At 68.9% G+C, this 56,615-nt stretch carries 51 protein-coding genes and 1 pseudogene (2 of these 52 only partly in view); 22 read left to right on the top strand and 30 right to left on the bottom strand.

What is annotated here, in order from left to right; genetic code table 11:
- Window positions 1-326: the end of an LLM class flavin-dependent oxidoreductase gene (locus tag KHC23_RS00815; RefSeq protein WP_213368368.1), read on the top strand. The gene continues 619 nt to the left of window position 1, outside the view; 326 of the gene's 945 nt are visible here — the last part of the coding sequence; the start codon falls outside the window, past its left edge; it ends in the stop codon at window positions 324-326.
- A 126-nt stretch (window positions 327-452) separates the two neighbouring features.
- Window positions 453-830 carry a hypothetical protein gene (locus tag KHC23_RS00810; RefSeq protein ID WP_244517738.1) on the top strand — a complete coding sequence of 126 codons (378 nt, stop codon included), beginning with the start codon at window positions 453-455 and terminating at the stop codon, window positions 828-830.
- A 25-nt stretch (window positions 831-855) separates the two neighbouring features.
- Here KHC23_RS00810 and cofH read toward each other — a convergent pair whose 3' ends face one another.
- Entirely contained in the window at window positions 856-3,297 is a 2,442-nt protein-coding gene (gene cofH / locus KHC23_RS00805; RefSeq protein ID WP_213368365.1) for a 5-amino-6-(D-ribitylamino)uracil--L-tyrosine 4-hydroxyphenyl transferase CofH, read from the bottom strand.
- Window positions 3,298-3,300: 3 nt separating this feature from the next.
- The gene (locus KHC23_RS00800; RefSeq protein ID WP_213369061.1) at window positions 3,301-4,065 is read right to left on the bottom strand and encodes a LamB/YcsF family protein; all 765 of its coding nucleotides are present in this window, start codon (window positions 4,063-4,065) and stop codon (window positions 3,301-3,303) included.
- Window positions 4,066-4,230: 165 nt separating this feature from the next.
- On the opposite strand from KHC23_RS00800, the gene pxpB reads away from it, so the two are divergent.
- From pxpB to KHC23_RS00785, 3 genes are all read left to right on the top strand, one after another.
- Window positions 4,231-4,968 (top strand): 5-oxoprolinase subunit PxpB, encoded by a 738-nt coding sequence (pxpB, locus tag KHC23_RS00795; protein WP_246543953.1) that lies wholly within the window; start codon window positions 4,231-4,233, stop codon window positions 4,966-4,968.
- On the top strand, window positions 4,965-6,005 hold the full coding sequence (locus KHC23_RS00790; protein WP_213368363.1) for a 5-oxoprolinase subunit C family protein: 1,041 nt from the start codon (window positions 4,965-4,967) through the stop codon (window positions 6,003-6,005). The genes pxpB and KHC23_RS00790 overlap by 4 nt, the downstream gene beginning before the upstream one ends.
- Window positions 6,006-6,116: 111 nt before the next feature.
- Window positions 6,117-6,869 (top strand): GntR family transcriptional regulator, encoded by a 753-nt coding sequence (locus KHC23_RS00785; protein ID WP_213368361.1) that lies wholly within the window; start codon window positions 6,117-6,119, stop codon window positions 6,867-6,869.
- A gap of 11 nt (window positions 6,870-6,880) precedes the next feature.
- Here the strand turns inward: KHC23_RS00785 and KHC23_RS00780 are convergent, their stop codons facing one another.
- From KHC23_RS00780 to KHC23_RS00770, 3 genes are read right to left on the bottom strand one after another with little or no spacing between them, the layout of a single operon-like run.
- Window positions 6,881-8,071: a xanthine dehydrogenase family Fe-S subunit gene (locus KHC23_RS00780; protein WP_213368359.1), complete on the bottom strand. Its 1,191-nt coding sequence runs from the start codon at window positions 8,069-8,071 to the stop codon at window positions 6,881-6,883.
- The gene (locus KHC23_RS00775; protein ID WP_213368357.1) at window positions 8,068-8,883 is read right to left on the bottom strand and encodes an FAD binding domain-containing protein; all 816 of its coding nucleotides are present in this window, start codon (window positions 8,881-8,883) and stop codon (window positions 8,068-8,070) included. The genes KHC23_RS00780 and KHC23_RS00775 overlap by 4 nt, the downstream gene beginning before the upstream one ends.
- Window positions 8,880-11,288 carry a xanthine dehydrogenase family protein molybdopterin-binding subunit gene (locus KHC23_RS00770; protein WP_213368349.1) on the bottom strand — a complete coding sequence of 803 codons (2,409 nt, stop codon included), beginning with the start codon at window positions 11,286-11,288 and terminating at the stop codon, window positions 8,880-8,882. The genes KHC23_RS00775 and KHC23_RS00770 overlap by 4 nt, the downstream gene beginning before the upstream one ends.
- Window positions 11,289-11,453: 165 nt before the next feature.
- Here KHC23_RS00770 and KHC23_RS00765 point away from each other — a divergent pair, with 165 nt between their 5' ends.
- Complete coding sequence (locus KHC23_RS00765; RefSeq protein ID WP_213368347.1) at window positions 11,454-13,748, top strand: xanthine dehydrogenase family protein molybdopterin-binding subunit; 2,295 nt, start codon at window positions 11,454-11,456, stop codon at window positions 13,746-13,748.
- Window positions 13,749-13,754: 6 nt separating this feature from the next.
- Here the strand turns inward: KHC23_RS00765 and KHC23_RS00760 are convergent, their stop codons facing one another.
- The 19 genes from KHC23_RS00760 to KHC23_RS00670 form a co-directional block, all read right to left on the bottom strand.
- On the bottom strand, window positions 13,755-14,474 hold the full coding sequence (locus KHC23_RS00760) for a phosphoribosyltransferase (RefSeq protein WP_213368345.1): 720 nt from the start codon (window positions 14,472-14,474) through the stop codon (window positions 13,755-13,757).
- A complete protein-coding gene (locus KHC23_RS00755) occupies window positions 14,471-16,033 on the bottom strand; it encodes a GMC family oxidoreductase (RefSeq protein ID WP_213368343.1) in 1,563 nt (520 codons plus the stop codon). The genes KHC23_RS00760 and KHC23_RS00755 overlap by 4 nt, the downstream gene beginning before the upstream one ends.
- Before the next feature lie 24 nt (window positions 16,034-16,057).
- Entirely contained in the window at window positions 16,058-16,555 is a 498-nt protein-coding gene (locus tag KHC23_RS00750; protein ID WP_213368341.1) for a hypothetical protein, read from the bottom strand.
- 5 nt (window positions 16,556-16,560) lie between these two features.
- On the bottom strand, window positions 16,561-17,397 hold the full coding sequence (locus KHC23_RS00745; RefSeq protein ID WP_213368339.1) for a carbohydrate ABC transporter permease: 837 nt from the start codon (window positions 17,395-17,397) through the stop codon (window positions 16,561-16,563).
- 10 nt (window positions 17,398-17,407) lie between these two features.
- A complete protein-coding gene (locus tag KHC23_RS00740) occupies window positions 17,408-18,364 on the bottom strand; it encodes a carbohydrate ABC transporter permease (RefSeq protein ID WP_271188719.1) in 957 nt (318 codons plus the stop codon).
- 119 nt (window positions 18,365-18,483) lie between these two features.
- A complete protein-coding gene (locus tag KHC23_RS00735; protein ID WP_213368337.1) occupies window positions 18,484-19,878 on the bottom strand; it encodes an ABC transporter substrate-binding protein in 1,395 nt (464 codons plus the stop codon).
- Window positions 19,879-19,917: 39 nt separating this feature from the next.
- The gene (locus KHC23_RS00730; protein ID WP_213368329.1) at window positions 19,918-21,054 is read right to left on the bottom strand and encodes an ABC transporter ATP-binding protein; all 1,137 of its coding nucleotides are present in this window, start codon (window positions 21,052-21,054) and stop codon (window positions 19,918-19,920) included.
- On the bottom strand, window positions 21,051-22,151 hold the full coding sequence (locus KHC23_RS00725; RefSeq protein ID WP_213368327.1) for an ABC transporter ATP-binding protein: 1,101 nt from the start codon (window positions 22,149-22,151) through the stop codon (window positions 21,051-21,053). The genes KHC23_RS00730 and KHC23_RS00725 overlap by 4 nt, the downstream gene beginning before the upstream one ends.
- 150 nt (window positions 22,152-22,301) lie before the next feature.
- Entirely contained in the window at window positions 22,302-22,967 is a 666-nt protein-coding gene (gene cofC / locus KHC23_RS00720) for a 2-phospho-L-lactate guanylyltransferase (protein WP_213368326.1), read from the bottom strand.
- The gene (cofD, locus tag KHC23_RS00715; RefSeq protein WP_213368324.1) at window positions 22,964-23,914 is read right to left on the bottom strand and encodes a 2-phospho-L-lactate transferase; all 951 of its coding nucleotides are present in this window, start codon (window positions 23,912-23,914) and stop codon (window positions 22,964-22,966) included. Before cofD ends, cofC begins: the two co-directional genes overlap by 4 nt.
- Window positions 23,911-24,684 carry a coenzyme F420-0:L-glutamate ligase gene (gene cofE / locus KHC23_RS00710; RefSeq protein WP_213368322.1) on the bottom strand — a complete coding sequence of 258 codons (774 nt, stop codon included), beginning with the start codon at window positions 24,682-24,684 and terminating at the stop codon, window positions 23,911-23,913. Before cofE ends, cofD begins: the two co-directional genes overlap by 4 nt.
- A gap of 3 nt (window positions 24,685-24,687) precedes the next feature.
- Window positions 24,688-25,689 carry a glucose-6-phosphate dehydrogenase (coenzyme-F420) gene (gene fgd, locus KHC23_RS00705; RefSeq protein WP_213368320.1) on the bottom strand — a complete coding sequence of 334 codons (1,002 nt, stop codon included), beginning with the start codon at window positions 25,687-25,689 and terminating at the stop codon, window positions 24,688-24,690.
- Between the two features lie 91 nt (window positions 25,690-25,780).
- Window positions 25,781-26,236 (bottom strand): type II 3-dehydroquinate dehydratase, encoded by a 456-nt coding sequence (locus KHC23_RS00700; protein ID WP_213368318.1) that lies wholly within the window; start codon window positions 26,234-26,236, stop codon window positions 25,781-25,783.
- 27 nt (window positions 26,237-26,263) lie between these two features.
- Window positions 26,264-26,890: a glutathione S-transferase gene (locus tag KHC23_RS00695; RefSeq protein WP_213368316.1), complete on the bottom strand. Its 627-nt coding sequence runs from the start codon at window positions 26,888-26,890 to the stop codon at window positions 26,264-26,266.
- On the bottom strand, window positions 26,887-27,312 hold the full coding sequence (locus tag KHC23_RS00690; protein ID WP_213368314.1) for a GlcG/HbpS family heme-binding protein: 426 nt from the start codon (window positions 27,310-27,312) through the stop codon (window positions 26,887-26,889). The genes KHC23_RS00695 and KHC23_RS00690 overlap by 4 nt, the downstream gene beginning before the upstream one ends.
- Window positions 27,313-27,505: 193 nt before the next feature.
- Window positions 27,506-28,180 carry a DUF1028 domain-containing protein gene (locus KHC23_RS00685; protein WP_213368312.1) on the bottom strand — a complete coding sequence of 225 codons (675 nt, stop codon included), beginning with the start codon at window positions 28,178-28,180 and terminating at the stop codon, window positions 27,506-27,508.
- An 8-nt stretch (window positions 28,181-28,188) separates the two neighbouring features.
- Complete coding sequence (locus KHC23_RS00680) at window positions 28,189-28,611, bottom strand: RidA family protein (RefSeq protein WP_213368310.1); 423 nt, start codon at window positions 28,609-28,611, stop codon at window positions 28,189-28,191.
- Window positions 28,612-28,659: 48 nt separating this feature from the next.
- Window positions 28,660-29,151 (bottom strand): flavin reductase family protein, encoded by a 492-nt coding sequence (locus KHC23_RS00675; protein WP_213368309.1) that lies wholly within the window; start codon window positions 29,149-29,151, stop codon window positions 28,660-28,662.
- A 13-nt stretch (window positions 29,152-29,164) separates the two neighbouring features.
- Window positions 29,165-30,631 carry a 4-hydroxyphenylacetate 3-hydroxylase family protein gene (locus KHC23_RS00670; protein WP_213368308.1) on the bottom strand — a complete coding sequence of 489 codons (1,467 nt, stop codon included), beginning with the start codon at window positions 30,629-30,631 and terminating at the stop codon, window positions 29,165-29,167.
- A gap of 89 nt (window positions 30,632-30,720) precedes the next feature.
- Between KHC23_RS00670 and KHC23_RS00665 the strand changes: the two genes are divergently transcribed.
- The 11 genes from KHC23_RS00665 to KHC23_RS00615 all read left to right on the top strand — a co-directional run bounded on the left by KHC23_RS00665 (window position 30,721) and on the right by KHC23_RS00615 (window position 42,026).
- Window positions 30,721-31,665: a LysR family transcriptional regulator gene (locus tag KHC23_RS00665; protein WP_213368307.1), complete on the top strand. Its 945-nt coding sequence runs from the start codon at window positions 30,721-30,723 to the stop codon at window positions 31,663-31,665.
- A 116-nt stretch (window positions 31,666-31,781) separates the two neighbouring features.
- On the top strand, window positions 31,782-32,384 hold the full coding sequence (locus tag KHC23_RS00660) for a HutD/Ves family protein (protein ID WP_213368306.1): 603 nt from the start codon (window positions 31,782-31,784) through the stop codon (window positions 32,382-32,384).
- 179 nt (window positions 32,385-32,563) lie between these two features.
- Window positions 32,564-33,499, top strand: coding sequence for a 2-hydroxyacid dehydrogenase (locus KHC23_RS00655; RefSeq protein ID WP_213368305.1), 936 nt, complete (start codon window positions 32,564-32,566; stop codon window positions 33,497-33,499).
- Between the two features lie 103 nt (window positions 33,500-33,602).
- Window positions 33,603-34,634 (top strand): ABC transporter substrate-binding protein, encoded by a 1,032-nt coding sequence (locus KHC23_RS00650; protein ID WP_213368304.1) that lies wholly within the window; start codon window positions 33,603-33,605, stop codon window positions 34,632-34,634.
- Window positions 34,635-34,904: 270 nt separating this feature from the next.
- Window positions 34,905-35,762, top strand: a complete 858-nt coding sequence (locus KHC23_RS00645; RefSeq protein ID WP_213368302.1) for an ABC transporter permease — start codon at window positions 34,905-34,907, stop codon at window positions 35,760-35,762.
- Window positions 35,763-35,773: 11 nt separating this feature from the next.
- Window positions 35,774-36,580, top strand: a complete 807-nt coding sequence (locus KHC23_RS00640) for an ABC transporter permease (protein ID WP_213368300.1) — start codon at window positions 35,774-35,776, stop codon at window positions 36,578-36,580.
- A gap of 22 nt (window positions 36,581-36,602) precedes the next feature.
- A complete protein-coding gene (locus KHC23_RS00635; protein ID WP_213368298.1) occupies window positions 36,603-37,706 on the top strand; it encodes an ABC transporter ATP-binding protein in 1,104 nt (367 codons plus the stop codon).
- Window positions 37,707-37,805: 99 nt separating this feature from the next.
- On the top strand, window positions 37,806-38,504 hold the full coding sequence (locus tag KHC23_RS00630; RefSeq protein WP_213368296.1) for a YoaK family protein: 699 nt from the start codon (window positions 37,806-37,808) through the stop codon (window positions 38,502-38,504).
- Between the two features lie 242 nt (window positions 38,505-38,746).
- Complete coding sequence (locus KHC23_RS00625; protein ID WP_213368294.1) at window positions 38,747-39,862, top strand: glycosyltransferase; 1,116 nt, start codon at window positions 38,747-38,749, stop codon at window positions 39,860-39,862.
- Window positions 39,863-39,934: 72 nt separating this feature from the next.
- Window positions 39,935-40,951, top strand: a complete 1,017-nt coding sequence (gene galE / locus KHC23_RS00620) for a UDP-glucose 4-epimerase GalE (protein WP_213368292.1) — start codon at window positions 39,935-39,937, stop codon at window positions 40,949-40,951.
- A gap of 109 nt (window positions 40,952-41,060) precedes the next feature.
- The gene (locus KHC23_RS00615) at window positions 41,061-42,026 is read left to right on the top strand and encodes an NAD-dependent epimerase/dehydratase family protein (protein ID WP_213368290.1); all 966 of its coding nucleotides are present in this window, start codon (window positions 41,061-41,063) and stop codon (window positions 42,024-42,026) included.
- Between the two features lie 51 nt (window positions 42,027-42,077).
- Here the strand turns inward: KHC23_RS00615 and KHC23_RS24740 are convergent, their stop codons facing one another.
- Window positions 42,078-42,755 (bottom strand): TetR/AcrR family transcriptional regulator, encoded by a 678-nt coding sequence (locus KHC23_RS24740; RefSeq protein WP_271188718.1) that lies wholly within the window; start codon window positions 42,753-42,755, stop codon window positions 42,078-42,080.
- 107 nt (window positions 42,756-42,862) lie between these two features.
- Here KHC23_RS24740 and KHC23_RS00605 point away from each other — a divergent pair, with 107 nt between their 5' ends.
- The 4 genes from KHC23_RS00605 (at window position 42,863) to KHC23_RS00590 (ending at window position 50,761) form a co-directional block, all read left to right on the top strand.
- Complete coding sequence (locus KHC23_RS00605; RefSeq protein WP_213368288.1) at window positions 42,863-44,128, top strand: efflux RND transporter periplasmic adaptor subunit; 1,266 nt, start codon at window positions 42,863-42,865, stop codon at window positions 44,126-44,128.
- Window positions 44,129-44,137: 9 nt separating this feature from the next.
- Complete coding sequence (locus KHC23_RS00600) at window positions 44,138-47,299, top strand: efflux RND transporter permease subunit (RefSeq protein ID WP_213368286.1); 3,162 nt, start codon at window positions 44,138-44,140, stop codon at window positions 47,297-47,299.
- A 46-nt stretch (window positions 47,300-47,345) separates the two neighbouring features.
- Window positions 47,346-48,938, top strand: a complete 1,593-nt coding sequence (locus tag KHC23_RS00595) for an efflux transporter outer membrane subunit (protein ID WP_246543951.1) — start codon at window positions 47,346-47,348, stop codon at window positions 48,936-48,938.
- Between the two features lie 155 nt (window positions 48,939-49,093).
- On the top strand, window positions 49,094-50,761 hold the full coding sequence (locus KHC23_RS00590) for an alpha-amylase family protein (protein ID WP_213368284.1): 1,668 nt from the start codon (window positions 49,094-49,096) through the stop codon (window positions 50,759-50,761).
- A gap of 19 nt (window positions 50,762-50,780) precedes the next feature.
- On the opposite strand, the gene KHC23_RS00585 is transcribed toward KHC23_RS00590, so the two are convergent.
- A complete protein-coding gene (locus KHC23_RS00585; protein ID WP_213368282.1) occupies window positions 50,781-52,379 on the bottom strand; it encodes an alpha-amylase family glycosyl hydrolase in 1,599 nt (532 codons plus the stop codon).
- Window positions 52,380-52,664: 285 nt separating this feature from the next.
- Window positions 52,665-53,933 carry an MgtC/SapB family protein gene (locus tag KHC23_RS00580; RefSeq protein WP_246544011.1) on the bottom strand — a complete coding sequence of 423 codons (1,269 nt, stop codon included), beginning with the start codon at window positions 53,931-53,933 and terminating at the stop codon, window positions 52,665-52,667.
- Window positions 53,934-54,132: 199 nt separating this feature from the next.
- Between KHC23_RS00580 and KHC23_RS00575 the strand changes: the two genes are divergently transcribed.
- Window positions 54,133-54,861, top strand: coding sequence for a hypothetical protein (locus KHC23_RS00575; protein WP_213368278.1), 729 nt, complete (start codon window positions 54,133-54,135; stop codon window positions 54,859-54,861).
- A gap of 15 nt (window positions 54,862-54,876) precedes the next feature.
- On the opposite strand, the gene KHC23_RS00570 is transcribed toward KHC23_RS00575, so the two are convergent.
- The 3 genes and pseudogenes from KHC23_RS00570 to addA form a co-directional block, all read right to left on the bottom strand.
- Window positions 54,877-55,383 carry a DUF1993 domain-containing protein gene (locus tag KHC23_RS00570; RefSeq protein WP_213368276.1) on the bottom strand — a complete coding sequence of 169 codons (507 nt, stop codon included), beginning with the start codon at window positions 55,381-55,383 and terminating at the stop codon, window positions 54,877-54,879.
- A 142-nt stretch (window positions 55,384-55,525) separates the two neighbouring features.
- Complete coding sequence (gene trxA, locus KHC23_RS00565; RefSeq protein WP_213368274.1) at window positions 55,526-55,846, bottom strand: thioredoxin; 321 nt, start codon at window positions 55,844-55,846, stop codon at window positions 55,526-55,528.
- Window positions 55,847-55,929: 83 nt separating this feature from the next.
- Window positions 55,930-56,615 (bottom strand): annotated as a pseudogene (addA, locus tag KHC23_RS00560) (double-strand break repair helicase AddA); it runs 2,761 nt beyond the window's last position.

Here is a 56,615-nt window from a genome sequence, read left to right as displayed (position 1 = left end):
CCTGGGCCAAGATCTCCGCCTATGCCGAAGAAGCCGGACGCGACCCGGCCGATCTCTACAGCCTCAACCAGTTGCCGATCTATGTCGGCCCGCGCGAGGTCGGCATGGCGAAGATGACCGAATGGCTGAATGCCGAATGGGACCTGTCCAAGGGCTCGCTCTCCACCTTCGACAGCGCCATTGTCGGCACCCCGGCCGAGTGCGCCGAACAGATCGCCGCGCATATTGCGACGGGCGTGAAGAAGATCGTCTTCGTGCCGTGGCGCTACGAGAAGGAGCAGGTCGACCTGCTGGCCCACGAGGTGCTGCCGCTGCTGCGGAAGTGAAGGGCGACACTGCGAGCCGTACTCAGGCGTTTACGACGAATCGAGGCGCCGCTCGACTCGCTTTTCCCTCCTGATACGGTGCGCCATCCAGGAACTGCCAACCGTCCAGGAGACGCTACCGTGAAGATGTCTGCGATCGCGGCACTGACGCTCATCGGCGTCACGACCGCCGCCTGCGTGACGGCGACCCAGCAGAAGGAGAACATGCTCTCCGCCGCCGGTTTCCAGATCCGCCTCGCCGATACACCGGCAAAGATCGCCTCGCTGCAGAGCTTGCCGCCGCATAAGTTCACCGTTCAGAATCAGAACGGCCAGCCGGTGTTTCTCTATGCCGACCCGACGGTGTGCGGCTGCATCTATTACGGCACGCAGGACAATTTCGCGGCCTATCAGCAGATGGTGTTCCAGCAGCAGCTCGCCAGCGAACAGCAGATGACCGCCATGATGAACCAGCAGATGGCGTTCGACTACGGTCCGTGGGGCGGCCCCTTCATCCCCTACTGATCCCGCCCACGGCCTCGCGGACCGCTTAGCCCCGCCGCACGGCAAGACTTCCTATGCGCGCGAACTTTCCGGCCGCCGGCTCGACGCGCGGGCTCAGCGCCTCGGCGGCATAGGAGCGCTGCTTCTGCCGCGAGGGCGCGTCCCCGTAGAGCGTGGTGCGCTGGCGGGCAAGCCGGCCCGCGGCGCGGATCGCCGCCTCCATCCGGTCGGGAGCGAATTCCTGCCCATGCGTGCCGCCGGCGGCGCGGCTGATCGATTCGTCCATCAGCGTACCGCCAATATCATTGGCACCCGCCTTCAGCGCGTCGACGAGACCGCCCTCGCCCAGCTTCACCCAGGAGGCCTGAACGTTGGGAATCAGCGGATGCAGCGCCAGCCGGCCCACCGCGTGCATCAGCAGCGCCTCGCGCCGGCTCGGTCCCTGCCGGGTGCCGCCCTTCAGATAGAGCGGCGCTTCCATGTGCAGGAAGGGCAGCGGCACGAATTCGGTGATGCCGCCGGTCTCGCCCTGCAGCCGGCGCAGGCGCAGCAGGTGCCGCGCCCAGTGCGCGTAGCCGTCGACATGGCCGAACATGATGGTCGAGGTGGTCCTCAGGCCGGCGCGGTGCGCATCGCCGATCGTCTCCAGCCATTCCCGGGTGGTCAGCTTGTCCGGGCAGATGAGGGCGCGCACCTCGTCGTCGAGAATTTCCGCCGCCGTGCCGGGCAGCGTGCCGAGCCCGGCGTCTTTCAGGCGGAGCAGAAATTCGGGCACCGGAATGCGAAGCGTCGCCGCGCCGTGGCGCACTTCCAGCGCCGAGAAGGCATGGACGTGCATCTCCGGCACGGTCTGCTTCACCGCGCGGAGGATGGTGAGATAGGTCTCGCCGGAGAAATCCGGGTGGATGCCGCCCTGCATGCACACTTCGGTCGCGCCACGCTCCCAGGCCTCGCGGGTGCGGCGCTGGATCTCGGCAAGGTCGAGTTCATAGGCCCGGCCGCGCAGATGCGCGTTCTGCCGGCCCTTGGAGAAGGCGCAGAAGCCGCAGCGATAGGCGCAGACATTGGTGTAGTTGATGTTGCGGGTGACGACATAGGAGACGGTGTCGCCCACCGTCTCGCGGCGCAGCGAATCCGCCGCCTCGAAGACGCGCCGCGCCCTGTCGCCGCGTGCCTCGAACAGATGGACGATATCCGCCTCACCCAACGCCCGGCCGGAGAAGGCGCTCTCCAGCACCGCATCCAGCGCGCTGTCCGGCCCGGGCAGCGCCGGCGCGGCCGGCCAGTCGACCACGGCCGTGCGATCTTCCATCGTCCCGACCCGCCAGCCGCTCTCATGGGCAAGGCCGGCCGCGTCGGCCCGGCGCAGCACGAGCGGGGCAACCTTCGCGTCGAGCCATGTCGCACGGTCGGCGATATAGGTGGGATAGGCGGCGAGCCGGGGCGCCAGCACCTTGCCGGCGCGGGCGGTCGCCGCCCCCAGCACGGCCAGCGCCGGCCACGGCGCTTCCGGGTTCACATGGTCGGGCGTCACCGGCGAGACCCCGCCCCAATCGTTGATGCCGGCCTCGATCAGCGCCTTCAGCCCCTCCGGCCGGAGATTGGGCGGGGCCTGAAGGGAGATTCCGGGGCCGAGGACGAGCCGCGCGACGGCGACGGTCCACAGATGCTCCTCCAGCGAGGGCTCGGGTGCCTTCGCCATGCGGGTGCCGGCCTTGGCGCGGAAATTTTGGATGATGACTTCCTGCACATGGCCGTGCCGCTCATGCGCCGCCCGGATGGCGAGCAGCGCCTCGATCCGTTCGCGCCGCGTCTCGCCGATGCCGATCAGCAGGCCGGTGGTGAAGGGCACCCGCGCCCGGCCCGCCGCCTCCAGCGTGGCGAGGCGCGCCGCCGGCAGCTTGTCCGGCGAACCGAAATGCGGGCCACCGCGCGCCGAGAGCCGCCCGGCGGTGGTCTCGATCATCAACCCCTGCGACGCCGACACCTCGCGCAGGCGGACAAGATCGGCCTCGTCCATCACCCCGGCATTGAGGTGCGGCAGCAGCCCCGTCTCCTCCAGCACCAGCGCGGCCATGGCGCGCAGATAGGACAGCGTGCTGTCGTGGCCGAGCGCCGCCAGTTCCTCCCGCGCCACCGCGTAGCGAAGCTCCGGCTTGTCGCCGAGGGTGAACAGCGCCTCGTCGCAGCCCATGCGCGCGCCGGCGCGGGCGATTTCCAGCACCTCGTCGGGCGTGAGGAAGGCGCGCTGTCCCTTGCGGGGCGGATGGGCGAAGGTGCAGTAGTGGCAGACGTCCCGGCAGAGCTGGGTCAGCGGAATGAACACTTTTCGCGAGACGGTGACGGTGCCGCCGAAGGCGGCGTCGCGCCGCCGCGCGGCCCGCGCCATCAGCCCGCCGAGGGCGGCCGCCTCCGCGAGCGCGAGGGCGGCCTCGTCGTCGAGGCGCCCGCCCGCAGCAACGAACGCCCCGTCCCGCCCGTCCGCCATCGTTCAGCCCGCCATCATCTCAGGCAGGGTCACGAGTTCCACGCCGGCCGCGCGCAGCGCCTCGCAGCAGGCGGAAGCAACCGCGATGGCGCTCGGCTCGTCGCCATGCACGCAAAGCGAATCGAACTTCGTCGGCATCTTCTTGCCGTTCACCGAGATGATCTCGCCGTCGAGCACCATGCGCACGACGCGCTCCGAGGCGACTTTGGGGTCGCGGATCATCGCGTCCGCATGGGTGCGCGAGCGCAGATTGCCGTCATCCTCGTAGAGCCGGTCGATGAAGGCTTCGCGCGACAGCGGCACGCCGATATCGATCGCCGCCTTCTCCATCTCCGTCCCCGAGAGGGCGAGATAATAGAGCGAGGGATCGACCACCTTGATGGCGCGGGCGATGGCGCGCGCATAGGCGCTGTCCACCGCGCACATATTGTTCAGGGCCCCGTGCGGCTTCACATGGGTCACCTTCACGCCGGCATAGGCCGCCATGCCGGCGAGCGCGCCGAGCTGGTAGGCCACGAGATATTCGAGATCGTCGGCATTCATGCGGATCTGCCGGCGGCCGAAGCCCCAGATGTCGTTGAAGCCGGGATGGGCACCGACCGAGACGCCGTTCGCCTTTGCCTTGAGGCAGACGTCGCGCATGACCGTGGCATCGCCGGCATGCAGGCCGCAGGCGACATTGACGCTCTTGACGATCTTCAGGATCGCGTCGTCATTGCCGATATCGTAATGGCCGTAGCCCTCACCCATATCCGCGTTGACATTCATGCGCTTCGCCACGGCCAGCCTCCCGACACCCTAGGTTCCATTGACATTAACACATTATATAATCATGCATTTCAAGTCGAAACATACTAACATTAGTATGATTGCTGCAGGGCGGCAACGCACGGGGGCGAAATGGGGGCACGGATGGCCGGCGGGCAGGTGAGGATGCAGCGTATCGACGCCCGCGCGCGCTTCCTGCCGGTGGGAGACACCGCCTTCGCGGTCGAGTTCGGCACCCGCATCGACCCGGCGATCAACGCCCTCGTCCACCGCACCGCCGCGCTTCTGGCCGCGGCGCCGCCGGAAGGGCTGGTGGAGACCGTGCCGAGCTTCCGTTCGCTGCTGGTGCATTACGACCCGCGCCGCACCAGCGCGCAGGCGCTCCAGATGTTCATCGGCGCGCTGGAACTGGAGGACGCGGCGGGCGACGCCCCCGCGCGCGTCTGGCGTATTCCGGTGCTCTATGGCGGCGAGGCGGGGCCGGACCTCGCCGAGGTGGCCGCCGCCACCGGCCTGAGCGAGCCGGAGGTGATCGCCCTGCACGCCGGCACGCTGTATCGGGTCTATGTGCAGGGCTTCCTGCCCGGCTTCGCCTATCTCGGCGACCTGCCGGAGGCGCTCGACCTGCCGCGCCGCACCACTCCCCGGGTGCGCGTGCCGCCCGGCTCGGTCGCCATCGCCCAGCGCATGAGCGGCATCTACCCGGTGGAATCGCCCGGCGGCTGGCATCTGCTCGGCAACACGCCGTTGCGCTTCTTCGATCCGCTCTGGTCGCCGCCCACCCTGTTCGCGCCGGGAGACGGAGTGCGGTTCGTGCCGGTCGAAGCGGACGAGCATGCCGCCACCCGGGAGGCTGTCGCGCGCGGGAGCTACCGGGTGGAAACCGAGGGAACACCGGCATGAGCACGGTTCTTCACATGCTCCAGCCCGGCCCGCAGACCACCGTGCAGGATCTCGGCCGGCACGGCTTCCAGGCCTATGGCGTACCCGTCTGCGGCGCGCTGGACGGGACCGCGCTGCGGCTCGCCAATGCGCTGGTCGGCAATGAGGCCGGGCTGGCGGGACTTGAGGTTCGCCTTGCCGGCCCCACCTTCGAGGTGGCCGGCGGACCGGCGCGCCTCGCGCTGGCGGGAGCGCAGGCCGACATCGAGGTCATCGTCGCGGACGAGACGTCGCGCTATGGCGCCTGGCGCGCCATCGACGTGCCGGAGGGCGCACGGGTACGGATCGGCGCGCTCACGGGCTCGGGCGGCGCGATGCTGGCCTTTGCCGGCGGCCTCGCCGTGCCGGCCGTGCTCGGCTCGCGCGCCACCGACCTCAAAGGCCGCTTCGGCGGGCATGAAGGGCGGCCGCTGGCGCCCGGCGACCGCCTGCCGCTCGGCACGCGCGCCGTGCAGGGCCCGTGCCTCGAAATCCCCTCGCCGCCGCGGGCCGTCGGGGAGATCGTCTTGCGCGCGGTGCCCGGGCCGCAGGCCGACGCCTTCACCGACGAGGCGATGGCCGCCTTCTTCACCACGTCCTACCGCGTCTCGCGCGAGGCGGACCGCATGGGCATGCGGCTGGAAGGCCCGCCGCTCGCCTTCCGCGACGGCGCCGACATCGTCTCCGACGGCATCGCCACCGGCTCGATCCAGGTGCCGGGCTCGGGACTTCCCATCGTGCTGCTCGCCGACCACCAGACCATTGGCGGCTACGCCAAGATCGCCACGGTGATTTCCGCCGACCTGCCGCTCGCCGGCAGCCTGATGCCCGGTGCGCAGATCCGCTTCCGCGCCGTCACGGTCGCGGAGGGGGAAGACGCCTGCCGCGCGCGGGAGGCGGAGATCGCCCGCATCATCGCCTCGCTGGCGCCGGTGCGCGAGGGCGCCCGGATCGACGCGGCGGCGTTGTACGGCGCGAATTTGATCTCCGGCGTTGTCACGGCGCTGGAAAGCGGCTAACCCGCCCGGCGGCGAATAGGATTACATGATACCGAAGATAGAATGACTTCGCCGATTCTACCCTGACGAGATGCCGCCATGAAGGCGGCGCGATCGGACCGACAACCGCCCATGCTCAAGGATTCCCCGGCCGCGCCGGCCCAGCCCGACTACCGCCGCAGCCCGGTGCCGCGCTATCTGCAGATCGCCGGCGTCATCCGCCGCCGCATCGAGGATGGCGTGTGGGGGCCGAACGAGAAGATCTCCACGCTGCAGGAACTGGAAGCCGAGTTCCAGGTCGCCCGCGTCACCGTGCGGCAGGCGGTGGAGGTGCTGCAGGGCGAAGGGCTGGTGCGCCGCATCCAGGGCAAGGGTACCTTCGTATCCGCTTCCGTCGAAGACAAGCGCTGGCTCAAGCTCGACCTGAAATGGCACTCGCTGGCCGGCACCATCGGCGCCAACATCCCGCGCTTCCTGCCCGTCGCGACCCCGCCCGCCCCTCCGACCATCCGGCCGGAGGACGGCACGCCGGCGGCGCGCTACCGCTATCTCGAGAGCGTGCAGTCGCGGCGCGGCCAGCCCTATTCCTTCGCCCGGGTGCATTTCGACGATGCGCTCTACGCCCTTGCCCCGGCCCGTTTCGACCGCGAGCCCACGGTATCCGTTATCGCCTCGCTCGACGGGCTGACGGTGAAGCGCGCCCGACAGTCCTTCATCGTCGGCACGGTCGAACCGCGGGTGGCGAACCTGCTCGCCACCGGCATCGGGTTTCCCACCGTGGAGGCCCATCTGGTCATCACCGACGAGAACGATGTGGTGATCTATGTCGCCGACATCGTCTATCGCGGCGACTGCGTGCAGCTCGACATCGACCTGCTGGGCTGAACGGCCGGGCTTCAGCCCCGCCGGAACAGCCGTTTGAGCCAGTCCGTCACCACCGCGAGCAGCAGCCCGCCGGCATTCAGCGGGGCCGCTTGCGCCGGCGCCACCTCGCCCGCGAGCATGGCGGAAAGGTTGGTCGCAAAGGCGGATGTCATGCGGGCGGCTAGGTCGCGGGCGAGCGCACCACGGCTCATCTGGGCGAGCGGCCCCTGTAGCACATAGGCGACCTCCACCCGCACCCGCGTCGCCGCGTCGCCCTGCACTTCGTCGAGACGGTAGACCAGCCGTGCCTGAACCTGCGTGGCGCTGCGCCGGTCGACGCCGCGCCCGTCGATCGTTCCGGCCCAGTGCGCGGGATCGGCCGAAATCACGCCCGTTCCACCGAAAGCGGCCTGAATCGGCCCGAGCTTCACCACCATTTCCGCGTTCAGCGTGCGCCCGTCGCTCGGCTCGGCCAGCCGCGCGCCGGGCAGGCAGGCGATGACCCGGCCCGGGTCCTGGAACAGCGCCCAGACCTGCGCCCGCGGTGCCGGCACCTCGAATTCCTGCACCAGTTCCACCGGGTTGCGCAACGCCTCCGGCACGAAGGCGGCGTCGGCGACCGGGGCCGCCGGCGCCGTGCCGGGAAGGTTCTGCGCCGGGGCCGCGAGCGGGGTCGGCGCCATCGGCAGGGTCAGCGGCGAGACATGGGCCGGCGGGGCGATGCGCGCGCCGCGCGTCACCACCGCCGCCGCGCCGGCCTCGGCCCGCTCGGCGGCCACGGTCCGGATGGCGCGAATGATGCCGATATAGCCGGTGCAGCGGCACAGATTGCCCGCCAGTTCGTGACGGATCGCCGGATCGTCCGCGCCCGGGCGGCGCAGCACGATGTCGCGCGCCATGATCAGCATGCCCGGCGTGCAGAAGCCGCATTGCAGCCCGTGCTCCTGCATGAAGGCCTCGCGCAGCCGCGCCGCCACCGGATCGTCCGCCAGCCCCTCGACGGTGGTGATCGAGGCGCCGTCGAGCGCGACCGGAAAGGCGATGCAGGCGCGCGCCGGCGCGCCGTCGATCAGCACGGTGCAGGCCCCGCACACACCATGCTCGCAGCCCAGATGCGTGCCGGTGAGCAGCAGTTCCTCGCGCACGAAATCGGCGAGATGCTGGCGTGGCTCGACCTCGGTCTCGATGCAGCGGCCGTTGACGGAAAGGCGGATCGGCTTCATGCGGGCTGGCTCTCATTGTCCAGCGCGGCGATGGCCTGCCGGACCACCTCGCGGCGCAGGCGGAACATGGCCGGGTCGGCGGCAAGGCCGGCCTCGCGCAGGATTTCATCGACGGTTTCAGGGGCGCCGAGCGCGGCACGCGCATCCGCGATCACCACCTGCCGCGCCTCGGTGGCGCCGATCGCCAGACGCTGCGTGCCGGTCTCGGGGTCGACCAGCACCGCGCACATCGCCTCGGCGAACTCGCCGAGCTTGCGGCAGGACTTGCGGTAGCCGAAGCGCGCCCGCGCTGAGCGGCGGGGCACCGACACCCCGGTGATGATCTCGCCCGGCATCAGCGCCGTCTCGAAGGCGCCGAGGATGAACGCCTCCACCGGCAGTTCCCGCGCCCCGGCGGGGCCGGCCAGATGCACGCATGCGCCCAGCGCCGCCAGCGTCGTCGGCCAGTCGGCGGCGGGATCGGCATGGGCGAGGCTGCCGCCGATGGTGCCGCGATTGCGCACCGCGCGATAGGCGATGCCATGCGCCACCCGCGCGAGAAAGCCGGGGGTGGGGTCCGGCACCGCGCCGTCCTCGAACTCGGCATGGGTGAGCGCGGCGCCGTAGAGGATTCCGTCCGGGCGTTCCTCCACCCGCCGCAGTTCGGGCAAGCGGGAGATATCGACGACGCAGGAAGGCCGGGCGAGGCGCAGGTTGAGCATCGGCCCGAGGCTCTGCCCGCCGGCGATCGGCTTGGCACCCTCGTCCGCCAGAGCGGCGGTGGCGCCGAGGATGTCCGCCGGGCGCCGATAGTCGAAACGCGCGGCCTTCACGACGCAAGCCTTTGCGACATCTGCCCTTCGGCCCGGGCGCGCGCCGCCTGCACCGCCTCGCGCACCCGGCGCGGCGTCATCGGCGACACCGTCATCTCGACGCCGAGCCCGGCCAGCGCGTCGTTAATGGCGTTGCCGATCGCCGCCGGCGGGGCGATGGCGCCGCCCTCGCCTATGCCCTTCTGGCCGAAGCGCGTGTTGGGCGACGGGGTTTCCATGTGGGCGATGCGCACATCCGGCATCTCGCCGGCGCCGGGCAGGAGATAATCGGCCAGGGTCGAGGCGAGCGGCTGCCCATGCTCGTCATAGACCATCTCCTCATAGAGCGCGGTGCCGATACCCTGCGCGGTGCCGCCATAGATCTGGCCGTCCACCACCATCGGGTTGAGCAGCACGCCGCCATCCTCGACGATGACGTAATCGAGGATCTCGACCTCCCCGGTCTCCGGCGCCACCGCCACCACGCAGGCATGGGCGGCATAGGAGAAGGTGCCGGTGTCGACGGTGGGCCTATAGCCGGCGACGAGGTCCAGCCCGTCGGGGTCGATGTCGGCCGGCAGGTTCTGCGGGGCGAGATACCAGGTCGCCGCCACCTCCCTGAAGCTCACCGAGCCGTTCGGGCCGATGACCTGTGCGTCGCGAACGGTCACCGCCTCCTGCGGCGCCTGCAGCAGATGTGCGCCGATCCGGGCGATCCGCCCGGCCAGCCGCTCGCAGGCGCTGGCCACCGCGCCGCCCGCCATCACCGCCGAGCGCGAACCCCAGGTGCCGGTGGAATAGGGCGTCATCGCCGTGTCGCCATGCACGACATTCACCAGGTCCGGGTCGATGCCCAGCACCTCGCAGGCCACCTGCGCCAGCGTCGTCTCCATCGACTGGCCGTGGCTCTGGCCGCCGATGCGCACCTCCAGCGTGCCGTCCGGGGTCAGCCGGGCGCCGCAGGATTCGATGCCGGGCACCATGGGGATGCCCCAGCCATGATAGACGGAGGTGCCGTGCGCGCCCTGCTCGCAATAGACGGCATAGCCGAGGCCGATGCGCCGGGCGTCCGGCTCCCCCGCCTTCTGGCGCGCACGGACGCCCTCGTGGCCGATCATCGCGAAAGCCCGGCGCAGGCTCTCGGGATAGTCGCCCATGTCGAAATCCTTGCCGGTGATCGAGGTGAACGGCATCTGGTCGGGCCGCACCAGATTGCGCTGGCGCACCTCGTAGGGCTCCAGCCCGGCAGCGCGGGCCACCGCGTCGATCATCAGCTCCATCGCCGTGCACACCCCGGTGCGCGCCACGCCGCGATAAGGCACGATGGGCGGCTTGTTGGAGCACACGGAATAGGTGCGGCAGCGATAGGCTGGGAGGTTGTAGGGGCCGGGCAGGTTGGAGACGACCTGCGCCCCTTCAAGACAGGCGGAGAACGGGTAGACCGAATAGGCGCCGGCATCGACATGGGCCTGCGCCTCCAGGCCGAGCAGGCGGCCCTCAGTGTCGGCATAGGCGGTCATCACATAATGATGCTCGCGGCAATTGGCGGCGGCGATCAGGTGCTCGCGGCGGTCCTCCAGCCATTTCACCGGCCGGTCCAGCCGCAGGGAGGCCCAGGCGCAGCAGACCTCCTCGGGCTGGAGAAGGCCCTTCCAGCCAAAGCCGCCGCCGACATCGGGCGCCACCACCCGGATCTTGCGGGTGTCGAGGCCGAGGCATTCTGCCAGACCCGAGCGCACGATGTGCGGCATCTGGGTCGAGGTCCACAGTGTGAGCTGCTCGACGGTGCGGTCGAACAGCGCGATGCAGCCCTTGCCTTCCAGCGGCGCCATGCATTGCCGGCTGGTGCGCACTTCGCGCGTCACCTTGATCGGCGCGTCCTGCAGCATCTCGTCGAAGTTCCGCTCGGTCGAGGAGACCAGGAACACGTTTTCCGTCCAGTCCTCGTGGATCAGCGCGGCGCCCTCACTCGCGGCGCGCAGCATGTCGACATTGGCCGGCAGTTCCTCGTATTCGACGTGGATCTCCTCGCACCAGTCCTCGGCCTGCGCCCGCGTCTCCGCCAGCACCATGACCACCGGCTCGCCCACGAACCGTACCTTGCCACTGGCCAGCGAAGGCTGGGCGGAGACGCGGAAGCCCGGCAGGCCGGTCTTCGCCAGAATGTCCTTCACCCCCGCCATGTCGGCATGGACGAAGGCCCGGCCCGCCAGATGCGGGGGGATATGCACCGCCTTGATGCGGGCATGGGCGAGCGAGGAGCGCAGGAAGGCCGCCTCCAGCTGGCCCGGAAATCGCATGTCGCCGATGAACCGCCCGCGCCCGGCAAGCAGCCGGGCATCCTCCTTGCGGCGAACCGGGGCGCCGATGCCGCGATGCCTTCTTCCGCCACCTGTCCGCGCGCTGTCCTGCCGTTCGGCGGCCATTGAAAACTCCCGGCGGGTGATTTGATCGTTTGACTATCTTATTCGACAATCGACGTTATCGACCGATTTGTGCTTATCTTTACATAGATAGAATGATTAGAAAAGATGCAGGTGTGAAACTGCTGCGTCGCGCGCCAGTCGGGCGGGGTCGCTGAGGAGAGAGCGATGAAATTCGGGATCGGCCAGCCCTTCCGCCGCGTGGAGGACCTGCGCTTCATCACCGGCACCGGCCGCTTCACCGACGACCACCATTATGCGGGCGAGACCTTCGCCTGCGTGGTGCGCGCGCCGGTCGCCCACGGGCTGATCCGCCAGATCGACACCGGGGCCGCCCGAGCCCTGCCCGGCGTGCTGGCGGTCTACACCGCGCAGGATCTCGCCGCCGACGGAATCGGCGCGCTGCCCGTGGTCATCGTGCTGGACCATGCGGAGGGCGGGCGCATGCCGCTGCCCGCCCACACGCTGCTGGCCGCCGGCAAGGTGCGCTATCTCGGCGAGCCGGTGGCGTTCGTGGTGGCCGAGACCGCCCTCGCCGCGCTTGAGGCCGCCGAGGCGGTGGCGCTCGACATCGACTATCTGCCTGCGGTGGTCGAGCCGGCGGCGGCGCTGGCCGACGACGCGCCGCTGCTGTTCGCCGAGGCTCCCGGCAATCTCGCCTTGCACTGGCAACTCGGCGACCTCGGCGAGGTGGACACCGCGCTTGCCGCCTCGGCACGGGTGGTGGAGCTGGAGCTGGTGAACAACCGCATCATCGTCGCCTCCATGGAGCCGCGCAACGCCATCGGGCTTTATGACGAGGCGAGCGGCCAGTTCACCCTGGTCACCGGCAGCCAGGGCAGCCACATGATCCGCGACTTCATGTTCGAGGGCGTGTTCGGCCTGCCGGCGTCGCGGCTGCGCGTCGTCACCCCCGATGTCGGCGGCGGCTTCGGCATGAAGGCGATTCCCTATCCCGAGCAGGCGCTGGTGCTCTATGCCGCGCGCAGGCTCGTCCGTCCGGTGCGCTGGCAGTCGACCCGCGCCGAAGCCTTCCTCTCCGACACGCAAGGTCGCGACAATGTCTCCCGCGCCACGCTCGGGCTGGACGCGCAGGCCCGCTTCACCGCGCTGAAGGTGGAGACGCTGGCCAGCGCCGGCGGCGCGCTTTCCGCCTTCGGCGTCTATTGCCCCACCCTTTCCGGCCCACCCATGGCGCCGGGCGTCTATTCCATTCCCACCGTCGCCACCAATGTGCGCATCGCCTACACCAACAACGCGCCGATGGACGCCTATCGCGGCGCCGGCCGGCCCGAGGCGGCCTATCTCATCGAGCGGCTGGTGGACAAGGCGGCGCGGGAGATCGGCCTGAGCCCGATCGCGCTGCGCGAGATCAACATGATCGCGCCCGAGGAGATGCCGCACCGCACCGCGACCGACGTCGTCTACGATTCCGGAGATTTCGCCGCCGTGATGAAGGCCGGCCTGCAGGCGGCCGACTGGGACGGCTTCGCCGCCCGGCGCGACCGGGGCGACGGCCGGCTCCGTGGCATCGGGCTCGGCTATTACATCGAACGCACCGGCGTGCCGGGAAAAGAGGGCGCCGTGGTGCAGATCGACGCCGACGGTCAGGTCACGGTCCATGTCGGCACCCAGTCGACGGGACAGGGCCACGAGACCACCTATGTGCAGATGACGGCGCAGGCGCTCGGCATCGACCCGGCGCGGATCGTGGTGAAGACTGGCGATACCGACCAGCCCCTTCCTTCCGCCGGCGGCACGGTCGCCTCGCGCTCCATGGTGCATGGCGGCGGCGCCCTGCGCCTTGCCACCGGAGCGGTGCTCGGCAAGGCGAGCCGGGAGGCGGCGCGTCTCCTCGCGGTGGACGAGCGCGAGTTGGACTTCGATGCCGGTGTCTTCCGCGTGCCCGGCACAAACCGTCATGTCAGCCTGCTGGAGGTGGCGGCGCAGGCGGGCGGACTGGAAGGCATCGGCGACTTCGAGCAGTTGGCCGGCACCTTCCCGAACGGGGCGCATGTCTGCGAGGTCGCGGTCGACCCCGAGACCGGGCACATCACGGTGGAGCGCTACACCGTGGTCGACGATTTCGGCCGCACGCTCAACCCCCTCGTGCTGAGCGGGCAGGTTCATGGCGGCATCGCCCAGGGCATCGGCCAGGCGATGATGGAGCGCACGGTCTACGACCCCGACAGTGGCCAGTTGCTCTCCGGTTCGTTCATGGATTACGGCCTGCCCCGTGCCGACGACCTGCCGTTCTTCGATGTCTCGACCCACAACGTGCCCTGCACCACCAACCCGCTCGGCATCAAGGGGGCTGGGGAAGCCGGCGCCATCGGCGCCCCGCCTGCCTTCGTCAATGCGGTGATGGACGCGCTCGCCCCGCTCGGCATCGCCCATCTCGACATGCCGCTGACGCCGGGGCGGGTGTGGCAGGCGATCCGGGAGGCACAAGGCGGGGGCTGAGGACGTTCAGGGTATGTCCGGCAGGGTGGCCTCGACCGGCCACCAGCCATCCGCGCGCAGGGTGAAGAGCGGGCAGCCATAGGCGGCGCGCACCTGCTCCGCCGCCAGCACGCCCTGCATCGCGGCGACCCAGCGCCTGGTCTGCTTCATCGCTACCACCATGCCGCTGAGGCTCGCTCCCGCCCGCTCCAGCAGCCGGCAGGCGGCGAGCGCGGTCGCGCCGGTCGAGATCGCGTCATCCACCAGCAGCACACGCCTTCCCTCGACCAGCGGCAGCAGATTGGGGTCGAGCCGCAGCCGCTTGCCCGCCTCCGGGCTGGTGATCGAGGACACCGGCTCGGAAAGCGCGTCGCGGTACCAGAATTTGCGGGAATAGCCGAGCGGGACATAGCGGCTGTGGCCCAGCCGCTCCGCCACCAGCGCGGCGAAGGACAGGCCCAGCGTCGGCAGCCCGGCGACGCAATCCGCGCCCAGCGACCGCGCCTCCTGCGCCATCGCATCGGCGAGGGCGCCGACCACCTGATGCGCGGCCTGATTGGCGATCAGCGAGGCGGCGGCATGGACGCCGTCCGGCAGGCGACGCAGCGGCAGCACGAGCACGCGGCCGTCCGCCAGCCGCACCGGATAGCCATGGCGGTGCGGCGGGGTGAAGGAGAAGCGCGCGGGAGGCTCCGCGGCAAGTTCCTGCCAGTAGGCCAGCGTGGATTCGGTGAAGTCGTCGCTCACAATTCGCCGGCCGCCATCTGCCGCGCCATGAAATCGGCCTGGCGGATCGCCAGCGCGACAATGGTCAGCGTCGGGTTGCAGGCGCCGCCGGTGGCGAAGGCGCTGCCGTCGGCGATGAACAGGTTCGGCACCTCATGGGCGCGGCCATTGCCGTCGAGCACGCCGTCCTCGGCCTTCGCGCTCATGCGGTTGGAGCCGAGATTATGGCTTGCCGGGTAGGCCGGCGCCTCGACGGAGCGTCGCGCCCCCGCCGCCTGATGGATGGCGGTCATGGTCTTGTAGCCGTGGCTGCGCATCTTCAGGTCGTTGGGATGTTCGTCATAATGGATGTTGGCGACCGGCACGCCGAAGGCGTCGAGTTCGTCGTTCAGCGTGATCCGGTTGCCGGCCTGGGGCATGTCCTCGCCGGAAAGCAGCATGCCGGCCATATGGGCGTATTGCTCGATCACCTGCGCGAAATCACGTCCCCACCAGCCGGGATCGAGGAAGGCCGCCGTGGTCGGAAGCCCCATGGAGTTCAGTTCCACATAATAGCCGCCGGCAAAGCCGCGGGCGGGGTCGTGGCGGACGAAATCGTCGACCACGCCGGTCATGATCTCGCCCCTGTGCATGTTCACCGGCTTGTCGAACACCGACCACACGGTCTGGATGATGTGGCGCAGATAGTAGCGCCCGACACTACCATGGCCGTTGGCGAGGCCTTGCGGGAAAAGCGAACTGGCGGAGTGCAGCAGCAGGCGCGAGCTTTCCACGCAGTTGCCGGCCAGCACCACGGCGCGTGCCTTCTGCCGGTGCCGCGTGCCGGCGGCGTCCACATACACCACGCCCGAGGCCTTGCCGGCGGCGTCATGCTCGATGAACACGGCGCGGCTGCGCGGGCGCAGCTCCAGCCTGCCGGTGGCGAGGGCGCGCGGGATCTCGACATTCAGCGTCGACCAGCGCGAGCCTACCTTGTCGCCGGTGACGGTGAAGCCGTCCTGAATGGTCGCCGGCCGGCCGTCATAGGGGACCGAGTTGATCGCCTGCCGGCCGGTGGAGGCGTTGAGCCCCAGCGCGCTCGCGCCGGCATACATCACCTTGAAATTGTTGTTCGCCGGCAGGCCGGGCAGGCCATTGGTGCGGGTGACGCCCATCCTGGCCTCGGCGAGGTCGTAATAGGGCTCCAGCTCGTCGAGCGTGAGCGGCCAGTCGATCAGGCTGGCGCCGGCGATGTCGCCATAGACCGTCCGCGCGCGCATCTCGTCCTCGATCAGCCGGTAGCAGCAGCCGGACCAGTGCGTGGTGGTGCCGCCCACCACCTGGCAGCTCCAGCTCGGCGTCACCGGATGGTCGCGGGCGACGCGCCAGTCGCCGGACGCGGTGCGCTTGTCGAGCCAGGACAGCATCTCGTAGCCGCCCCATTCGTCATTGACGAAATCCTCGGCGGAAAGGTGCCGGCCGGCCTCCAGCAGCACCACGCCGACCCCGCGCTTGGTCAGCTCGTGCGCCAGCGTGCCACCGCCCGCGCCGGACCCGATGATGACGACCACGCCGGAATCGTCGAGATCGTACTCAGTCATGAGGCACCCCTGGTATGAGCGGGTTCAGACGCCGGCCGGAGGCTCCGGCAGCCAGTCGAGATCGTTGAAGCCGCGCGCCGCATAGCCGCCGAGATGCACCGAGGCGCCCTCGTAGCCGAACGCCTGCCACACCTCGACATCGTCGTAGAGGAAGCGGACGGCGGAGCGCTGGACGAGGCGGAAGGCCGCGCTTTCCTCCAGCGACGTCAGCACCGCCACCCGGTAGCTCTCCGAGAGATCGCGGAAGGGGAGCGGCATGGCCGCGTCCACCCGGTCGACAAACTCGGCGAGGGACTGCGCGGCGGCGGGCGACATCGCCGCCATCCGGTCGAAATGGAGGATGACCCGGCGATAGACCCGCTCGGGCAGGCCGTCATGGGGGTAGAGCGTGCGGGTGGCGGCGAGCAGCGTGTGCGCCATGTCGGGGGCGAGGAGGGTCAGTGCCTCCACCCATTCCGGCCCCTCCGCGACGGTGAGCGGCGGCGGCATGGCGGGGTCCTTGTGAGCCTTGATCCCGGTCATTGCGATCATCCCTTTACGGCGCCGAGGGTGAGGCCGCGCACGATGTGGCGCTGCAAGACGAACACCACGGCGAGCACGGGGAGCAGCGCGGTCATGCCCACCACCGCCATCTCGCCCCAGCGCACGCCCTGCGAGGTGATGAGCTTGGGGATGGAGACCGGCAGCGTCTGCACCGCCCGGCCGCCGAGCATGAAGGCGAACAAGAACTCGTTCCAGGCGAAGATGAAGCACAGCACGGCGGTGGCGACGATGCCGTTGCGCAGCAGCGGAAACACCACGCGGCGGAAGATCTGCGGCTTCGACCAGCCTTCCAGCGCTGCTGCTTCCTCAAGCTGCACCGGCAGGTCGCGGCAGAAGGAGCGCAGCACCCAGATGTAGAAGGAGAGGTTGAAGGTCATGTAGGCCAGCGTCAGGCCGAGGAAGGTGTCGAGCAGGCCGACCTTGGCGAAGATCAGGTAGAACGGGATGACAAGGCACACGGGCGGTGCCATGCGCGAGGCCAGGATGAACAGGAACAGGTCGTCCTTGGCCCGCATCTCGAAGCGCGCGAACGCGTAGGCGGCCGGCGTGCCGATGATCACCACCAGCGCGGTGGAGACGGTGCAGAGCAGGAACGACGTCAGCAGGTACCAGTGGAAGCCGTGCTCGATGACGTAGCTGAAATGCTCCAGCGTCGGCACGAACAGCCACTGGGTCGGCCGGGCGAACATGGCGTCGTTCGGCTTCACCATCATCGACGCCATCCAGAAGATGGGAAACAGCATGATGGCGGCATAGACCACGGTGACACCGGTCCACAGCAGACCGCGGGAGCCCTCGGGGCGGCTTTGTGCGTCGGCCATGATCGTCTCCTCAGAAGGCGTTCAGTCGCTTCTTGGCGATCTGGTAGAAGGCGTTGCAGAAGACGAAGAAGGCCAGCCACACCAGCACCGCGAGCGCCGAGGCCTCGCCGATGTTCCAGAACTCGAAGGTCATCTTGTTGGCGAGGATGGACGGCGTCTCGGTGGAGATGCCCGGCCCGCCGCCGGTGAGGATGTAGATGGTGTCGAACACCTTGAAGGCGTCGATGAAGCGCAGCAGCCCGATCACCGCCAGCAATGGCGTCATCATCGGCAGGGTGATGTGGAAGAACATCTGCACCGGGTTGGCCCCGTCCACCGCCGCGGCGCGGTAGGGGCCGAGCGGCAGCGCCTGCAGGCCGGCGAAGAAGGCCAGCATCATGAACGGCGTCCACTGCCAGATATCGACGAAGATCAGCGCGTAGAGCGCGTATTCGGGCGAGGCGAAGACCGAGGTACCCTCAAGAAGATTGAACCGCTCCAGCACGTTGTAGGAGAAGAAGCCCCACGAGCCGGCGAGCATGATCTTCCACAGCAGCCCCACCACGATGGGCGCCATCATGGTCGGCATGAACAGCAGCGGCACCAGCAGCGAGCGCCCGCGCACATTCTGGTTCAGCACCAGCGCGCCGGCCAGCCCGAGCATGAACTCGATCGGCACCGCGATCACCACGAAGGTGGCGGCGACGCCGATGGAGTTCCAGAAACGCGCATCGGTCAGCAGCACGGCGTAATTGTCGAAGCCGATGAAGTCGGTCACCCGGCCGAACTTGGCGGCGTGGAAGCTCAGATAGATGGTGTAGAGGAACGGCACCAGCGAGACCACGACCAGCATGAGCATGGACGGGGCGATCAGCAGATAGGGATACCAGAGCCGCTCGCGCGGCAGTGCTTTCGGCGGGATGTCGGCGGTCGTGATGGTGTCGCTGGCGCTCGCCATGGCAAAGATCCGTTCTCCGGGTTTGGTCACGCGTTCCTCTCCTGTCGGGGAAAGGGGCGGGAACGAGGAGGCCGCCGCGTTGCCGGGAGCCCCTCGCCCCACCCCTCGCCCCGCCGGGGAGAGGGGGCCGGCCTGTTCAGTTCAACGGGTCACAGCAGGCACTTGGTGCAGAGCTTGAGCAGTTCCGCCTGGCCCTTCTTGGCGCCTTCTTCCGGCGAGATGCGGCCGAGGCCGACTTCCTGCGCGATGCCGCTCATCACGTCGTAGATCTCGTAGAATTTCGGCATCTTCGGCTTGGCTTCGGCGACGTCGAGGGTCGACTTCATCGCGACATAGAGCGTCTTGTTGGCCGCGCCGGTGATCGCCGGCAGCGCCCAGGACGATTCGCGGATCGGCACGCCGCCCGCGCCCAGCGCGATCAGCTTGTCCTGCTGCTTCTTGTCGGCCAGCCATTCGAGGAAAATGAAGGTCGCCTCGGGATTCTTGGAGGCGGAGCTGATGACGGTGACCGACGGCTCGGCCTCGGCGTAGCGCTCCTTGGAGCCGGCCTTGATCGGGATCGGGCCGTAGACGAACTTGCCCGCGTAAGGCGAGACGCCGGGCTTGTCGATGCCGAGCACGAAGTCCGACCAGGCGATCGACTGCGCGGCGATGCCGTTGCCCATCACCGTCGGCACGTCGACCAGCGAATATTCGGCGATGCCGGGCGGGGCGAAGGTCCACAATTCGTGCCACATCTTCAGCGCGGCGACGGTCTCCGGGCTGTCGAAATCCGGCTTGCCCTCGGCGTCGATCAGGTTGCCGCCATAGTTCTTGACGAAGTTGTTCCACAGCGTCGGGAAGGTCGAGCCACCCTTGATGCCTTCGAGCACGATGCCGTAGAAATCGCTCTCCAGCTTCTTGCCGGCGAGCATTTCGCCCTTCTTGCGGGTGAAGAACTCGGCGATGTCGCGCATCTGCCCGATGGTGGCGGCCGGCGCCAGTTCATAGCCATACTTGGCCTTGAAGGCTTCCTTCTCGCCCGGATCGTCCAGCAGGTCGGCGCGCGCCCAGTAGATCTGGTTGTAGTTCCAGTTGATGAAGGAATACTGCTTGTCGCCGACAAAGGCGGCGGTCTTGAACGGGTTCTGGATGAAGTCCGCCGTGTTCAGGCCGGGATTGGCGAGCTTCGGGTCGGCGACGAAATCGTTGAGCTCGCGGATCACGCCGGCCGAGATCATCGGGCCGAGCTGGAAGCCGTGCAGCATCACCGCGTCGTAATAGCCGCGGCCGGACAGCATGTCGGCCTGGCCCTTGTTGATGACCTCGAAGTGGTTGAGCAGTTCCCACTCCACCTTGATGCCGGTCTCCTTTTCGAAGTCCGGCACGATCTTGGACAGCGTCTCCTGCAGCGGCGTGATCTCGTCGAGCACGCGGATGGTGCTGCCCTTGTAGGGCTTGGCCGCCTCGGCATAGAAGCTGGAATCCTGTGCCTGCGTCGGCGGTGCGGCAAGCACCGTGGAAGCCGCCAAGGCGGCGGCGAAACACCAGTTCTTCGTCTTCATCGCACTTCCCCTTCCGTCGTCGTCATCAGCGGCTTGCGCTCAATTGCCGGGCAGCGCGCGGCCCGTCGTCCCGTCGAAAAGCGTGAGCCCGTCGTTCGGGAAAACCAGTCCCACCGGCCGGCCGATGCCGTCGCCGGCCCCGTTCGCGAGGGCGGCGGCGGTGGCCATGCTGGTCTTCGCCTTGGCCAGCAGCGCGCCGAGATCGAGGGTGACGATGGCGTGCTTGCCGAACGGCTCGTTGGAATAGATTTCGGCACCCACCGCGCCGGGCGTGTCCGGGGCCGCGAAGGCGATGCCGTCCGGCCGCACGCCGAGGATGGCGCTGCCGCCCACGGCCTGCTCGGCCGCGCGGGCGAGCGCCGGCGGCAGGGCGAGGCGCAGGTCGCGGCGGGTGAAGAACAGCGTGCCGTTCTCGCGCGCCAGCGCCCCCTCGATCAGGTTCATCGGGGGATCGCCGAGCAGCTTCGCCACGCGGGCGCTCGCCGGGCGCAGCCAGATGTCTTCCGGCGTGCCGACCTGCTCGATCCGCCCGCCGTCGATCACCACGACACGGTCGCCAACCGAGAGCGCCTCCATTCCGTCGGGCGTCGACCAGACCGTGGGCGCGTCCTGGGCGGCGAGACGGCGGCGGATTTCGCCGCGCAGCTTGTGGCGCAGCTTGGCGTCGAGATGCGAGATCGGCTCGTCGAGAATGTAGAGGTCCGGCGCCTGCACCAGCAGGCGGGCCAGCGCGACGCGCTGCTTCTGCCCGCCCGAGAGCGCGCCGGGCAGCCGCTCGCCGAGATGGCGGATTTCCAGCAGCTCCAGCACCTCGTCGACGCGCGCCGCCGCCGCTGCCGGACCGAGCCGCCCCCCCGGCGCCTCAAGCGGCGAGAGCGCATTGCCGCGCACGGTGAGGTGCGGATAGAGCGCGTAGGATTCGAACATCAGCGCGACGCGGCGCTGCTGCGGCGGCACGCCTTGGAGATCGCGCCCGCCGAGCGTCACCGTGCCGGCATCGGGGCGTTCCAGCCCGGCCAGGATGCGGCAGAAGGTGGTCTTGCCGGCACCCGACGGCCCGGTGATGGCGACGAGTTCGCCCGGCGCCACCTCGATGCCGATGCCGTGCAGAACCTGCTGGGCGAAGCTCTTGGTGATGCCGCGCGCGGCAAGTCCCTGAACGGCCGAGGCACTCATTGCAGTGCCTCCCGGTTGCGGGTGGTTGCGGCGTCGAAGATCAGCAGGCTTTTCACGTCGAGGCCCAGCGACACCCGGTCGCCGGCCCGCCAGGGCGAGGGACCGGGGATCTCCGCGATCAGCTTTTCGCCGCCGCCATCGCCGGTGCCGAGAGCGACGGTGAGCACGTCGGCATCGCCGCGCGGCTCGCGGTAGACGATGACGCCCTGCGCCTCGCCCGGCATCTCCGGCGGATTCACCGCGACATGCTCGGGCCGGATGCCGGCGATGATCGCGCCCTCGCCTTGTGTCAGCACGCCGAGGCGGGCGGCGTCGGGCGTGGCCGACCACCCTCCCCCGACCACGCGCCCGCCCCCGGCGAAAGCGGCCTTCATCAGGTTCATCGGCGGCTCGCCGATAAAATTGGCGACGAAGAGATTGGCCGGGCGCTCATAGAGGTCCTGCGGCGCGCCCACCTGCTGCAGCACGCCATGGTTCATCACCGCCACCCGGTCGGCCATGGCGATGGCCTCGGTCTGGTCGTGGGTGACGAGGATCGAGGTCACCTGCCGCAGCTTCTGCAGCCGCTTGATCTCGGCGCGCAGCTGCACCTTCTGGTCGGCGTCGAGATGCGAGAGCGGCTCGTCGAACAGGATCACTTCCGGGTCGCGCACCAGCGCCCGGCCGATCGCCACCCGCTGCTGGGCGCCGCCGGACAGGCCGCTCACATCCTGCTCGGCCATCTGCCGCAGGCCGAGAAGCTGCAGCACCTCGCCGATGCGCTGCGCCGCCGGCTGGCCGGTGATGCCGCGCACCTTCAGCGGGAAGGCGACGTTCTCCCACACGCTCATGCGCGGATAGAGCGCGTAATCCTCGAACACCATGGCGATGTTGCGCGCGCCCGGCGCGAGGCCGGACACCGGACGGTCGCCGAAATAGATCTCGCCGGAGGAGACGCTCTCGATCCCCGCCGCCATCTTCAGCGTCGTGCTCTTGCCGCAGCCGGACGGGCCGAGCAAGGCGAGCATTTCTCCCGGCGCGCAGGAGAGGTCGAACGCCTTCACCGCGTCGACGTCGCCGTAGCGCTTGGAAACCGATACGAAAGCGATGGACGACATCCGGCACTCCAGAGGGCTATGCCGATGATCAATCCAAGTTCTGTGCCAAAGTGTGCTGGTCTATAGAAACTCAGAATAACTGAGCCGGATGCGCATCGGGGCTGGCTCCGCCTGCTCAAATCGTCATCGCGGGCGAACCCGCTGCATCGATTATGGGCAACCCTCGGCCGCCAGCAGCCGGCGCGTGCGCGAACAGGGGAGCAGACCTGCGAGCCGGCGCACCTGCTCCGCGGTGTCGACATCGAGCGCAAGGCCGGGAAACCGCGCCGGATCGGGGCATCGCGGCACGAAGCCGAGCGCCTGCGCACCGGCGCGATGTCGCGAAAAACTCATCGGCCCGAAGGCGAAGGTCATCATCCCGGGCGGGGAGACGAGAACGGCATTGGTGCCCTGCCCGTCATGCGCCGCGACGAGGCTGACCGCCCGCCCCGCGCCATGGCCCGCAATGAGCGCGTCGACCTCTGCCGAGGTCACCGCCGGGATGTCCCCCGGCAGCACCAGCATGCCGCCACGCCCTTCCGCGCCGAGCACCGCCGCCGCCGCGCTCACGGCGGCGTTCAGCCCACGCACGGGGGTCTCGACCAGCCATCGCCCGCCGAAATCCTGCGCCAGCCGGCCGGCCTCCGGATCGGCGGTGATCACGGCGAATCCGGCCAGTTGCCGCGCCCCGCGCAGCGCCGCCAGCACGTCGCACAGCATGGCCTGCGCCAGCCGGTGCCGGAACGAGGGCGTGAACTCCCCCGCGAGCCGCTGCTTGGCGAAGGCGAATTCCTTCACCGGCACGACCGCCCAGACGCCGCCGCGCGCCGTGCTCACGCCCGCGCCCCCGCCAGCCTGTCCGCGAGGGCGAGCACGAAGCGGGCAAGGCGCATCCTGTCGTCGAGGCTGCGCATCAGCGTCGGCGTCGCGGCGACCGTGAGCCCCGCGATCGCGAGGCCGGCATCGGCGGCGTCGATGACGAAGGCGTCGATCAGTCCCCCATAGTGCCGCGCCACCGTCGCCGCGCCCGGCTCCAGCCCGAGTTCGGTCATCATCTTCGCCGTCGGCCCCTTCACCGCCTGCCCGGCGATGATCGGCGAGACCGCGATGACCGGCGCCGCGCACCGCTCCAGCGCCGCCCGCAGGCCGGGCACGGCGAGAATGGGATCGACGCTGAGATAGGGGTTGGAGGGGCACAGCACCACCGCCCGCAGGCCGGGCGCGCGGAACGCCGCCGCTGCCTCCGGCGCCAGGCGCGCCTCGCCTGCCCCCACGAAGTCGAGGCCGCTCACCCGTGGCTCGCAGCGTCGGCGCACGAAATAATGCTGGAAATCCAGCCAGCCCTCATCGGTATTGACCCGCGTCGCCACCGGGTCGTCGCTCATCGGCACGATGGCCGAGCCGATGCCGAGCCGGCGCCGCAACGCATCCGTCACCTGCGAGAGGCTCTCCCCCTCGCCAAGCCGCCTTGTGCGCTCGACATGGGTGGCGAGGTCGCCGTCGCCGAGCTGGAACCAGGTCTCCCCGCCCAGTTCCGCAAGCGCGCGCATGAAGGTCCAGCTCTCGTCGCGTCGCCCCCAGCCCTTCGCCGGGTCGTCGAGGCCGGCCAGCGTGTAGAGCAGCGTGTCGATATCGGGCGAAATGTGCAGGCCGAGATGGCGGAAATCGTCGCCGGTATTGGCAATGACGGTGAGCTGGCCCGGCGCCAGCACGCGGTCGAGGCCCAGCGCCAGCTTGGCGCCGCCAATGCCGCCGGAAAGCGCAATGACATGGCCTCCGCTCATCGGAACAGGTCCTCCGCCTCGGGGCGGATCAGATCGGCCGCCGGGCCCATGGGCGCATTCCACTGCAGGCCCCGCACCACAACGACCGGGCGCCCCTCATCGGCCGGCCCCATCAGCAGCGAGGCGGAAGCGGCGATCTCGTCGGCAAAACCGATCATCGTCACCTGCAACGGCCGGCCGAACAGGTCCGGCTCGCCGCGACGGTCGACCAGCGCCGGCAGCCCCGCCGCGCCGATGGCGATGCCCGTGGTGCCGCGCCGCCAGGGGCGGCCGAAACTGTCGTTGATCACCACGCCGACCGCGGCCCCGCAGGTCTCGCGCAGCCGCGCATGAAGCCCGTGCGCGCTGGCATCCGGGTCCTGCGGCAGCAGCAGCGCCACCTCGCGCCCGCCGGCGTCGACATTGGACTGGTCGATGCCGGCATTGGCCATGATCAGCCCGAGCCGGTGCTCGACGATCAGCACATGCGGCCGGGCGCGCACCACGCGCCGGCTCTCGCGCAGCACCAGCTCCACCAGGCGCGGGTCCTTCAGCACCTGCGCCGCCAGCGCCCGCGCCTCGGGGGACGGCTCCACGCCGGCGAGGTCCACCAGCCGCCCCTCCGCCTTGGAGACGATCTTCTGCGCCAGCACGACGACATCCCCGTCACGCAGCTCCAGCCCGGCCCGCGCCACTCCCTCAAGGATCAGATGGGCGAGGTCATCGCCTTGCGCCACCAAGGGAAAGTCCGGCAGCGCGACCAGTTCGAGGCGGGCGGGCGTAGTGACCATGGCTCAACCGAAGGCCGCGCGCAGCTTCGGCAGCACGGCACGGGCATAGAGCCTCAGGAACCGTTCCTGGTCCTCGCCGGGGGCATGAAACACCAGATGCCGGAAGCCGAGTTCGACATAGGGGCGGATGCGCTCGACATGGGCGTCGGCGTCATCGGAGACGATCCAGCGGCTGGCCGCGCGCTCGGCCGGCAGCGCATCGGCGAGACGCTCCATTTCCAAGGGGTCCTCCACCGAGTGCTTCTCCTCCGGCGACAGCGCCAGCGCCGCCCAGTTCCTCGTGTCGGCCAGCGCCCTTGCCTTGTCGGTGTCGAACGACACCTTCATCTCGATCATGCGGTCGTAATCCCCGGCCCGCCCGGCCTCCTCCAGCCCGGCGGCGACATTGGGCAGCAGCGTTTCGCGGTAAAGCTCCCACGGCTTGCCGCTGGTGCAGATGAAGCCGTCCCCGGCCCGTCCGGCGAATTTCGCCACCATCGGCCCGGCGCCGGCAATGTAGATCGGAACCGGCTCTTCCGGTTTGTCATAGATGGTGGCGCGCTCGGTTTTGTAGAAGGCGCCTTCAAAGCTGACCCTCTCCTCGGTCCAGAGCTGGCGGATCAGCCGTACGGCTTCGCGCAGGCGGGCGAAACGCTCCTTCATCTCCGGCCAGGGCGCGCCGGTGGCCGGAACTTCGTTCAACGATTCCCCCGAGCCGACGCCGAGAATGAGGCGGCCGGGATAAAGCTGGCCGAGCGTGCCGAAGGCCTGGGCGACCATGGAGGGGTGATGGCGGAAAGTGGGGGTCAGCACGCTGGTGCCCATCACGATACGCGAGGTCGAGGCGCCCAGCGCGCCGAGCCAGGCGATAGCGGACGGCGCGTGCCCGCCAGTGTGGCGCCAGGGCTGGAAATGATCGCTGACAAACACGGAATCGAAGCCGCAGCCTTCCGCCAGAACGGCGTAGTCCAGCAGCCTGCGCGCATCGAACTGTTCCGCCGATGCCTTGTAGCCGAGCCTGAGCATCACCCCTCCCACCGTCAAGCGGAAGGATCATAGAGTCATATTGTAGTGCAGCACAATATGATAAATTATCTTTTTAAAACAATAGTATGACTTACTGAATCCGCCTTATGTGCGCGACCAGCGCCTCTACCGCGACGCCATAGCCCTCCGGCCCGAGCCCGACGATGCAGCCGGTCACCGCCGCGGCCAGCGGGGCGTGATGGCGGAAAGCCTCGCGCTGGAACACGTTGCTGACATGCACCTGGATCGCCGGCCGGGCGACGGCCGCCAGCGCGTCGAGCAGCGCGATGGAGGTGTAGGAGAGGCTGCCGGCATTGATGACGATGCCGTCGGCTGCCGTCCGCGCCTCCTGAATCCAGTCGACCAGCACGCCTTCATGGTTGGTCTGTCGGAAATCCACCGTCGCGCCAAGGGCTTGCGCCCGCGCCCCGCAATCCTGCGCGATGTCGTCAAGCGTCAGGGCGCCATAGGGCCCGGTCGGGTCGAGGCCATAGAGATTGGTGTTGGCGCCGTTGAGCACGAACAGGCGGACTTGCGGCAGGCTCATGATATTCCACGCCATTTCGGTACGAGGTCAGGCCGTGCGCTCACGCGGGCGGGTGGCTTCCATGGCCGGGCGGGCGTCGAAGGCGGCGAACCATTGCGCCGTCGCCGGGCGGCCCTCGCGCCAGCCCAGATCGGCGTAGCGGAAGTCGAGATAGCCCAGCGCGCAGCCGAGGGTGATGAGACCGATATGGTGGAGCGTCGGGCCGATGCGGCCGGCGCGCGCCATCGCCTCGACGGTGTCGAGCGCGCCCGCGATCTTGGCCATCTGCGCCTGCGACCAGTCCGGCCAGCGCAGCGCCGCCGGACGCATCACGCTCTCGTAGCGGTTGCCGACGGCGGCATCGAGCAACCCGTCGCCGAGCGCCTGCAGGGTCAGCGCCGGCCAGCGCGCCGGGCCGGTGGGGAAGATCGCGGTGTCGCCGGCGAGGTCGGCGAGATATTCGCAGATGACGGCGCTGTCATAGAGCGCGGTGCCGTCGTCCAGCAGCAGCACCGGGATCTTGCCGAGCGGGTTGAGGCTGGTCAGCGCCGGGTCGCGCTGAAGCGGGCTGGCGGCGTTGAAGACGGTCTCGATCCGGTCCGCGAGGCCGGTCTCCCGCGCGACGACCATGACCTTGCGCACGAAGGGGGATGTGGGGGCGTGGAGCAGCTTCACGGGATCTGGTCCTGTGCCCCGATGGCGGCCAGCGCGGCGCGCGCCACCTCGACATCCTCCGCCCCCTTGCCTGAGCCGACCCCGATGCCGCCGACGCAGACGCCGTCGAACATGATCGGCAGGCCGCCTTCCAGATTGGTGAGGCGCTGGCCGGCGGCGAGCGAGAGCTTGATCTCGTCGGCCGGGTTCAGCCGCGAACTCGGCTGGCGGTGCGAAGCGGCGGTGATCGCCTTGGACAGCGAGGTCTCGCGCGAGAGCAGCTTGGCGCCGTCCATACGCACGAAGGCCAGCAGGTTGCCGCCCTCGTCGACGATGTTGACGTTCTGCGGCACCCCCATCTCGGTCGCCCGGGCGACGGCGGCGGCGAGCATTTTCAGCGCGCCGTCATGGGTGAGCTTCAGGGCCGGGCGGGTGACGGACATGAGGGCCTCGCGTGGCTGGCGGAAAGGGGGCTGGCGGAGCGGCACTGCGTGCTTCGAGGCGCGCTCGCGCGCGCCTCGGCATGACGGCGGTTGTCCAAAATGCAGAAGCGTTGCTGGCGGCGGCGCCTCGTCATGCTGAGGAGCGGGGCATCGCCCCGCGTCTCGAAGCACGCAGCCGCTATCCGCCGCCCCCTCACTCATCCCCCGGCACGCCATAGGAGGGCGCGGTGGAGGGGTCGAGGGCGCGGGTGACATAGGCCTCCATCTGCGGCTTCCACAATTCCCACAGATCGCCGAGCGCGCCGATCGGGTCGGCCTCGTGCCAGTCGACGCGCAGATCGGCCACCGGCCAGGCCACCTTGTCGACCAGCAGCATCCCGGCCGAATGAACGGGCCCCTCCTCGCCGCCGGCCGCGACCGCCGCTTTCATGGCGGCGATCAGCCGATCGCCGAGGGGTCCCTGGGCGGCGGTGAAGGCGTCGACCATCGCCTGCGGCACCTGCGGCGAGGAGAGAAGATTGCCGGCCGCCACCACGCCTTCGCCTTCGGCGACGCGATGGGTACCGAGCGTCCGGGCGCCGGAAAAGCCCGCCGTGCCGCCCTTGGCGTCGACCAGCGCGAACTGCCGGTAGTCGATATGCGCGCCCTCGGCGCGCAGCCGCGCCAGCGCTTGCGGCGCCGACAGGCCCGAGGCCATCAGATCGAGTCCCTTCGGCCCCAGCGTGGGGTCGGTGATGTTCTGCGTCGCCACCGCCCCGACCCCGGCGCGGGCATGGGCGCAGCGCGCCGCCACGCAGGGTGAGGAGGAGGAGACGGCGATGCCGAAATGGCCGGTGCGGGCGCAATGGGCGGAAATCGAGAAGGTCATGTCGCGCCTCAGGTCGGGTCGGGAATGACGGCGGTGACCTCGATCTCGACCACCCATTCCGGCCGGGCCAGAGCGGGCACCACGAGGCCGGTGGAGCAGGGGAACACCCCGGCCAGCCACTTGCCCATCTCCTGATACACCGCCTCGCGGTAGCGTATGTCGGTGAGGTAGACGACGATGCGGCAGATATGGCTCATCTCGCTGCCCGCCTCTTCCAGCAGCATCTTGATGTTGGCCATCGCCTTCGCCGTCTGGGCGCCGGCATCGCCGACATGAAGGCTCTCGCGGCTGTCGAGGTCCTGCGACACCTGCCCGCGCAGGAACACCATGGTCCCGCGCGCCACCACGCCCTGCGAGAGGTCGTTGTTCAGCTTCTGCTCGGGATAGGTCTCCTTCGTGTTGAAGGGGCGGATGCGCTTATGCGTCGGCATGAAGGGGCTCTTTGCTGGAGAGGAACGAGAGGGACGGCCGATCGGCGCTCACGCGACCTCAAGCCGGCGGTAGCTGCGGTTGGAATAGACCAGCGGGTGCTCGCCATGGGTTTCCATCGCCACCACCTCGCCGGTGATGATGCGGTGGGTACCGTAGTCGAACACCTCGGCCAGCCGGCAGTCGAAGCGGCACAGCGCGCCTTGAAGCAGCGGCGCGCCGGTCGTCAACCCGTCCCACTCGCCCGCGCCGAAGCGGTCCTCGCGCAGTTCCGGCACCAGCCCGGCGAACGAGTCCGCCACGCGCTGCTGGCCCTGCGCCAGGATATTGGCGGCGAACACGCCGTTGGAGAGCAGCACCGGCAGGCAGCGGCTGTCGCGGTGCAGGCAGAACAGCACCGAGGGCGGCTCCAGCGAGAGCGAAGAGAGGCTGGACACGGTGACGCCGACGCGGCCATGCGTCCCGTCGCTGGTCACCACAGTCACGCCGGCCGCGGTGCGGCCCATGGCGTGGCGAAAAGCGGCGGGGTCGATGGCGTGCATCGGCGGGATTCCCTCAGTTCTTGCCCGGGACCTTATCGCCCAGAACCTTGTCCGACAGGCCGGCCGACTTGCGCACGAAGTCGAGCGGGCCGGAGAAGTCGAAGGCGTTGTAGACCGCGTTCAGGTGATTGAAGTGCGGCGCCTGCGCGAACTGCACGAAGGTCAGCCGATGCCCGGCATAGTCGGAGTTCAGAAGGTCGCGGGCGAAGGCCAGCAGCTTGCGGCGGTCCTCCGATTCCCACTGCTTGTTCAGCGAGTAGAACTTCTTCAGCCAGTCGCCCGAGCCGGCATTGTGGAAGGCGGCGGCGTTGGGGGTGACGCAGATCTGGCCGCCGCACAATTCGCGGGCGATGTGCATCATCGCCGGCAGATTGGAGCAGCCATGCACCCGGCCGGCATAGAGCAGCGACTGGTTCGGCATCAGCAGCCCGCCGGGGCTCTTCTCGGCGAGGGCGATGGAGGCGGTGAGATGGGCGTTGATGCCCTCGCGATAGACCACGAGGTCGGCGAGCTTCTCGCGCACCGATTGCAGCTTGTCGAGGCCGGTCTGCTTGGCGTTCCACATCGCCGCGCCGATCATCATGTCGGCGACGTAGAGCAGGCGGTGGACATAGGGGAACGCGGAATAGCGGTGCAGCGTCGCGCGGATGTACTGAGCCGCCTTGGTGTGGCGGTAGAAGAACACGTTCTCCCACGGGATCAGCACATTGTCGAAGATGACGAGGGATTCGACCTCGTCGAACCGGTTGGCCAGCGGGTAGTCCTGCGGGTCGGTGCGGCCGGCGAAGGAGGAGCGGCAGATCTGCTTGACGCCCGGCGCGCTCATCGAGATGACGCCGCCGACGGCGTAGTCCGACAGCGTCTCGTTGGTCCAGGCGCCGACGGTGGGCTTGAGGAAGGCCTGGTCGGCATAGGCGGCGGCGGTCTCGTATTTGGCGCCGCGAATGACGATGCCGGCGTCGGTCTCCTTGACGACATGCACCATCATGTCGGGGTCCTGCTCCTGCGGCGGCAGCGAGCGGTCACCCTTGGGATCGGTGTTGGCCGAGATGTGGAAGATGTCGTTGTCGAAGATATTCTGCACGTGGCGGTCGACATTGTCGGCGAAGCGCGGGTCGTATTCCGCCAGCACGTCGCGCCCGTCGATCAGCGACCAGACCTCGCCGATGGTCTCGTCACCGACGCGGGTGACCACGCCGCCGATGTCCTTCATGACGAGATCGACGGCCTCGACCTTGTCGTTCCAGTCCCGGGTCTCGCGCGGCGGCTTGTAGAAGATGGTATTGCGCTTGTTCTCTTCGACATAGGTGAGGCGGTCCTGATAAGCGGCCTCATGCGCCATGTCGTAGATGCGCGCACGCACATCCACGATCGGCTTGAAGGAGGGGTGCGTGGTGACATCCTTCACCCGCTCGCCATCCATCCAGATTTCGCGGCCGTCCTGCAGCCCCTGCCGATATTCCTGGCCTGTGCGGATCATAGAACCATCCTTTTCCTGTCAGGAAATATTGCTTTGGCCTGATAGATCGGTAAAATATTTTGATTCATTCCTCGACATAGAAATTCCTGATGAACATCTCCCTGCGCGCGCTGCGCTACGTCGTCGCCACCGCCGATTTCGGCAACCTGACCGAGGCAGCCCGGCACCTGAACGTGTCGCAGCCCTCGATCTCGGCGGCCATCGCCCAGTTCGAGGCGGAGTACGGCGTGCAGGTGTTCGTGCGCCACCATGCAAAAGGCGTGACCACCACCATCGCCGGCACCCGCATCGTCAACGAGGCGCGGCTGCTGCTGAACCATGCCCGCGATTTCGGCCAGAACGCCCGCGCCATGGCCGACGAGGTGCGCGGCGAGATCGCGGTCGGCTGCTTCTGGACCATCGCCACCCATTTCATGCCGGGGCTGCTCTCGACCTTCGCCGAGACCCATCCGGGCATCACGGTGAGCCTCGACGAGGGCGACCAGCAGCTCATTCTCGACGCCGTCATCTCCGGGCGCACCGAACTGGCGCTGTCCTACGAGTTCGCCCGGCCGGAGGAGGTGATGGCCGAGCCGCTCGCCGAATTGCGGCCCTATGCGGTGCTGCACCCGGACCACCCGCTGGCGCGGCGCGAGCGCATCAGCCTCGCCGACCTGCGCGACGAGCCGTTCATCCTGCTCGATTTGCCGCATTCGCGCGATTACTTCATGGGCCTGTTCCGCTCGGTCGGGGTGGAGCCGAAGATCGCGTTCCGCTCGCGCGCCTATGAGCTGACGCGCGGCCTCGTCGGCCACGGACGCGGCTACACCATCCAGAACGTGCTGCCGCGCACCCAGATCACCCATGATGGCGGGCGCGTCGCCTCGGTGCCGTTGACCGACGAATTGCCGCCGGTGCGGCTGGTGAGCCTGCGGCTGCGCCGGCAGACGCCCCGCCCGGCGGTGGAGGTGTTCGCCCGCCACCTGAAGGCCGCCTTCTCCGCCGGCGGCATCTTCGAGCCCGGCACGCTGTCGCCGCAGGCGACCGTTCGATAGGCGGGGCCTATCCGCTGCATCCGGATTCTGTTGCCTGTCCTTGCGCGAGCGCATTGCCTGACAGGCCGGCGCCTCTCTAGAGCAGAGTGCATCGAGACCATGAGGGAGGGGCGGCGATGAGCGTGCTGCGGGTGATCAGGCCTTCCGACTACCGGCGGGTGCCGTGGAAGAATGGCGGCGGCATGACGCAGGACGTGCTGATGCTGCCGGAAGGCGCCTCGCATGAGGATTTCGACGTCCGCGTCAGCCTGGCACCGATCGTCGAGGAAGGGCGGTTCTCCTCCTTCCCTGGCATCGACCGCCACATCACCCGGCTGAGCGGGAACGGCCTCGGCCTCACTTTCGCGAACGGCACGCGCGAGCTGAACCGGCTCGAACCGTTCTATTTCGACAGCGTGCAGCAGCCGCGCGCGGCGCTGCCGGACGGGCCGGCCTGGGTGATCAACGTGATGACCCGGCGCGGACGGTGGCATGCGCAGGTGATGCCGGCCGCTGCCAGCAACGGCCCGCTGCTGGCGGCGCCGGAAGGCGGCATGGTGATCCTGCACGCGGTGACCGGCATCTGGCAGGTCGGCGACGCCGCCGGCTCGGTGCTGGTCCATCCCGGCGAGACGCTGGTGGCCAGCGACGAGCCGACGCTGCGCACCAGTTGCGAGCCCACCGGCGAGGCGCTCATCGCCTTCCTCGCGCCGACCGGTCCGCGCGGCACGCCTGCATAACCAACTCCTATGTTGTGTAACGGCTAAAAGTATTTTCCGATCCAATCCCCCCGGCGCAAATTTCCTGACAGGAAAAATAACAAAGCCTTCGGAGACGGGATTGATGAAGCGTGGACATGTCCGGCGCCATGCGCGGCCGTGCGTGACGTTGCCCTCATGATGTCGGGCAAGTCGCTTTCATGAGCCGGGACGCGCTGGTCTTCTACAGTCCGGTCGACGATGCGCGCGCCTGGCGCGCGGCGCTCGAAGCCGAACTGCCGGACCTCGACTTCCGCGTCGACCCCGACATCGGCGACGCGGCGGAGATCCGCTACGCCCTCGCCTGGCTGCCGCCGAAGGGCTTCTTCGCCCGCTTCCCCCATCTTCAGCTTGTCACCAATCTCGGCGCCGGCGTCGATGCGCTGGTACGGCGCGACGACCTGGTGCCGGTGAAGTTCTCCCGCCTGTCCGACCCCGGCATGGTGGCGATGATGACCAGCTATGTCGTCTTCGCCGTCACCCGCTATGCCCGCGACATTCCCGTGTTCGAGCGCGCCAAGCGGCGCGGCGAGTGGGAATATGTGCATCCGCGCGCGCTCTCGGAGATCAGGGTGGCGGTGCTCGGCCTCGGCGAACTCGGCGGCCCGGCCGCGCGCATGCTCGCCTCCATGGGTTTCACGGTGAGCGGCTGGTCGCGCGGCCCCAAGGACATTCCCGGCGTCGCCTCGCATACCGGCCGCGACGGGCTGGAGCGGGTGCTGGCCGAAAACGAGATCATCGTCAGCCTGCTGCCGCTGACCCCGGATTCGCGCGGCCTGCTCGGCGCAGCGGAATTCGCGCTGATGCCGAAGGGCGCCAAATTCATCAACGCCTCGCGCGGCGCGGTGGTCGACGAGGCGGCGCTGATCGCCGCGCTGCGCTCGGGGCAGGTCGGCGAGGCGACCCTCGACGTGTTCGAGACCGAGCCGCTGCCGCAGGGGCATCCGTTCTGGAGCCTCGACAATGTGCTGATCACGCCGCACCTCGCCAGCATCACCGTACCGAAGCTGGCGGCGCGCGACGTCGCCGAGAGCATCCGCCGGGTGCGGCGGGGACTTCCGCCGCTGCACGAGGTCGACCCCGGTCGCGGCTACTGACCGGTTCGACGTCCGCGTCGACCCGCGCGCCAAGCAAGCCCGCATCAAGCCGGGCAGCCAGACTTATCCGGGCGGCGCGCCGCCCCAATCAAAGAGGTGGAACATGAAGAAGCTGTGCATTGCACTGGGTGCCCTGGCCGTCATGGCCACCGGCGCCGCGACCTCCGCCATGGCTCAGGAGAAGCTGGTCGTCAGCACCTGGGGCGGCAACTGGAAGGCGGGCGTCGAGATCATCGGCAAGGAATTCACCAAGCGCACCGGCGTCGAGGTCGAGTACATCACCGGCGGCACACTGGACCGCCTGGCCAAGGCGAAGGTGGCGCGCGACAACCCCGAATCCGACCTGATCAACACCACCGCCCATGTCGGCTATCTCTATTATTCCGACGGGCTGATGGAAAAGCTCGACTGGGCGAAGATCCCCAACGCCGACAAGCTCTACCCGATGGCGAAGCGCTCGGACTACACAGTGGCCGACTATGTCTACGTCTACACCCCGGCCTTCCGCAGGGACCTGATGCCGAAGGACTTCAAGATCGAGAGCTGGGAAGACCTGTGGAGCCCGGCCGTGGAAGGCAAGCTCGGCCTGCCGGATTTCGATCCCTCCCACATCATCATCGCCGCCACCAGGCTGGCCGGCGTGAAGCCGGAGGAATGGGATCAGGTGAAGCCCAAGCTCATCGAGCTGAAGAAGAGCATCAAGGCGTTCTACCAGTCGGACGCCACCAGCCAGAACCTGATGCGCACCGGCGAAACCCCGGTGCAGGTGCTGCTCAACATCAACGGCTATCACCTGGAAAAGCTCGGCATGGACGTCGAGATCGACGTGCCGAAGGAAGGCGCTGTCGCCGGCACCGACGTGTGGGGCATCAATGCCGGCTCGAAGAAGAAGGAACTGGCGCAGCAGTTCCTCAACATCGCGCTGGAGCCGGCAATGCTGGCGCAACTGTGCAACTTCCACAAATGCTCGCCGCTGACGGCCGAGGCCAAGCTCGACCCGGAAATCGCCAAGCTGCCCGGCATCTTCACCAGCCAGGAAGCGATCGAGAAGGGCACCATCGTGCTCGAGGACAAGACCTACGCCACCCTGCTGCCGCAGTGGAAGGCGTGGTTCACCGAGAACATGATGCACTGAGGCATCCGATCGCCGCGTCATCCCGCGCCCTCTCCCCCGGGGAGAGGGTTGAGGCGAGGGCGCGGCGGGCGCTCGGGGACAGCGCCTGCGTCCTTCGAGGCCCGGCGCCGCCGGGCACCTCAGGATGGCGCGGGCCTGCCCATGGCGGGGGCTGGACGGGGGCAGGGCACTGCCGCCCCCCCCACCCTCGTCAAGCTGAGGAGCGGGGCATCGCCCCGCGTCTCGAAGCACGCACGACAACGCCCCCCTGCCTCCGATCGTTCGAGACCCATGATCCAGCGTCGCCCGTTCTTCATCACCTTCCTGGCGCCGGCCGTGGTGACGGCGGTGATCCTTGCCGCCGCCCTGTTCGAGGTGCTGCAATACAGCGTGCGCGAATTCGTGCCCGGCTCGCTGAATGTCGGCGGGTTCACGCTGGACAATTTCACCCGCATCAACCGGCCGATCTACTGGTGGGTGCTGCTCGACACCTTCTACATCAGCCTGCTGACCGCGGTGTTCTCGCTGCTGCTGAGCTACCCGGTCGCCTTCGCGCTGGTGCGGGCGAAGCGCGACTGGGTGCGCTCGCTGCTGGTCTCGCTGTCGATCACCCCGCTGTTCACCGGCGAGATCGTGCGCACCTTCTCCTGGATGCTGATGCTGGGCTCGGACGGCTTCATCAACTCGATGCTGCGCAAGCTCTCGCTGATCGATATGCCGCTGCAGATCATGTACACGCGCCTCGGCGTGGTGGTGGCGCTGGTGCAGTTCTCCATGCCGGTGATGATCATCCTGCTCGCCACCGCGATCAGCCATGTCGACCGCGACTGCGAGAAGGCCGCCGCCAATCTCGGCGCCAGCCCCGGCGCGGTGTTCTGGCGCATCACCCTGCCGCTGACCCTGCCGGGCATCCTCTCGGGCATCGTGGTGGTGTTCGCCTGGACGATGAGCGCCTTTTCCACCCCGCAGCTGATCGGCGGCGGCAAGGTGCTGATGATCTCCAACCTCGTTTATCTCCAGGGCTTCTCGGTGCTGAACCTGCCCTTCGCCGCGACGCTGAGCCTGATCGCGCTGATCGCCGCGCTCGGCAGCCTCGTGCTGATGAAATCCCTGACCGGCCGCCTCGAAAAACGGCTGGCGATCGGCTGATGGAGCGCGCCATGACCTCTCACCGCCTGCGCTCCCTCGGCTTCTGGAGCCTCGTCGTCGCCATCCTCGCCTATATGACGCTGCCGACGCTGGTGGTGCTGATGACCTCGGTGAACCCGACCGAGATCCTCGCCTTTCCGCCCGAGGGCATCTCGTTCCAGTGGTACGAGAAGGCGCTGACCTACCCGGACTTCCAGCGGGCGTTCAAGAACGGGCTGATCGTCACCAGCCTCGCCTCGACGGCGGCGCTGATCGTCGGCTCGACCTTCGCCTGGCTGGTCCATCGCTACACGTTCCGCGGGCGCGGGCTGCTGGAGGCGGTGCTGTGGTCGCCCCTCATCATCCCGCACTTCACCCTCGGCTTCGGATTCCTGCTGCTCGGCGGGGCGTTCGGGCTGCAGCAGGGCTATGTGATGATCGTGCTGGCGCACATGGTGCTGGTGATGCCGTTCGTGACCCGCGCGGTCTATGTCAGCCTCGCCAATATCGACCCCGACCTGACCCGCGCCGCCGCCAATCTCGGCGCCTCGCCGTTCCATGTGCTGACGCGGATCGAGCTGCCGCTGGTGCTGCCGGGCATGGCGGGCGGCTGGCTGATCGCCGCCGTGCTGTCGCTGACCGAGTTCACCGCCTCGCTCTATGTGACCGGCAGCCGGACCCAGACCCTGCCGGTCGCCATGTACAACTACATCCGCGAATATGCCGACCCGACCGTGTCGGCGATCTCGGCGCTGCTGATCATCGCCACCACGCTCATCATGTTCATCGCCGACCGGGCCTTCGGCCTGCGCCGCGTACTGGCGATCGACACGCACTGACATTGCCAGAGGGCCGCCGCTCATGACCCAGACCCCCATCGTCCCCGCCGCCGTCGAGCTTGTCCGGGTCCGCAAGGATTTCGGCAGCGCGGTCGGCGTCGCCGACGTGTCGCTGAAGATCGAACGGGGCGAGTTCCTGACGCTGCTCGGCCCCTCCGGCTGCGGCAAGTCCACCCTGCTGGGCATGATCGCCGGCTTCCTCACCCCCACCGCCGGCAAGATCGTGGTGGACGGCGACGACATCACCGGCGTGGAGCCCTACCGGCGCGACATCGGCATGGTGTTCCAGTCCTACGCGCTGTTCCCGCACATGAACGTGTTCGACAACATCGCCTTCGGCCTGCGCATGCGCAAAATGGCCAAGGCGGAGATCGTGGCCGAGGTGCGCCGCGCCATCGAGATGATGAAGCTCGACGGCTTCGAGGAGCGCCGGGTCAGCCAGCTCTCCGGCGGCCAGCAGCAGCGCGTGGCGCTGGCCCGGGCCGTGGTCATCCGCCCCAAGGTGCTGCTGCTCGACGAGCCGCTTTCCGCGCTCGACAAGAATCTGCGGGCGCAGATGCAGGTCGAACTCTCCGACCTGCACCGCAAGACCGGCCTCACCACCATCTTCGTCACCCACGACCAGGGCGAGGCGCTGAGCCTGTCCGACCGCATCGTAGTGATGAACCGGGGCGAGGTGCAGCAGGTGGCGACGCCGATCGAACTCTACCGCACCCCGGCCAACGGCTTCGTCGCCTCCTTCATCGGCGAGATCAACGCGCTGCCGGTGGCGCGCTACGAGATCGACGGGACCGACGCGGCGCTGGCGCTTCCCGGCGCCGGCCGGCTGGTCGCGCCGGCGCGGCCGGACCGGGGGTTCGCGCATGGCGCCCAGGTGCGGGCCTTCCTGCGGCCCGAGCATGTGCGCCCGGCTTTGCCGGACGAGACCGTGGCGAACGTCGTCCGCGGCGTGGTGACGACCCATATCTACCAGGGCTCGCACACCATCACCCGGGTGGAGGTGGAGGGGATCGGCCTCATCGAGACCCGGGTCACCGGCGCCGAGATCGTCGGCGCCTACCCCATCGGCGCGCCCATCGCGCTGGTGCTGGATATCGGGCAGGCGGTGCTGCTGGCGGCGCCCTGAGCGCGTGGCCGGTCGCGGCCCGTTCCCGATTGACCGGCCCGGCAGGGCGGGGGTATTGCGCTGCTCTCCTGCGGCGCCCCTCCCCGGCCGGTCACATCCATGAAATACATTCTCCCCGCCCTGCTCTGCTTCAATGCGGGCTTCGTGGACACGGCCGGCTTCGTCACCCTGCACGGCCTGTTCACCGCCCATGTCACCGGCAATCTTGTCACCTTCGCCGCCGCCATCGCCGAAGGCCGGATGCCCTCCATCTCCAAGATCATCGCGGTGCCGGTGTTCTGCTTCGTGGTCATCGCGGCGCGGCTGCTGAGCCGGGCGCTGGTGACACGCGGGCTCGACGATTTCCGCATCCTGATGGCGGCCAAGCTGATCCTGCTCGCCCATGCCGCGCTGGTGGCGATCCAGCTCGGCGCGCCGCTGGAAGCCGACAGCGCCAGCGCCGTCATGATGGGGATGACGCTGGTGAGCGCCATGGCGCTGCAGAACGCGCTGCACCGCACCCATTTGACCGATGCGCCGCCCTCCACCGTGATGACCGGCACCATCACCCAGCTTCTGCTGGACCTGACCCATCTGTGGAAGCCGCATCCCGGCGCCGATCCGGGCCAGGTACGCGGGCGGCTGCGCCGTTTCGGCGTCTTCCTCGCCAGCTTCTCCGCCGGCTGCGCCATGGCGGCGCTGCTGTATCTTCTGGTGGGCGTGTGGTGCTTTCTGGTGCCGCCGCTGGTGGCGGTGGCGGAGATCTTCGTCCTGCCGGTCGACCCGGCCGCGCCGGCAAGGGGTGCCGGCAAGGGCTGAGCCGGGCGCGGCGCGTGGCGCCCCTGTGCGGCGACGCCCGCTTCAGGCCGACGATGGCGGCATGTCGGAACCTGCCAGGGAAAAAGCTCTGGAAAAACACGGCGCGGCGGCGGCAGACGGCCGAAATTTGGCGGCCGAAACTGGCAGGAACGTTGACTCTCTGCCGTCACCTCCCCGTAGTACCGTTGCACTGCAAAATGGGGACGAGGCATGAGACGCGGCATGAGTCGGGGGCCGATGGGATGAAGGTGGCCATCATCCACTACTGGCTGGTCGGCATGCGCGGCGGCGAAAAGGTGCTCGAAGCGCTCTGCCGGATGTTTCCCCAGGCCGACATCTTCACCCATGTCTATGTGCCCGAGGCGGTGAGCCCGCTGCTGAGGTCGCATCGCATCCGCGAGACCTCGCTCGCCCGCCTGCCCTTCGCGCGGCGGCTTTACCAATCCTACCTGCCGTTTATGCCCGGCGCGCTGGAGGGGCTCGACCTGACCGGCTACGACCTGGTGATTTCCAGCGAGGCCGGGCCGGCCAAGGGCGTGATCGCGGCGCCGGACGCGTTCCATCTCTGCTACACGCACTCGCCCATGCGCTATCTCTGGGACCAGTACCACACCTATCGCCGCGGCGCGGGGCTGGCGGCCCGGCTGATGATGCCGCTGCTCGCCCCGCCCCTGCGGGTCTGGGACGTCACCTCGGCGGCGCGGGTCGACCAGTTCCTCGCCAATTCCAACCATGTCGCGGCGCGCATCCGCAAATACTGGCGGCGCGAGGCGCAGGTGCTCTACCCGCCGGTCGACGTCGCCGCGTTTTCCCCGGCGCCGAGGGCCGAGCGGGGGGATTTCTATCTCTGGGCCGGCGAACTCGCGCCCTATAAGCGCCCCGACATCGCCATCGAGGCGTTTCGCCAACTGGGCATGCCGCTGGTGGTGATCGGCGGACCGGAGAAGACCCGCAAGCGGCTGGAGGCGGGGCGCCCGGCCAATGTCAGCTTCCTCGGCAAGGTCGATTTCGCCACCCTGCGCAGCCATATGGCACGCTGCAAAGCCTTGATCTTTCCGGGAGAAGAGGATTTCGGCATGGTGCCGGTCGAGGTGATGGCCTCGGGCCGGCCGGTCATCGCCTATGGCCGTGGCGGGGCGCTGGAGACGGTGGTTCATGGCGAGACCGGCTGGCTGTTCGAGGAGCAATCGGTGGAAGGGCTGGTCGCGGCGGTGCGCGGCTTCGAGGCGGCGGGGCTGGTGGATGTCGATGCCGCCCCGCTGGTCGCCCATGCGGCGCGCTTCGACGAGACCGCGTTCCGCGAGGGGTTGCAGGCGACCTTGCGCGCCGCCGGCATCGACACCGCGCATGTCTCCTGAGCGCGGCGTGTCGGGCATGTCAGGTTCAAGCGGTCGGGACGCCTGCGACAGGCGGGATTCGGTGCGGAAACGATGAGCGGGAACGTGCTGGTGGCGGGCGGCGCCGGCTATATCGGCGCGCATGCGTGCAAGGCCCTCGCGCGTGCCGGCTACACGCCGGTGACGGTCGACAACCTCACCACCGGCTGGGCACCGGCGGTGCGGTTCGGGCCGCTGGAGGTCGCCGACCTGATGGACCGGGCGCGGCTGGACGAGGTGTTCGCGCGCTGGCGGCCGGTGGCGGTGATGCACTTCGCCTCGCTGAGCCAGGTCGGCGAGGCGGAGCGCGATCCCGGCCGGTACTGGCGGGAGAACATCAACGCCTCGCTGACCCTCATCGAGGCGATGATCGCCGCAGGCTGCGCCAACCTCATCTTCTCCTCGACCTGCGCCACCTATGGCGACCAGGATGGCGTGATGCTGGACGAGGACACCGCCCAGCGCCCCGCCAACGCCTATGGCGCGTCCAAGCGGGCGATCGAGGAGATGATCGGGCATTTCGCCGCGAGCGCCGGGCTTCGGCCGGTGATCTTCCGCTATTTCAATGTCGCCGGGGCCGATCCCGAGGGCGAGACGGCCGAGTTCCACGACCCGGAAACCCATCTCATCCTCCTGCTGCTGGATGTCGCCGCCGGCCGCCGGCCGTCGCTGACCCTGTTCGGCACCGACTACCCGACCCCGGACGGCACCTGCATCCGCGATTATCTGCATGTGTCGGACCTGGTCGAGGCGCATCTTCTCGGGCTCGAACGGCTGCTGGCCGGCGAGGTCAGCCGCGTGTTCTGTCTCGGCAGCGGGCGGGGGTTTTCGGTTCGCGAGGTCATCGAGGCGGCGCGCGCGGTGACGGGACACGCCATTCCCGTCGCCGTCGGCCCGCGACGTCCGGGCGACGCCGCCCGGCTGGTGTGCGGCAGCCACCGGGCGGGAAGGGAACTGGGCTGGCAGCCCGCGCGCTCTTCGCTGGCGGCGATGATCGAGGATGGCTGGCGGGCGCATCGCGACCTGCTGCCGCGCTTCTGGCACCGCAATGACGGCAAGGAGAGCGAATGAGCATGCGCCGTCGTGAAGACCGCGTGAGATTGCGCCTATGCTGCCGGCGGGGCTCCCGCAGGATGCGGGACGCTCTCCGCAAGGCACCGCGAACCGAGAAGCGCGAACCATGAATGGCAAGGCAATCATCGTTTTCGGCGGCGGCGGGTTCATCGGCTCGCACCTGTTGCGGCGCCTTGCCGGAGAGGAGGCCGGCGAGCTGATCAGCATCGACATTCGCGCGCCGAAGATCCGGGTCCCCGGGGTCTCCTATCTCACGCACGATGTGCGGGACCTCTCGGGCCTGTCGTTCGACCGTCCGATCGGGCGCATCTACAATCTGGCCGCCGTGCACACGACGCCCGGCCATGAGACCCACGAATATTACGAGACCAACATTCGCGGCGCCACCGAGGTGACCGCCTTCGCCCGCCGCCACGGCGTCACCTCGATCGTGTTCACCAGCTCGATCTCGGTCTATGGGCCGAGCGAGGAACCCAAGGAGGAGGCGACGCCGCCGCAGCCCAACTCGGCCTATGGCTGGTCGAAATGGCTGGCGGAAGGCATCCACCGGGCGTGGGCCGCGGAGAATGAGGATCGCCGCCTGGTCATCTGCCGCCCGGCGGTGATCTTCGGGCACACCGAGGGCGGCAACTTCACCCGACTGGCGAGCCTGCTCCGGAAGGGCATCTTCATCTATCCGGGCCGGACCGACACGGTGAAAGCCTGCTTCTATGTCGAGGACCTGCTGGAGGCCATCGCCTTCGCCGTCTCGCTCGACGAGCGATACGTCCTCTTCAACGGCTGCTACCCCGACGGCTACACGCTCGAAGACATCGTCACGGCGTTCCGGCAGGCGCATTTCACCAAAGCCAGAACCTTCGTGATCCCGCGCTTTCTGGTGCTGGGCCTGGCGATGCTGCTGAAGCCGCTTTCGCGCGCGGGCCTCGGGATTCACCCCGACCGCGTGATGAAGCTGGTGCGCTCCACCGACATCCGGCCGGGCTGGCTGAAAGCGAAAGGGCGCGCGCCGCGCGGGCAGCTTCCCTCGGCGCTCGAACGCTGGCAACGCGATTCGGCGGGGCGGTTCGACTGACCGCCGGTCTCCAGGTCGCCCGAACCGGAACCCACTTCGCGTGAAAATGCGCTAGGCCGCGCCGCCGGCGGGTTCCGGCCGCGTCGCCACCCCGCCGAGGAACACCCGGATGCACTCGCGCACATAGGCGCGGCGCCGCTCGCTGCCGGGCCATTGCATCCGGCCGTCGCGGGTGAGGGCAATCGAGCCTCCCACCATGTCCATCAGCATGGAAGCGGCATCGCGCGCGTCCGGAACGTCGATCCGGCCGAGCGTCCGCTGGTGGTCGATCCAGTCGGTGAGCAGCCTGAGCACGACATGGCGGCCGAACTTGTCGGAAATCTCGTTCAGCTCGGGGTTCACCGCCGCTTCCAGAAAGAGAAACTGCAGGAAGGCGAAACGCTCGCGATCGGCCTCGTCGTCGATGTCGTTGAAGAATATGAGGTCGAGAGCCTGCGCCAGAGGTAGCTGGCCATAGTCGCGGGGCAGGTCGATCATGCTCTTTATGTGCGTCTCGACAATCCCCGCCATGAGCTCGGTCTTGCTGGGAAACAGCCGGTAGAGCGTCGTCTTCGATATCTGGCAGCGCGCGGCCACGGCTTCCGTGGTCATTCCGGCATAGCCGAGTTCGCGGAAAATCTGCAGCGCCTGCGCCACGATCTGCGTCCGCCGCGTGGCATCGGGCGCCGTCTTCGGGCGCCCCCGCGAGCGGCGCTGCGGCGCCCGCGCCTCGATAGAAACGTCTGACACGGAAACGGTTTCCTCCCCAGCCCGGGCGCGCCACGCGGCCGCCGATTGACAGGACCATACGACAGAGAATATTGATACTCAATGGTACTCTATATGAGGAATTCACCTTGGCGTCATATCGTTCCGAGCGTTCGGCGCTCCTTGCCACCACCTTCGCCCTTCTTCTGGTGCTGGCCGGGTGCGACGGACAGGATGCCGCGCCGCAGGGGCCGGGCGCGCAGGGCCGGCCGCAGGTCGGCGTGGTGACGGTGCGCCCGCAATCGGTGGCGATCACCGCCGAGATGCCCGGCCGCACCACCGCCTCGCTGGTCGCCGAGGTGCGCCCGCAGGTCGGCGGCATCATCAAGGCCCGGCTGTTCGAGGAAGGCTCGGAAGTGGAGGCGGGCGACGCGCTCTACCAGATCGACCCGGCGAGCTATCAGGCCACCTATGACAGCACCATCGCCGCGCTGCAGAAGGCGCAGGCCGCGGTGCCCAGCGCCCAGTCCAAGGTCGACCGCTATGAAGGGCTGATCAAGCAGAACGCGGTGAGCAAGCAGGATTATGACGACGCCGTCGCCTCGCTGGCGCAGGCCAGGGCCGACGTCGCCGCCGCCAAGGCGGATGTGGAAACCGCCCGCATCAATCTCGACTACACCCGCATCACCGCGCCGATCGGCGGGCGCATCGACAAGTCCTCGCTCACCCCCGGCGCCCTCGTCACCGCCAGCCAGTCCACGGTGCTCACCACCATCCGCACGCTCGACCCGATCAATGTCGACGTCACCCAGTCGAGCACCAACCTGCTCAACCTGCGGCAGGCGATCCGCGACGGGCGCATCAAGATCTCCGGCGACACGGTGAAGGTGCGGCTGAAGCTCGACAATGGCGAGACCTATGCCCATCCCGGCACGCTGGAATTCACCTCGGCCTATGTCGACCAGACCACCGGCACCTATGGCGTGCGGGCGCGGTTTCCCAATCCCGACCGGCTGCTGCTGCCCGGCATGTATGTGCGCGCCCTCATCGAGGAGGGCGTGGCCCCGGACAGCTTCCTGGTTCCCCAGCGCGGCGTGACGCGCAACACCAAGGGCGAGCCGGTGGCGCTGGTGGTCAACGCCGACAACAAGGTCGAGCAGCGCGTGCTCGCGGTGTCGCGCAGCGTCGGCAATAGCTGGCTGGTCGACAGCGGCATCGGCGATGGCGACCGCGTCGTCGTCGAGGGCAGCCAGTTCGCCCGGCCGGGGCAGGACGTCACCCCGGTCGACGTGGTGGTGGACGACACCACCGGCGAGGTGCGCGAGCGCGGCCAGCAGAGCGCCGTGCCCGCTCCGGGTGGCCTGTCGGCCGCGGCCGGCGCTTCCGCCGGCGTCTCGACCACCACATCGAACTGAGGCGCGTCCATGTCCCGTTTCTTCATCGACCGCCCGGTCTTCGCCTGGGTCATCGCGCTGCTGATCATGCTCGGCGGCGTGCTGGCGCTGAACACGCTCCCCATCGCGCAATACCCGCAGATCGCCCCGCCCACGGTCAGCGTCACCGCCTCCTATCCCGGCGCCGACGCCCAGACGGTGGAGAACTCGGTCACCAAGGTCATCGAGCAGGGGCTCACCGGCATCGACAATCTCGACTACATGTCGGCCACCTCGCTCTCGACCGGGCAGGCCACGATCACGCTGACCTTCACCAACGCGGCCGATCCCGACATCGCCCAGATGCAGGTGCAGAACAAGCTGCAGCTCGTCACCCCCCAGTTGCCGAGCGTGGTGCAGACCAACGGCATCTCGGTCGACAAGGCCTCCGACGGCTTCCTGATGGTGATCGGCTTCGTGTCGACGGACGGGGGCATGTCCTCGACCGACGTGTCCGACTATGTCGATTCCACGCTCAACGACACGCTGCGGCGCATCGAGGGCGTGGGCTCGACCACGCTGTTCGGCTCCTCCTACGCCATGCGCATCTGGCTCGACCCGGAGAAGCTCTCCAAGTACCAGCTCATGCCGAGCGACGTGGCGAGCGCGATCGAGGCGCAGAACACGCAGGTCTCCGCCGGCCAGCTCGGCGGCCTGCCGCAACGCGCCGGGCAGCAGCTCAACGCCACGGTGACGGCCCGCTCGCGGCTGCAGACGCCCGAGCAGTTCCGCAACATCATCCTCAAGAGCACCACCGACGGCTCGCTGGTGCGGGTCAACGACGTCGCCACCGTGGAGCTTGGCGCGGAGACCTACACCACCTCCTCGCGCTATAACGGCATGGCGGCGGGCGGCCTCGCCATCAATCTGGCCACCGGCGCCAACGCCCTCGACACGGCGGAGAAGGTCAAGGCCGCCATCGAGCGGATGAAGCCGACCTTCCCGGAAGGGGTGGAGGTCGTCTATCCCTACGACACCACGCCCTTCGTGCTGCTCTCCATCGAGGAGGTGGTGCGCACGCTGTTCGAGGCGATCGTGCTCGTCTTCGTGGTGATGTTCGTCTTCCTGCAGAACTTCCGCGCCACCCTGATCCCCTCGCTCGCCGTGCCGGTGGTGCTGCTCGGCACCTTCGGCGTGCTGGCGCTGTTCGGCTATTCCATCAACACGCTGACCATGTTCGCCATGGTGCTCGCCATCGGCCTGCTGGTCGACGACGCCATCGTCGTGGTCGAGAATGTCGAGCGGGTGATGGAGGAGGAAGGGCTTTCGCCGAAGGAGGCGACCCGCAAGTCGATGGGCGAGATCACCGGCGCGCTGGTCGGCATCGCCACCGTGCTCTCCGCCGTGTTCATTCCCATGGCCTTCTTCGGCGGCTCGGTCGGCGTGATCTACCGCCAGTTCTCCGTCACCATCGTCTCCGCCATGGTGCTGTCGGTGCTGGTGGCGCTGATCCTCACCCCGGCGCTGTGCGCCACCCTGCTGAAGCCGCCGAAGGAGCACGCCAAGAGCCGCGGCCTGTTCGGCTGGTTCAACCGCAATTTCGAGCGCACCACCAACGCCTACCGCCGCGGCACCGCCGGCATGCTGGCGCGCGCGGGCCGCTTCCTCGTGGTCTTCCTCGCCATCGCCGTCGGCATGGGCTGGATGTTCGCGCGGCTGCCCTCCTCCTTCCTGCCGGAGGAGGACCAGGGCATGCTCATCACCATGGTGCAGTTGCCGGCCGGCGCCACCGCCGACCGCACCGAACAGGTGCTCGACAAGGTCCGAACCCATTTCCTCGAAGATGAGAAGGACGCGGTCGAGGGGGTTTTCACCGTCAACGGCTTCGGCTTCAGCGGCCAGGGCCAGAATCTCGGCATCGCCTTCGTGCAGTTGCGCCCGTTCGACGCGCGCAAGACCCCTGCCGTGTCGGCAAGTGCCGTCGCCGGCCGGGCGATGGCGGCGCTGCACATGCGCGACGCCATGGTGTTCACCCTCAACCCGCCGGCGATCCAGGGCATGGGCAATTCCGGCGGCTTCAGCTTCTACCTGCAGGACATCACCGGCGCCGGCCACGAGAAGCTGATGGCGGCCCGCAACCAGCTTCTGGGCATGGCGGCGCAGGACCGGCAACTCGTCGCCACCCGCCCCAACGGGCTGGAGGACGAGCCCCAATTCGTCGTCGACATCGACCAGGAAAAGGCGAGCGCGCTCGGCGTGTCGCTGGCCGACATCAACGACACGCTCTCCTCCGCCTGGGGCAGCGACTATGTCAACGACTTCCTCGACCGTGGCCGGGTGAAGAAGGTCTATCTGCAGTCGGCGGCGGATTTCCGCATGCAGCCGGAGGATCTGGCCAAATGGGAGGTGCGCAACGCCGACGGCGCCATGGTGCCGTTCTCGGCCTTCGCCTCGACCCGCTGGACCTATGGCTCGCCGCGGCTGGAGCGCTTCAACGGCGCCTCGGCGGTGGAGATCCAGGGCCAGGCGGCGCCGGGCGTGTCCTCCGGCGTGGCGATGGACGCGATCGACGGCATCGTCGCCAGGCTGCCGCCGGGCTTCGACCATGAATGGACCGGCCTGTCGCATCAGGAGCGGCTCTCCGCCAACCAGGCGACGGCGCTCTACGCCATCTCCGTGCTGGTCATCTTCCTCTGCCTCGCCGCTTTGTACGAGAGCTGGGCGATCCCCTTCGCCGTGCTGCTGTCGGTGCCGATCGGCGTGTTCGGCGCGCTGCTCGCGGCCTCGCTGTTCGACCAGACCAACGACGTCTATTTCAAGGTCGGCCTGCTCACCACCATCGGCCTCGCGGCGAAGAACGCGATCCTCATCGTCGAGTTCGCCATCGAGCGGCAGGCGCACGGAATGGGGCTGGTCGAGGCGACGCTCGACGCCGCGCGCCAGCGCCTGCGCCCGATCCTGATGACCTCCTTCGCCTTCATCCTCGGCGTGACGCCGCTCGCCATCGCCAGCGGCGCCGGCTCGGGGGCGCAGAACGCCATCGGCATCGGCGTCATGGGCGGGATGATCGCCGCCACCGTGCTCGGCGTGTTCTTCGTGCCGCTGCTCTTCGTCACCGTGCGCCGCGTCTTCCGCGGCAAGCCGCCGGAGACGGTGGCCGGGGCCGCCCCGCCGTCCACCGCCGGGGAGGCGCGCGATGCTCCCTCCGCCTGAGCCCCGCCGCCCCGCCGCGTCCCTCTCCCACTCTTCAGGTAAGCCGATGCCGATCCCGCCCGCCAAGCGCCCTGCCCTCCGCGCCGCGACACCGCGCCTCGCGACGACGCTGCTCATCGCCGGGCTGCTCGGCGGCTGCGCGGTCGGCCCCGACTACAGCGCCCCGGGCCTGCAGCTGCCGGCCCGCTGGGGCGCCGCCTCGCCGGCGGTGACGGCCACCGGCGAGGAGCAGGACAACCGCCCGCCGGACCTCGCCCGGTGGTGGGAGCGGCTCGGCGACAAGACGCTCAACCGGCTGGTCGACGAGGCGGTCGCCGGCAATCTCGACGTCGCCACCGCCAAGGCGCGGGTGCGCCAGGCCCGCGCCACCCGGCGGCAGGCGATCGGCGCGCTGGCGCCCTCGGTCACCGGCTCGGGCAGCTATACCCGCGCCGACAACGGCACCAACGTCTCCGATACCGGCGACGTGACGGTTTCCGGCCCGTTCGATTCCTTCGCCCTCGGCGCCAATGCGAGCTGGGAACTCGACCTGTTCGGCGAGAACCGCCGCGCGGCGGAAGCGGCGACCTATGGGCTGGACGCCGCGCAGGAGACGCTGCGCAACACGCTGCTCACCCTGATCGGCGACGTCGCCACCTATTATGTCGAGGCGCGCGGCTATCAGGCCCGCGCCGCGCTGGCCCGCCGCACCGCCGCCTCGCAGCGCGAGACCGCCGCGCTGACCCGCACCAAGCTGCAGGTCGGCTCGGCCTCCGCCGTCGACGTCGCCAATGCCGAGGGACAGGCGGCGAGCACCGAGGCCAATATTCCCGAGCTGGAGTCGAGCTACCAGCAGACCGTGCACCAGCTCGCCATCCTGCTCGGCCAGCCGCCGAGCGCGCTGAACGACACCATGAAGCGCAGCGCGCCGATCCCCACGCCGGTGAGGACGATCCCCCGCGGGGTGCCGGCCAATGTGCTGCGCGCGCGCCCCGACGTACGGCTCGCCGAGCGCCAGTACGCGCAGTACACGGCGAAGATCGGCGAAGCCGAGGCGGCGCGCTATCCCGATGTCAGCCTGGTCGGCGAGGTCACCACCTCGGCCGCCAAGGTCGGCGATCTCGCCAAGAGTTCGAGCATAAGCTGGAGCTTCGGCCCGAGCGTGAGCATCCCGATCTTCAATGCCGGCCAGCTCAAGGCCGCCGTGGATTTCGCCCAGGCCCAGCGCGACGAGTATTTCCTCGCCTACCAGGCCGCCGTGCTCGGCGCGTTGCAGGATGTGGAGAACGCCAGCGTCGCGCTGCAGCAGGAGCGGCGAAAATATCGCAGCCTCGACGCCTCCGCCGCCTCCTACCGGCAGGCGGTGTCGCTGGCCCGCACGCTCTACCAGAGCGGCTCGTCGAGCTTCCTCGACGTGCTCGACGCCGAGCGCTCGGCCTATTCCGCCGACGACACGCTGCTGACCAGCCGGGTCGCCATCGCCACCGACTATGTCGCGCTCAACAAGGCGCTGGGCGGGGGCTGGACCGGCACGGTCGACGACCGCGCGCCGGCGGTGGTGGACACGCAGATGGCGCCGCGGCTGGTCTCGCTCGACCATGCCGGGCTGAAGCCGCGCGAGCGCGAGGACCAGGGCATCGGGGAGGCCTTCGCGCATTGAGGGCATGAGGGCGGAAGGGCGCGCGGGTGGGGCCGCGCGCACCTGTGGCCAAGCCGTGAGCCGGCGAATCACCCACGCGGGCGCGCGGTGGCCGGCCGGAACGGTTGCGCGGCATGATGCGTTGCGCCGGGGGGACATCAACGGGAGCGCGGCGCGTGATCACGGACCTCTGGTACAAGAACGCCATCGTCTACTGCCTGTCGGTCGAAGGCTTCATGGATTCGAACGGCGACGGCGTGGGCGACTTCCGTGGCCTGATGCGCCGGCTGGACTATCTGCACGGCCTCGGCGCCACCGCGATCTGGCTGATGCCGTTCCAGGTCTCGCCGGGGCGCGACGGCGGCTACGACGTCGCCGACTATTACGGCGTGGACCCGCGCTACGGCACGCTCGGCGACTTCGTCGAGTTCACCCACGCGGCCCGGCAGCGCGGCATGCGCGTGCTCATCGACCTCGTGGTGAACCACACGTCGGACCAGCATCCGTGGTTCAAATCCGCCCGCGCGGACCCGAACTCGCCCTATCGCGACTGGTACATCTGGTCGAAGTCGAAGCCCAGAAACGCCAATGAAGGCCTGGTCTTTCCCGGCGTGCAAAAGACCACATGGACCTATGACAAGGCGGCGAAGGAATATTATTTCCACCGCTTCTACGATTTTCAGCCCGACCTCAACACCGCCAACCCCGATGTGCAGGCGGAAATCCTGCGCATCATGGGATTCTGGCTGCAACTGGGGGTCTCCGGGTTCCGCATGGACGCCGTCCCCTTCGTCATCGCGGAAAAGGGCGCCGAAATCGACGGCAGGCCGATCGAGCACTTCAACATGCTCCGCACCTTCCGCGAATTCCTGCAATGGCGGCGCGGCGACGCCATCATCCTGGCGGAAGCCAACATCCTTCCCGAGGACGACATGGAGTATTTCGGCGCCGACGGCGACCGGATGCACATGATGTTCAATTTCCAGGTCAACCAGTCGCTGTTCTACGCGCTGGCCAGCGCCGACACGCAGCCGCTGGTCAAGGCGCTCAACGCCACCCGGCCGGAATATGCGACCGCGCAATGGGGCCTGTTCCTGCGCAATCACGACGAACTGGACCTCGGCCGGCTGACCGATGCCCAGCGCCGCAAGGTGTTCGAGGCCTTCGGGCCGAAGAAGTCGATGCAGCTCTATGATCGCGGCATACGCCGCCGGCTCACGCCCATGCTGAAGGGCGATCGCCGCCTGATGGAGCTGGCCTACAGCCTGATGCTGTCGCTGCCCGGCACGCCGGTGCTGCGCTATGGCGACGAGATCGGCATGGGCGACGACCTCGGCCTGCCCGAACGCAACTGCGCGCGCACGCCCATGCAGTGGTCGAACGAGCCGCAGGGCGGCTTCAGCGCCGCCGAAAAAACCTATCTGCCGGTCATCTCCGAGGGCGCCTACGCCTATGGCGAGGTGAATGTCGCCGACCAGCGCCGCGACCCGGATTCGTTCCTCAACTGGATGGAACGGATGATCCGCATGCGGCAGGAGACACCGGAGATCGGCTGGGGCACGTTCGAGGTGGTCGATGTCGGCCACGACGCGGTGCTGTGCCTGCGCTACGAGTGGCGCAACAACGTCGCCCTGTTCCTGCACAATTTTCATCCCGAGGGGGTGAGCGTGCACTTCGCCCTCGCCCCGCCCGAAGGCGAGCCGAACCGCCTCGTCAACCTGCTGTCGGACGACCACAGCGCGCCCGATGGCGAGGGCCGGCACAACATCACCCTGGAGCCCTACGGCTATCGCTGGTTCCGCATGGGCGGGCTGGATTTCGCCTTCCGCCGCTCGGCACTCTAGAGCCTGATCCGATCAGGCTCTAGATTCGCGCATCCAGTGCCACGATCACGCCCTCATCGGGCCGCAGCGCGAGGTGGCCCTCCACCCTCTCCTCGCGGTCGCGCGCGGTGGAGAGCAGCACGCGCCCCAATGTGCCCGGCGGCAGCGGGATGTCGTCCTGCGCGGTCTCGGCGAGATTGAGCGCGACCAGCACGCATTCCTGTTCGCTCTCGCGCAGGAACACCAGCACATCGCCGAGCGCCGCGATCTTGCGATAGGTGCCGGCGTGCAGCACCGGATGGGCGCGGCGCAGGGCGATGAGCGCGCGGTAGAGCCCGAGCAGCGACGCGGGGTCCTCCATCTGGGCGGCAACGTTGCGGCGGGCGCTGTCCGCCGCCAGCGGCAGCCATGGCCGGCCGGTGGTGAAGCCGGCAGCGGGGGAAGCGTCCCACGGCATCGGCGTGCGCTCGGGGTCGCGCCCGACGCCCAGTCCCGGCTCGTTCTTCTCCCACGGGTCGTGCGCGTCCTCGGTGGCGATGGGTACGTTCTCCATGCCGATCTCGTCGCCGTAATACATGGTCGGCGTGCCGCGCAGAGTCAGTAGCAGCATCGCCGCCACCCGCGTCCGGCGGCACCCGATCCGCGAGGCGATGCGCGGCTGGTCGTGATTGCCGAGCACCCAGTTCGGCCAGCCGCCTTCCGGCAGCGCGGCGTCGTATTCGGCGATCAGTTCGGCGAGGCGCGGCGCGCTCCAGCTGGCGTGGATGAGCTGGAAATTGAACGGCAGATGCGCCCCGTCGAGATTCGCGCCGTAATAGGCCACCAGCCGGTCGATCGGCAGGTAGATCTCGCCGATCAGCACCCGGTCCTCATATTCGTCGATCACGCCGCGCAGTTCGGCGATGATCGGATGGACGTCCGGCTGGTCGGTCGAGTGGCTCTGGATGAACCGGCGGATATCGGGGTCGCCGGGCTCATATTCCGGGTTGGGCGGGTTGTCGCGGAAATCCGCGTCCTTCATCAGGTGCCAGATCACGTCGACGCGGAAGCCGTCGACCCCGCGCGCCATCCAGAATCGCAGCACGTCGTGCATCGCCGCGCGCACCGCCGGGTTGCGCCAGTTCAGGTCCGGCTGCTCCCTCAGGAAGGCGTGGTAATAATATTGCCCGCTGGCCGGATCCAGGGTCCAGCCCGGCCCGCCGAAATTGCTCATCCAGTTGTTCGGCGGCCCGCCATCCGGGGCGGGATCGCGCCAGATGTACCAGTCGCGCCTGGGATTGTGACGCGAGGCCCGGCTCTCGACGAACCATGGATGCTGGTCCGAGGTGTGGTTGGGCACGAAGTCGAGCACGATCTTGAGGCCGCGCGCATGCGCATCCGCCACCAGCCGGTCGAAGGCTTCGAGGTCGCCGAAGATCGGGTCGATGCCGCAATAATCGGCGACGTCATAGCCGAAATCGGCCATGGGCGAGGGGAAGATCGGTGAGATCCAGACCGCATCGACGCCGAGTGTGACCAGATAGTCGAGCCGCGCGCGGATGCCGTCGAGGTCGCCGATGCCGTCGCCATTCGTGTCCTGAAACGAGCGGGGATAGACCTGGTAGAAGATCCCGCGCTGCCACCAACGGGCCTGCGACATCGGCGCCTCCGGTTTTCCATCATGCCCTGCCCGGCGCGGGTGCGGCGCCCGGGCGCGAAGGTCTCGATCCGTCCACACCGGTTTAACCCGACATTGTGAAGCTGGATGCGGCGGGGACGGCTGAGACCGCTCGACCTGCCGCGCGGCATGCCGGTTCGGGTCGCGCGCCGCCAGATTGCCGTCCGCGACAGCTCCCGCGCCCGCCCGAGGGGAACGCCTCAAGCCGGCAAGTGTTTCCCGGCAATCGCGCCTTTCGATCGTCGACCTCGCCCCGGCCGCCGCCTCTCACCGCAGGGCGAAATGCGCGCCCGCGGCCGCCACGGCGGCAAGGCCGGTCGCGCCCCACAGGGTGAACGCGAAATCCCGCGCGCCGAAGACGGAGGCGTAGACCGCCTTGGCCAGCATGTTGGTGAGCACGGCGAGACCGAGCGCCATGGCCGCGACCTGCGGGTCGAGCGTGGGCAGCATGCCGGCTACCGTCACCGTCACCGCGTCGACATCGGCGAGGCCGGAGAGCGCCGAGGCGGCATAGAGCCCGCCCGTGCCCCAGAGCTGGCTGGCGACCCTTGCGGCGAAGGCGACGCCGACCAGCAGCAGCGCCATCTTGAACACCGAATCGAGATCGAACGGGTTCTTCGGCGTTCGGCGGGACGCCTCCCGCCCCTCGCCGCCGGCGGCGTTGGCGCGCGCCAGCAGCACCGCCATGGCGAACATCGCCACCGCCCCGGCGATGAGCGCCGGCAGCAGCGTCGGCGCCAGCGGGCCGAGCAGCGAGACGACAAGGAACGCCGTGCGCAGCAGCGACACCCCGCCGGCGCTGACCGCCCCCGCCGCCAGCGCCGGCACGGCCGGGCCCTGCTTCGACCTGCGGGCATTGGCGACGGTGGTGGCGGTCGACGAGATCAGCCCGCCAATCGTGCCGGCGACGAGTTCGCCGCGCGCATCGCCCAGCAGCCGGACGGCGATGTAGCCGCAGAAGGAAATCGCCGCCAGCACGATGGCCATGACCAGGATCTTCGACGGCGAGACGCCGCCGAACGGCCCCACCGGCTGCGACGGCACGATGGGCAGCACGACGAAGGTGAGCGCCAGCAGGATGAGCGCGGAACGCAGCTCCGCCCAGCGCAGCCGCTTGATGCCCTGGTGCAGGAATTCCCGGCTGGCGAGGATCACCGCCAGCACCACGCCGCCCGCCGAGGCCAGCGCCATGTCGCCGACCAGCGCCAGCGCGCCGAGCGCGAAGGTGAGCATCGCCGCCACCACCGCGGTGGCGCTGAAACGGTTCTGGGCGACCTCCTCGCGATACTGGAACAGCGCGAACACCGCCGTCAGCGTGACGAGGAACCCCACCAGCACGAGCCCGGGCGGCGCGCCGGCGGGCCCGAGCAGCCGCTCCAGCAGGCCGGCGACGCCGCCGAGCATGCCGATGAGGGTGAAGGTGCGGATGCCGGCGGTGCGGGCGCCCTCATCCTCGTCGCGCTCGCGCCAGTGCCGCTCGACGCCCACCAGCGCGCCGATGGCGATCGCCAGCGCCATGCGGCGGAAGATCTCCATCTCGTCCACGGCACGCCTCCCCGGCCACGCCGGTGGCCGCCCCGGCACGCACTATCCGCCCGCGCGGCGCCGCCCGGCAAGCGGGGGACTACGCAGGCGCCGCGCCCCGCGCCGGCGGCGCAGACCGGCCTCGACAAGCGCAAGCCGTTGCGCCATTTCCTGCCCGGTACCGCGAAGGGGCGGCCGCGAGGGAGGTGCGATGAGATCTCGAACAAACATCGCGGCGGGACGCCGGGCCGGGCGGCGGGCGCTGGCGACCTTTCTCGTCGGCCTCGCCCTCGGCGCCCTGCCGGCGCGGGCCACGCCGGCCCCGCCCTGGCCGGACGATGCCCTCGGCCGCCTCGCCGCGCTGGCGCTGGTGCAGACCCTCAATGCCGATCTTCTGGCCCATGCCAGCGCCACTCTGACGCTCGACCGCTGGTGCGCGGCGCATCGCCTCGCCGAAAAGCCGCTCATCGTCGCCGACCGGGTGCGGGGGCAGGACAAGCCGGCGGGCGAGGCGATCCGCGCCCTGCTCAAGGTGAGCGCGGAGGAGCCGGTGCGCTACCGCCGGGTGCGGCTCACCTGCGGCGACAAGGTGCTGTCCGAGGCCGACAACTGGTACCTGCCGGGGCTTCTTACACCGGCGATGAACGAGACGCTGGAGACCACCGACACCTCGTTCGGCCGGGTGGTGAAGCCGCTGGACTTCCGCCGCACCACGCTCGCCGCGCGGCTGCTGTGGCGGCCGCTGCCGGAGGGCTGGGAAATGGGCGCCGCGCTGCCGCCCGCCGGGCCCGGCCCGCTCGACCTGCCGCCCTTCCTGCTGGAGCATCGCGCGGTGCTCACCCTGCCGGACGGCACGCCGTTCAGCGCGCTGGTGGAGAGCTATACGCGGGAAATTCTCGCCTTTCCGCCGCCCGTCGGCCCGCCCGGCACCGCCGAGTGAGCCGATGCCAAAGCGTCAGAACGCCCCGAGATAGTCCGCCTTGCCCACCGGCACGCCCTTGTGGCGCAGGATGCCGTAGGCGGTGGTGACGTGGAAGAAGAAGTTCGGCAGCGCGAAGGTCAGCAGATAGCTCGAACCGACGAAGTGCCGCTCGCCGCGCTGCGACTTCTGCACGATCGCGCGCGTCTCGCTGCCCTCGAGATCGGCCGGATCGACGCTGGCGAGATAGGCCAGCGTCGCGGCGATGCGCTGGTGCAGTTCCTCGAAGCTGGTCTCGGTGTCGGGAAAGCTCGGCCCGGAGGTGCCGGTCAGGTGCGCGGCGGCGAACTTGGCGGAATCGCTCGCTCTCTGGATCTGGCCGGTGAGCGGCAACATGTCCGGGGCGAGGCTCGCGGCAGCCAGTTCCGAAAGGTCGAGGCCGGCGGCGGCGGCGTGCTCCTCGCCCTGGCGCAGCAGGGCGTCGAGGTTGCCCAGCGCGCGCTGGAAGACGGGGACGGAGGCCTCATACATGGAAAGCGACACGGAAGTCTCCAAAATAGAGCGGACAGGATATGATCGCACGCGCTATATCCCGATCATGTGACGTCTGGAAGCGCGGCGGGAAAAGAAAAACCCCGGCGCGGAGGACCGGCCGAGGTTGATCGGGTTCAGCGGAAACGGGCGATCAGATCGCGCCGTTGACCCATTGCAGCATCTTGGCCTTCGGCGCCGCGCCGACCTGGCGCGAGGCGAGCTGGCCGTCCTTGAACAGCAGCAGGGTCGGGATCGACATGATGCCGTATTTGGAAGCCGTGGCCGGGTTCTCGTCGACGTTGAGCTTGACGATCTTCACCTTGTCGCCGAGTTCGCCGGCGATCTCGTCGAGCACCGGGGCGACCATGCGGCAGGGACCGCACCATTCGGCCCAGAAATCGACGATCACCGGAGCGGAGGAGTTCAGCACGTCGGACTCGAAGCTCTGGTCCGACACCTTTTCGACGCCCATTTGGACACCTTTCTAGAATCGTGAGATTTCAGGAGAAGTTGGATTGAAAGTAGGTAGCCGCCCCCCGCCGCGTCAAGGCGGCGTCACCCCGACGTGACACTTTCCATCCCGCGTTCCAGCGCCGCACCGTCGAGCGCGTGCACCTGCGGGCCGGCGGTGTAGACCAGCAGCGCCCGTATGTCCTTGCCCGGGAACAGCCGGGCCAGAAGCCGCGCATAGAGCGCGACCTGCCGGACATGCGCGTGGGGCATGGCAGAGGCGGCGCGCGGCACATGGCGGTCGGTCTTGAAGTCGGCGATCAGCACGCCCGCCTCGGTCACGCTCAGCCGGTCGATCCGGCCGGAGACCGGCGTGCCGTCCGCCAATTCGCCGGCCAGCGGCACCTCGCCGAGGCTGCCGGGCGCGAACAGGCCGGCGAGTTCGGGCAGCGCGAGTGTCGCCAGCGCCTCGGCGAGCAGTTCCTCGCGCGCGCCTTCCGGCCAGTCCGAAGCCGAGGTCAGCAGCCGGCGGCCGGGCTCGGCCCGCGCTTCCGCCGGCAGCGGCGCCAATGCTGCCATCAGCCGGTGCAGCAGGTCGCCGCGCTCCAGCGCCCGGGCGGCATCGCCGGTGGGAAGAGCGGCGAAGACGTCGGCGGAAGAGGGGCGCAGGCTCGCCCGCGCCAGCGGCTCGGCCACCGGACGGGCGAGAACCCGCGCCAATGCCCGCTCGTCCGCGTCGGCGGCAGCGGCGGCGGGCGCGGGCGCGGACAGCGCCATCGCCGGGGCGGGGG

The organism is Ancylobacter dichloromethanicus, from assembly GCF_018390645.1.
Taxonomy (GTDB): Bacteria; Pseudomonadota; Alphaproteobacteria; order Rhizobiales; family Xanthobacteraceae; genus Ancylobacter; species Ancylobacter dichloromethanicus.
The sequence above is the reverse complement of the archived record's forward strand: the minus strand, read 5'-3'. Positions and strand labels throughout refer to the sequence as shown.

What these genes read in the sequence shown, in the direction of transcription:
- galE (WP_213368292.1), top strand. Translation starts at nt 39,935, where the DNA reads ATGAGCGGGAACGTGCTGGTGGCGGGCGGCGCCGGCTATATCGGCGCG.
- KHC23_RS00780 (WP_213368359.1), bottom strand. Translation starts at nt 8,071, where the DNA reads ATGAAGCCGATCCGCCTTTCCGTCAACGGCCGCTGCATCGAGACCGAG.
- trxA (WP_213368274.1), bottom strand. Translation starts at nt 55,846, where the DNA reads ATGGGCGTCGAAAAGGTGTCGGACCAGAGCTTCGAGTCCGACGTGCTG.
- KHC23_RS00635 (WP_213368298.1), top strand. Translation starts at nt 36,603, where the DNA reads ATGACCCAGACCCCCATCGTCCCCGCCGCCGTCGAGCTTGTCCGGGTC.
- KHC23_RS00745 (WP_213368339.1), bottom strand. Translation starts at nt 17,397, where the DNA reads ATGGCCGACGCACAAAGCCGCCCCGAGGGCTCCCGCGGTCTGCTGTGG.
- KHC23_RS00690 (WP_213368314.1), bottom strand. Translation starts at nt 27,312, where the DNA reads ATGTCCGTCACCCGCCCGGCCCTGAAGCTCACCCATGACGGCGCGCTG.
- KHC23_RS00615 (WP_213368290.1), top strand. Translation starts at nt 41,061, where the DNA reads ATGAATGGCAAGGCAATCATCGTTTTCGGCGGCGGCGGGTTCATCGGC.
- KHC23_RS00755 (WP_213368343.1), bottom strand. Translation starts at nt 16,033, where the DNA reads ATGACTGAGTACGATCTCGACGATTCCGGCGTGGTCGTCATCATCGGG.
- KHC23_RS00730 (WP_213368329.1), bottom strand. Translation starts at nt 21,054, where the DNA reads ATGAGTGCCTCGGCCGTTCAGGGACTTGCCGCGCGCGGCATCACCAAG.
- cofH (WP_213368365.1), bottom strand. Translation starts at nt 3,297, where the DNA reads ATGGCGGACGGGCGGGACGGGGCGTTCGTTGCTGCGGGCGGGCGCCTC.
- KHC23_RS00625 (WP_213368294.1), top strand. Translation starts at nt 38,747, where the DNA reads ATGAAGGTGGCCATCATCCACTACTGGCTGGTCGGCATGCGCGGCGGC.
- KHC23_RS00725 (WP_213368327.1), bottom strand. Translation starts at nt 22,151, where the DNA reads ATGTCGTCCATCGCTTTCGTATCGGTTTCCAAGCGCTACGGCGACGTC.
- KHC23_RS00675 (WP_213368309.1), bottom strand. Translation starts at nt 29,151, where the DNA reads ATGCACGCCATCGACCCCGCCGCTTTTCGCCACGCCATGGGCCGCACC.
- KHC23_RS00800 (WP_213369061.1), bottom strand. Translation starts at nt 4,065, where the DNA reads ATGAATGTCAACGCGGATATGGGTGAGGGCTACGGCCATTACGATATC.
- KHC23_RS00765 (WP_213368347.1), top strand. Translation starts at nt 11,454, where the DNA reads ATGAAATTCGGGATCGGCCAGCCCTTCCGCCGCGTGGAGGACCTGCGC.
- KHC23_RS00645 (WP_213368302.1), top strand. Translation starts at nt 34,905, where the DNA reads ATGATCCAGCGTCGCCCGTTCTTCATCACCTTCCTGGCGCCGGCCGTG.
- KHC23_RS00685 (WP_213368312.1), bottom strand. Translation starts at nt 28,180, where the DNA reads ATGACCTTCTCGATTTCCGCCCATTGCGCCCGCACCGGCCATTTCGGC.
- cofD (WP_213368324.1), bottom strand. Translation starts at nt 23,914, where the DNA reads ATGAGCGGAGGCCATGTCATTGCGCTTTCCGGCGGCATTGGCGGCGCC.
- KHC23_RS00640 (WP_213368300.1), top strand. Translation starts at nt 35,774, where the DNA reads ATGACCTCTCACCGCCTGCGCTCCCTCGGCTTCTGGAGCCTCGTCGTC.
- KHC23_RS00575 (WP_213368278.1), top strand. Translation starts at nt 54,133, where the DNA reads ATGAGATCTCGAACAAACATCGCGGCGGGACGCCGGGCCGGGCGGCGG.
- KHC23_RS00630 (WP_213368296.1), top strand. Translation starts at nt 37,806, where the DNA reads ATGAAATACATTCTCCCCGCCCTGCTCTGCTTCAATGCGGGCTTCGTG.
- KHC23_RS00790 (WP_213368363.1), top strand. Translation starts at nt 4,965, where the DNA reads ATGAGCACGGTTCTTCACATGCTCCAGCCCGGCCCGCAGACCACCGTG.
- KHC23_RS00770 (WP_213368349.1), bottom strand. Translation starts at nt 11,288, where the DNA reads ATGGCCGCCGAACGGCAGGACAGCGCGCGGACAGGTGGCGGAAGAAGG.
- KHC23_RS00700 (WP_213368318.1), bottom strand. Translation starts at nt 26,236, where the DNA reads ATGAGCCTGCCGCAAGTCCGCCTGTTCGTGCTCAACGGCGCCAACACC.
- KHC23_RS00665 (WP_213368307.1), top strand. Translation starts at nt 30,721, where the DNA reads ATGAACATCTCCCTGCGCGCGCTGCGCTACGTCGTCGCCACCGCCGAT.
- KHC23_RS00600 (WP_213368286.1), top strand. Translation starts at nt 44,138, where the DNA reads ATGTCCCGTTTCTTCATCGACCGCCCGGTCTTCGCCTGGGTCATCGCG.
- KHC23_RS00660 (WP_213368306.1), top strand. Translation starts at nt 31,782, where the DNA reads ATGAGCGTGCTGCGGGTGATCAGGCCTTCCGACTACCGGCGGGTGCCG.
- KHC23_RS00595 (WP_246543951.1), top strand. Translation starts at nt 47,346, where the DNA reads ATGCCGATCCCGCCCGCCAAGCGCCCTGCCCTCCGCGCCGCGACACCG.
- fgd (WP_213368320.1), bottom strand. Translation starts at nt 25,689, where the DNA reads ATGCTCAGGCTCGGCTACAAGGCATCGGCGGAACAGTTCGATGCGCGC.
- KHC23_RS00810 (WP_244517738.1), top strand. Translation starts at nt 453, where the DNA reads ATGTCTGCGATCGCGGCACTGACGCTCATCGGCGTCACGACCGCCGCC.
- KHC23_RS00650 (WP_213368304.1), top strand. Translation starts at nt 33,603, where the DNA reads ATGAAGAAGCTGTGCATTGCACTGGGTGCCCTGGCCGTCATGGCCACC.
- KHC23_RS00785 (WP_213368361.1), top strand. Translation starts at nt 6,117, where the DNA reads ATGCTCAAGGATTCCCCGGCCGCGCCGGCCCAGCCCGACTACCGCCGC.
- KHC23_RS00750 (WP_213368341.1), bottom strand. Translation starts at nt 16,555, where the DNA reads ATGACCGGGATCAAGGCTCACAAGGACCCCGCCATGCCGCCGCCGCTC.
- KHC23_RS00580 (WP_246544011.1), bottom strand. Translation starts at nt 53,933, where the DNA reads ATGGAGATCTTCCGCCGCATGGCGCTGGCGATCGCCATCGGCGCGCTG.
- KHC23_RS00655 (WP_213368305.1), top strand. Translation starts at nt 32,564, where the DNA reads ATGAGCCGGGACGCGCTGGTCTTCTACAGTCCGGTCGACGATGCGCGC.
- pxpB (WP_246543953.1), top strand. Translation starts at nt 4,231, where the DNA reads ATGCAGCGTATCGACGCCCGCGCGCGCTTCCTGCCGGTGGGAGACACC.
- KHC23_RS00680 (WP_213368310.1), bottom strand. Translation starts at nt 28,611, where the DNA reads ATGCCGACGCATAAGCGCATCCGCCCCTTCAACACGAAGGAGACCTAT.
- cofE (WP_213368322.1), bottom strand. Translation starts at nt 24,684, where the DNA reads ATGGTCACTACGCCCGCCCGCCTCGAACTGGTCGCGCTGCCGGACTTT.
- KHC23_RS00670 (WP_213368308.1), bottom strand. Translation starts at nt 30,631, where the DNA reads ATGATCCGCACAGGCCAGGAATATCGGCAGGGGCTGCAGGACGGCCGC.
- KHC23_RS00585 (WP_213368282.1), bottom strand. Translation starts at nt 52,379, where the DNA reads ATGTCGCAGGCCCGTTGGTGGCAGCGCGGGATCTTCTACCAGGTCTAT.
- KHC23_RS00735 (WP_213368337.1), bottom strand. Translation starts at nt 19,878, where the DNA reads ATGAAGACGAAGAACTGGTGTTTCGCCGCCGCCTTGGCGGCTTCCACG.